The organism is Acidovorax sp. SUPP950 (assembly GCF_030158935.1).
In the GTDB taxonomy this organism is placed as follows: Bacteria; Pseudomonadota; Gammaproteobacteria; order Burkholderiales; family Burkholderiaceae_C; genus Paracidovorax.
In genome coordinates this window covers 1,069,883-1,123,886 of sequence record NZ_BQXE01000001.1, presented here as the reverse complement: position 1 = coordinate 1,123,886, position 54,004 = coordinate 1,069,883, and the positions used below count along the sequence as shown (strand labels likewise).

56 protein-coding genes and 1 tRNA gene (2 of these 57 cut by a window edge) are annotated in these 54,004 nt (G+C 66.4%); 28 read left to right on the top strand and 29 right to left on the bottom strand.

Annotated features, from left to right (window positions below):
- From AVME950_RS05305 to AVME950_RS05295, 3 genes are all read left to right on the top strand, one after another.
- Positions 1-178, top strand: the 3' end of a protein-coding gene (locus AVME950_RS05305; RefSeq protein ID WP_284429010.1) for a group I truncated hemoglobin. The gene continues 362 nt to the left of window position 1, outside the view; the window shows 178 of its 540 coding nt (coding positions 363-540); the start codon falls outside the window, past its left edge; its stop codon occupies positions 176-178.
- A 262-nt stretch (positions 179-440) separates the two neighbouring features.
- Positions 441-2,393, top strand: coding sequence for a methyl-accepting chemotaxis protein (locus AVME950_RS05300; protein WP_284429009.1), 1,953 nt, complete (start codon positions 441-443; stop codon positions 2,391-2,393).
- 70 nt (positions 2,394-2,463) lie between these two features.
- Positions 2,464-3,696, top strand: a complete 1,233-nt coding sequence (locus AVME950_RS05295; RefSeq protein ID WP_284429008.1) for a DNA polymerase Y family protein — start codon at positions 2,464-2,466, stop codon at positions 3,694-3,696.
- A gap of 61 nt (positions 3,697-3,757) precedes the next feature.
- Here AVME950_RS05295 and AVME950_RS05290 read toward each other — a convergent pair whose 3' ends face one another.
- Together AVME950_RS05290 and AVME950_RS05285 are read right to left on the bottom strand one after the other, a co-directional pair.
- Positions 3,758-4,204, bottom strand: coding sequence for a ribosomal maturation YjgA family protein (locus tag AVME950_RS05290; protein ID WP_284429007.1), 447 nt, complete (start codon positions 4,202-4,204; stop codon positions 3,758-3,760).
- 161 nt (positions 4,205-4,365) lie between these two features.
- Positions 4,366-5,256 (bottom strand): LysR family transcriptional regulator, encoded by an 891-nt coding sequence (locus AVME950_RS05285; RefSeq protein WP_284429006.1) that lies wholly within the window; start codon positions 5,254-5,256, stop codon positions 4,366-4,368.
- A gap of 82 nt (positions 5,257-5,338) precedes the next feature.
- On the opposite strand from AVME950_RS05285, the gene argC reads away from it, so the two are divergent.
- Positions 5,339-6,259: an N-acetyl-gamma-glutamyl-phosphate reductase gene (gene argC, locus AVME950_RS05280; RefSeq protein WP_284429005.1), complete on the top strand. Its 921-nt coding sequence runs from the start codon at positions 5,339-5,341 to the stop codon at positions 6,257-6,259.
- A gap of 230 nt (positions 6,260-6,489) precedes the next feature.
- Here the strand turns inward: argC and AVME950_RS05275 are convergent, their stop codons facing one another.
- The 5 genes from AVME950_RS05275 to AVME950_RS05255 all read right to left on the bottom strand — a co-directional run bounded on the left by AVME950_RS05275 (position 6,490) and on the right by AVME950_RS05255 (position 9,971).
- On the bottom strand, positions 6,490-6,723 hold the full coding sequence (locus tag AVME950_RS05275) for a hypothetical protein (RefSeq protein ID WP_284429603.1): 234 nt from the start codon (positions 6,721-6,723) through the stop codon (positions 6,490-6,492).
- 148 nt (positions 6,724-6,871) lie between these two features.
- Positions 6,872-7,825, bottom strand: a complete 954-nt coding sequence (locus tag AVME950_RS05270) for an ADP-ribosylglycohydrolase family protein (protein WP_284429004.1) — start codon at positions 7,823-7,825, stop codon at positions 6,872-6,874.
- A 192-nt stretch (positions 7,826-8,017) separates the two neighbouring features.
- Positions 8,018-9,034: a GlxA family transcriptional regulator gene (locus AVME950_RS05265; RefSeq protein ID WP_284429003.1), complete on the bottom strand. Its 1,017-nt coding sequence runs from the start codon at positions 9,032-9,034 to the stop codon at positions 8,018-8,020.
- Entirely contained in the window at positions 9,031-9,339 is a 309-nt protein-coding gene (locus AVME950_RS05260; protein ID WP_284405881.1) for a DUF1272 domain-containing protein, read from the bottom strand. The genes AVME950_RS05265 and AVME950_RS05260 overlap by 4 nt, the downstream gene beginning before the upstream one ends.
- A 65-nt stretch (positions 9,340-9,404) precedes the next feature.
- Positions 9,405-9,971: a cysteine hydrolase family protein gene (locus AVME950_RS05255; protein ID WP_284429002.1), complete on the bottom strand. Its 567-nt coding sequence runs from the start codon at positions 9,969-9,971 to the stop codon at positions 9,405-9,407.
- Between the two features lie 232 nt (positions 9,972-10,203).
- Between AVME950_RS05255 and AVME950_RS05250 the strand changes: the two genes are divergently transcribed.
- Positions 10,204-11,283 carry an extracellular catalytic domain type 1 short-chain-length polyhydroxyalkanoate depolymerase gene (locus AVME950_RS05250; protein WP_272548580.1) on the top strand — a complete coding sequence of 360 codons (1,080 nt, stop codon included), beginning with the start codon at positions 10,204-10,206 and terminating at the stop codon, positions 11,281-11,283.
- Positions 11,284-11,411: 128 nt separating this feature from the next.
- On the opposite strand, the gene AVME950_RS05245 is transcribed toward AVME950_RS05250, so the two are convergent.
- From AVME950_RS05245 to purM, 4 genes are all read right to left on the bottom strand, one after another.
- Entirely contained in the window at positions 11,412-13,037 is a 1,626-nt protein-coding gene (locus tag AVME950_RS05245) for a methyl-accepting chemotaxis protein (protein ID WP_284429576.1), read from the bottom strand.
- 335 nt (positions 13,038-13,372) lie between these two features.
- Positions 13,373-13,576, bottom strand: coding sequence for a transposase (locus tag AVME950_RS05240; protein WP_502869378.1), 204 nt, complete (start codon positions 13,574-13,576; stop codon positions 13,373-13,375).
- A 125-nt stretch (positions 13,577-13,701) separates the two neighbouring features.
- A complete protein-coding gene (locus AVME950_RS05235; protein ID WP_284429001.1) occupies positions 13,702-14,874 on the bottom strand; it encodes an AI-2E family transporter in 1,173 nt (390 codons plus the stop codon).
- Between the two features lie 25 nt (positions 14,875-14,899).
- Positions 14,900-15,973, bottom strand: coding sequence for a phosphoribosylformylglycinamidine cyclo-ligase (gene purM / locus AVME950_RS05230; RefSeq protein ID WP_284429000.1), 1,074 nt, complete (start codon positions 15,971-15,973; stop codon positions 14,900-14,902).
- Between the two features lie 322 nt (positions 15,974-16,295).
- Between purM and hda the strand changes: the two genes are divergently transcribed.
- Genes hda through folK form a run of 4 tightly spaced genes read left to right on the top strand, consistent with a single transcriptional unit; the run spans position 16,296 to position 19,944 of the window.
- Positions 16,296-16,994 carry a DnaA regulatory inactivator Hda gene (gene hda / locus AVME950_RS05225; protein ID WP_272548576.1) on the top strand — a complete coding sequence of 233 codons (699 nt, stop codon included), beginning with the start codon at positions 16,296-16,298 and terminating at the stop codon, positions 16,992-16,994.
- 60 nt (positions 16,995-17,054) lie between these two features.
- Complete coding sequence (locus AVME950_RS05220) at positions 17,055-17,756, top strand: histidinol-phosphatase (protein WP_284428999.1); 702 nt, start codon at positions 17,055-17,057, stop codon at positions 17,754-17,756.
- A complete protein-coding gene (gene pcnB, locus AVME950_RS05215) occupies positions 17,753-19,417 on the top strand; it encodes a polynucleotide adenylyltransferase PcnB (protein ID WP_284428998.1) in 1,665 nt (554 codons plus the stop codon). Before AVME950_RS05220 ends, pcnB begins: the two co-directional genes overlap by 4 nt.
- Positions 19,418-19,434: 17 nt before the next feature.
- On the top strand, positions 19,435-19,944 hold the full coding sequence (folK, locus tag AVME950_RS05210; RefSeq protein WP_284428997.1) for a 2-amino-4-hydroxy-6-hydroxymethyldihydropteridine diphosphokinase: 510 nt from the start codon (positions 19,435-19,437) through the stop codon (positions 19,942-19,944).
- Positions 19,945-20,008: 64 nt separating this feature from the next.
- On the opposite strand, the gene AVME950_RS05205 is transcribed toward folK, so the two are convergent.
- Positions 20,009-20,647: a cysteine hydrolase family protein gene (locus AVME950_RS05205; protein WP_284428996.1), complete on the bottom strand. Its 639-nt coding sequence runs from the start codon at positions 20,645-20,647 to the stop codon at positions 20,009-20,011.
- Positions 20,648-20,768: 121 nt separating this feature from the next.
- Here AVME950_RS05205 and AVME950_RS05200 point away from each other — a divergent pair, with 121 nt between their 5' ends.
- On the top strand, positions 20,769-21,746 hold the full coding sequence (locus AVME950_RS05200) for a GlxA family transcriptional regulator (RefSeq protein WP_284428995.1): 978 nt from the start codon (positions 20,769-20,771) through the stop codon (positions 21,744-21,746).
- Between the two features lie 93 nt (positions 21,747-21,839).
- Here AVME950_RS05200 and AVME950_RS05195 read toward each other — a convergent pair whose 3' ends face one another.
- Entirely contained in the window at positions 21,840-22,811 is a 972-nt protein-coding gene (locus AVME950_RS05195; protein ID WP_272564462.1) for a tripartite tricarboxylate transporter substrate binding protein, read from the bottom strand.
- A gap of 156 nt (positions 22,812-22,967) precedes the next feature.
- On the opposite strand from AVME950_RS05195, the gene AVME950_RS05190 reads away from it, so the two are divergent.
- Together AVME950_RS05190 and AVME950_RS05185 are read left to right on the top strand one after the other, a co-directional pair.
- Positions 22,968-23,324 carry a four-helix bundle copper-binding protein gene (locus tag AVME950_RS05190; protein ID WP_284428994.1) on the top strand — a complete coding sequence of 119 codons (357 nt, stop codon included), beginning with the start codon at positions 22,968-22,970 and terminating at the stop codon, positions 23,322-23,324.
- A 124-nt stretch (positions 23,325-23,448) separates the two neighbouring features.
- The gene (locus tag AVME950_RS05185; RefSeq protein WP_284394909.1) at positions 23,449-23,703 is read left to right on the top strand and encodes a hypothetical protein; all 255 of its coding nucleotides are present in this window, start codon (positions 23,449-23,451) and stop codon (positions 23,701-23,703) included.
- Between the two features lie 52 nt (positions 23,704-23,755).
- Here the strand turns inward: AVME950_RS05185 and AVME950_RS05180 are convergent, their stop codons facing one another.
- Complete coding sequence (locus AVME950_RS05180) at positions 23,756-24,856, bottom strand: CDP-6-deoxy-delta-3,4-glucoseen reductase (RefSeq protein ID WP_284428993.1); 1,101 nt, start codon at positions 24,854-24,856, stop codon at positions 23,756-23,758.
- A 45-nt stretch (positions 24,857-24,901) separates the two neighbouring features.
- On the opposite strand from AVME950_RS05180, the gene AVME950_RS05175 reads away from it, so the two are divergent.
- Entirely contained in the window at positions 24,902-25,849 is a 948-nt protein-coding gene (locus AVME950_RS05175; RefSeq protein WP_284428992.1) for an NAD-dependent epimerase/dehydratase family protein, read from the top strand.
- A gap of 18 nt (positions 25,850-25,867) precedes the next feature.
- On the opposite strand, the gene AVME950_RS05170 is transcribed toward AVME950_RS05175, so the two are convergent.
- Together AVME950_RS05170 and AVME950_RS05165 are read right to left on the bottom strand one after the other, a co-directional pair.
- Entirely contained in the window at positions 25,868-26,551 is a 684-nt protein-coding gene (locus tag AVME950_RS05170) for a DUF4124 domain-containing protein (protein WP_284428991.1), read from the bottom strand.
- 50 nt (positions 26,552-26,601) lie between these two features.
- Positions 26,602-27,168, bottom strand: coding sequence for a hypothetical protein (locus tag AVME950_RS05165; RefSeq protein ID WP_284428990.1), 567 nt, complete (start codon positions 27,166-27,168; stop codon positions 26,602-26,604).
- A 299-nt stretch (positions 27,169-27,467) separates the two neighbouring features.
- Here AVME950_RS05165 and AVME950_RS05160 point away from each other — a divergent pair, with 299 nt between their 5' ends.
- On the top strand, positions 27,468-27,950 hold the full coding sequence (locus AVME950_RS05160; RefSeq protein WP_284428989.1) for a hypothetical protein: 483 nt from the start codon (positions 27,468-27,470) through the stop codon (positions 27,948-27,950).
- Between the two features lie 51 nt (positions 27,951-28,001).
- On the opposite strand, the gene AVME950_RS05155 is transcribed toward AVME950_RS05160, so the two are convergent.
- The 4 genes from AVME950_RS05155 to AVME950_RS05140 form a co-directional block, all read right to left on the bottom strand.
- Positions 28,002-28,961 carry a chemotaxis protein gene (locus AVME950_RS05155; RefSeq protein ID WP_284428988.1) on the bottom strand — a complete coding sequence of 320 codons (960 nt, stop codon included), beginning with the start codon at positions 28,959-28,961 and terminating at the stop codon, positions 28,002-28,004.
- Positions 28,962-29,155: 194 nt separating this feature from the next.
- Positions 29,156-30,730: a methyl-accepting chemotaxis protein gene (locus AVME950_RS05150; RefSeq protein ID WP_284428987.1), complete on the bottom strand. Its 1,575-nt coding sequence runs from the start codon at positions 30,728-30,730 to the stop codon at positions 29,156-29,158.
- Between the two features lie 202 nt (positions 30,731-30,932).
- Positions 30,933-32,195, bottom strand: a complete 1,263-nt coding sequence (locus AVME950_RS05145; RefSeq protein WP_284428986.1) for a CaiB/BaiF CoA transferase family protein — start codon at positions 32,193-32,195, stop codon at positions 30,933-30,935.
- A gap of 137 nt (positions 32,196-32,332) precedes the next feature.
- Entirely contained in the window at positions 32,333-33,529 is a 1,197-nt protein-coding gene (locus AVME950_RS05140; RefSeq protein ID WP_272564451.1) for an acyl-CoA dehydrogenase, read from the bottom strand.
- 183 nt (positions 33,530-33,712) lie between these two features.
- On the opposite strand from AVME950_RS05140, the gene AVME950_RS05135 reads away from it, so the two are divergent.
- The 8 genes from AVME950_RS05135 (at position 33,713) to AVME950_RS05100 (ending at position 37,961) form a co-directional block, all read left to right on the top strand.
- On the top strand, positions 33,713-34,609 hold the full coding sequence (locus tag AVME950_RS05135) for a LysR substrate-binding domain-containing protein (protein WP_284405899.1): 897 nt from the start codon (positions 33,713-33,715) through the stop codon (positions 34,607-34,609).
- A 139-nt stretch (positions 34,610-34,748) separates the two neighbouring features.
- Entirely contained in the window at positions 34,749-34,967 is a 219-nt protein-coding gene (locus AVME950_RS05130; protein WP_272548552.1) for a hypothetical protein, read from the top strand.
- Positions 34,968-35,206: 239 nt separating this feature from the next.
- On the top strand, positions 35,207-35,392 hold the full coding sequence (locus AVME950_RS05125) for a hypothetical protein (protein ID WP_284428985.1): 186 nt from the start codon (positions 35,207-35,209) through the stop codon (positions 35,390-35,392).
- Positions 35,393-35,715: 323 nt separating this feature from the next.
- Positions 35,716-35,853: a hypothetical protein gene (locus AVME950_RS05120; RefSeq protein WP_284428984.1), complete on the top strand. Its 138-nt coding sequence runs from the start codon at positions 35,716-35,718 to the stop codon at positions 35,851-35,853.
- Positions 35,850-36,062, top strand: coding sequence for a hypothetical protein (locus AVME950_RS05115; RefSeq protein ID WP_272564447.1), 213 nt, complete (start codon positions 35,850-35,852; stop codon positions 36,060-36,062). Before AVME950_RS05120 ends, AVME950_RS05115 begins: the two co-directional genes overlap by 4 nt.
- A 244-nt stretch (positions 36,063-36,306) precedes the next feature.
- Complete coding sequence (locus AVME950_RS05110) at positions 36,307-36,486, top strand: CsbD family protein (protein WP_284405902.1); 180 nt, start codon at positions 36,307-36,309, stop codon at positions 36,484-36,486.
- Between the two features lie 321 nt (positions 36,487-36,807).
- Entirely contained in the window at positions 36,808-36,945 is a 138-nt protein-coding gene (locus AVME950_RS05105; protein ID WP_284428983.1) for an Arm DNA-binding domain-containing protein, read from the top strand.
- Entirely contained in the window at positions 36,942-37,961 is a 1,020-nt protein-coding gene (locus AVME950_RS05100) for a tyrosine-type recombinase/integrase (protein ID WP_284428982.1), read from the top strand. The genes AVME950_RS05105 and AVME950_RS05100 overlap by 4 nt, the downstream gene beginning before the upstream one ends.
- 7 nt (positions 37,962-37,968) lie before the next feature.
- Here the strand turns inward: AVME950_RS05100 and AVME950_RS05095 are convergent, their stop codons facing one another.
- From AVME950_RS05095 to AVME950_RS05075, 5 genes are all read right to left on the bottom strand, one after another.
- Positions 37,969-38,448, bottom strand: a complete 480-nt coding sequence (locus AVME950_RS05095) for a hypothetical protein (RefSeq protein ID WP_284428981.1) — start codon at positions 38,446-38,448, stop codon at positions 37,969-37,971.
- A 707-nt stretch (positions 38,449-39,155) separates the two neighbouring features.
- Positions 39,156-41,282, bottom strand: coding sequence for an NACHT domain-containing protein (locus AVME950_RS05090; RefSeq protein WP_284428980.1), 2,127 nt, complete (start codon positions 41,280-41,282; stop codon positions 39,156-39,158).
- 1 nt (position 41,283) lies between these two features.
- Positions 41,284-41,850 carry a hypothetical protein gene (locus AVME950_RS05085; protein ID WP_284428979.1) on the bottom strand — a complete coding sequence of 189 codons (567 nt, stop codon included), beginning with the start codon at positions 41,848-41,850 and terminating at the stop codon, positions 41,284-41,286.
- 324 nt (positions 41,851-42,174) lie between these two features.
- A complete protein-coding gene (locus AVME950_RS05080) occupies positions 42,175-42,699 on the bottom strand; it encodes an Ogr/Delta-like zinc finger protein (protein WP_284428978.1) in 525 nt (174 codons plus the stop codon).
- Between the two features lie 299 nt (positions 42,700-42,998).
- Positions 42,999-43,202 (bottom strand): helix-turn-helix transcriptional regulator, encoded by a 204-nt coding sequence (locus AVME950_RS05075; RefSeq protein ID WP_284428977.1) that lies wholly within the window; start codon positions 43,200-43,202, stop codon positions 42,999-43,001.
- A 138-nt stretch (positions 43,203-43,340) separates the two neighbouring features.
- On the opposite strand from AVME950_RS05075, the gene AVME950_RS05070 reads away from it, so the two are divergent.
- Positions 43,341-44,393: a hypothetical protein gene (locus tag AVME950_RS05070; protein WP_284428976.1), complete on the top strand. Its 1,053-nt coding sequence runs from the start codon at positions 43,341-43,343 to the stop codon at positions 44,391-44,393.
- Positions 44,394-44,874: 481 nt separating this feature from the next.
- Here AVME950_RS05070 and AVME950_RS05065 read toward each other — a convergent pair.
- Positions 44,875-44,959: transfer RNA gene (locus tag AVME950_RS05065), tRNA-Leu, on the bottom strand.
- Positions 44,960-45,002: 43 nt separating this feature from the next.
- On the opposite strand from AVME950_RS05065, the gene cysM reads away from it, so the two are divergent.
- From cysM to AVME950_RS05050, 3 genes are all read left to right on the top strand, one after another.
- Complete coding sequence (gene cysM / locus AVME950_RS05060) at positions 45,003-45,908, top strand: cysteine synthase CysM (RefSeq protein ID WP_284428975.1); 906 nt, start codon at positions 45,003-45,005, stop codon at positions 45,906-45,908.
- Between the two features lie 108 nt (positions 45,909-46,016).
- Complete coding sequence (locus AVME950_RS05055) at positions 46,017-46,562, top strand: NUDIX hydrolase (RefSeq protein WP_284405904.1); 546 nt, start codon at positions 46,017-46,019, stop codon at positions 46,560-46,562.
- A 30-nt stretch (positions 46,563-46,592) separates the two neighbouring features.
- Entirely contained in the window at positions 46,593-46,820 is a 228-nt protein-coding gene (locus tag AVME950_RS05050; RefSeq protein WP_272548545.1) for a sulfurtransferase TusA family protein, read from the top strand.
- 129 nt (positions 46,821-46,949) lie between these two features.
- On the opposite strand, the gene galU is transcribed toward AVME950_RS05050, so the two are convergent.
- Positions 46,950-47,840 (bottom strand): UTP--glucose-1-phosphate uridylyltransferase GalU, encoded by an 891-nt coding sequence (gene galU, locus AVME950_RS05045; protein ID WP_284425092.1) that lies wholly within the window; start codon positions 47,838-47,840, stop codon positions 46,950-46,952.
- A 68-nt stretch (positions 47,841-47,908) separates the two neighbouring features.
- Entirely contained in the window at positions 47,909-50,803 is a 2,895-nt protein-coding gene (locus AVME950_RS05040; RefSeq protein WP_284428974.1) for a valine--tRNA ligase, read from the bottom strand.
- A 293-nt stretch (positions 50,804-51,096) separates the two neighbouring features.
- On the opposite strand from AVME950_RS05040, the gene AVME950_RS05035 reads away from it, so the two are divergent.
- Positions 51,097-52,947, top strand: a complete 1,851-nt coding sequence (locus AVME950_RS05035) for a M48 family metallopeptidase (RefSeq protein ID WP_284428973.1) — start codon at positions 51,097-51,099, stop codon at positions 52,945-52,947.
- 57 nt (positions 52,948-53,004) lie between these two features.
- On the opposite strand, the gene AVME950_RS05030 is transcribed toward AVME950_RS05035, so the two are convergent.
- On the bottom strand, positions 53,005-53,631 hold the full coding sequence (locus AVME950_RS05030) for a VOC family protein (protein ID WP_284428972.1): 627 nt from the start codon (positions 53,629-53,631) through the stop codon (positions 53,005-53,007).
- Positions 53,632-53,854: 223 nt separating this feature from the next.
- Between AVME950_RS05030 and AVME950_RS05025 the strand changes: the two genes are divergently transcribed.
- A protein-coding gene (locus AVME950_RS05025) for an ABC-F family ATP-binding cassette domain-containing protein (protein WP_284428971.1) crosses the window boundary here: on the top strand, positions 53,855-54,004 show its start. The gene runs 1,605 nt beyond the window's last position; only the first 150 of its 1,755 coding nucleotides appear in the window; it begins with the start codon at positions 53,855-53,857; the stop codon falls past the right edge of the window.

The window sequence follows — 54,004 nt, the reverse complement described above, 5'->3', positions numbered from 1 at the left end:
CGAAGGGGCCGACATGAAGTCGGCGCATGCCGATTTGCCCATCCGAAAGCGCGACTTCAACGTCCTGGTGGAGCTGCTTCAGGACGCCATGGACGAACAGGGCGTTGCGTTCGCCCAGCAAAGCCGTTTGCTGGCGCTCCTCGCTCCCATGCACCGGGACATCATCACCGTGCGCTGAAAGCACCAAGGCGGTGCGACCAATCCGGCGCACCGATCTGGTGAAAAGTCAAATTTTTTAGTATCTCTGTGTATCTGTGCGCCCAATTCGCCAAAGGTCGCTGATCGTCCGGCCGAGTCAATAAAATGATGGAATCGCTATATTTGGCCTTGAGTTGGCGAAATAAGGCGTTCTCCTACGGCCCGGCGCTGGATATTTCTATCAAATCCGTGGTGTTTTAATTTTTACAACTGGTGACGTCGATTGCCAGTGAGATGGACCTATGACCCACTGGATCAACAACCTTCGGATTTCGCGCAAGTTCCTGCTCATCGGCGCTCTGGCGTTCTTCATGTTCGCCATTCCCACCACCGTCTTGGTGCATCTCAACTGGGATACCCTGCGCACGGTGGAGCGCGAAAACCTGGGCGTCGCCCCCGCCAAGGAACTGCTCAAGCTGGTGCAGCTCACGCAGCAGCACCGGGGCCTGTCGGCGGCCTTCCTGGGCGGCGATGCCGCCTTGAACACGCCACGCCAGGCCAAGCAGTCCGAGGTCGAAGCCGCGATCGTGCGGGCCCAGGCGGCCGCTGCCGGACTGCAGGATCGGGAGCTGTCCGCCAGGCTGGACGCGCTGGCCGGCGAATGGCGCACCCTGGTTGCCGGCGTCGGGAGCAAATCCGTCACTGGTGCCCAAAGCAATGCCCGCCACGCCGCGCTGGTGGCCGGCGAATTGGGATTGATCGACGATGTGGCCAACAGCTCTGGCATCTCGCTGGATTCGGAGCCTGCCAGCTACTTTCTTCAGCGGGCCGCGCTGAACCATCTGCCGCACCTGACCGAATCCCTGGGCCAGATGCGGGCGCGCGGGGCTTTGGTGCTCGCACGCGGCGACGCATCGCCCGAAGAGCGCGCGCGCATCGAAACCCTGGCCGACCGGGCCCGTCAGCATTACGGCGATGCCCGCAAGACGCTGGAACTGGCCTCGGGCGGCAAACTGCCGCCGCAAGTGGAAGCCGCACGCAAGGCCGCGCTGGCGGCGGCGGAAGAGGGCTTCAAGCTCGCGGACGACAACATCGTGCAGGCGGCCACCTTGTCGATGCCTTCCACGCAGTGGGTGGCGCAGATGACCCGCATCATCGACACCCAGTTCGCGCTCGTGGCGGTGTCGTTCGACGTGCTGAGCGACACGCTGGGCACCCGGATCCAGGCGCTGCGCCGCGACATGCTGCTGATGGTGACCGCCGTGGCCCTGCTGGCCGCGCTGGCGGCCTGGGTGATGTGGATCGTCACCCGCGCCACCACGCGCTCGGTGGCCGTGGCCGTGCAACTGGCCGAGGCCGTGGCGCAGGGTGACCTGAGCACCAGCGTGCGCACCGAGGGCCGCGACGAGATCGCGCGCCTGCTGCAGGCTCTGGCCACCATGAACGACCGTCTGAGCGCGGTGGTGGATTCGGTGCGTGGCAATGCCGAAAGCGTGGCCAATGCCAGCGTACAGATCGCCCAGGGCAATGCCGACCTGAGCCAGCGCACCGAAGAGCAGGCCAGTTCGCTGGAAGAAACCGCCGCGTCGATGGAAGAGCTGGGCTCGACCGTGCAGCACAACGCTGACAGTGCGCAGCAGGCCAACCAGCTGGCACGCAGCGCCTCCGGCGTGGCGGTGCGCGGCGGCGAGGTGGTGGGGCAGGTTGTGCAGACCATGAAGGGCATCAACGACAGCTCGCGCCGCATCGCCGACATCATCAGCGTGATCGACTCCATCGCCTTCCAGACCAACATTCTGGCGCTGAACGCGGCCGTGGAAGCGGCCCGCGCCGGCGAGCAGGGCCGGGGCTTCGCCGTGGTGGCCAGCGAAGTGCGCAGCCTGGCCGGACGCTCGGCCGACGCCGCCAAGGAGATCAAGGCCCTCATCACCGACAGCGTGGAGCGCGTCGAGCGCGGCACCGCCCTGGTGGACGAGGCCGGCACCACGATGAGCGAGATCGTGTCGTCGATCCAGCGCGTGAGCGACATCGTGAGCGAGATCAGCGCTGCCACCGCCGAACAGAGTTCGGGCGTGTCCCAGGTCGGCGAGGCCGTGAGCCAGATGGACCAGGTCACGCAGCAGAATGCAGCGCTGGTGGAGGAAAGCGCCGCCGCGGCCGAAAGCCTCAAGGCACAGGCGCAGCAACTGGTGGACACGGTGGCCGTGTTCCGCCTGGCCGGCCACGGCCAGCCGGGCGCGCCGCGCGTGCGCTGATCGCCCATCGCGCAGGTGCTTGCGGGGGCATCCCGCCGGGCCTGCGCAGCTGGCGGGGAGCGCGTGGACAATGGCGGACGTGACCGCCCCCGAAGAGCCCGCCGCACCCCTGCCACGCCGCATCGCCCACCTGGACATGGACGCGTTCTATGCCTCGGTGGAGTTGCTGCGCTACCCGCAGCTCAAAGGGTTGCCCGCCGTCATCGGTGGTGGCCGGCGGGCGCAGGACGAGGCGCTGGTGGCCGAATACGCCGGCCGCGAGTCGGAGATTCCCGTCGCGGCCTTCCCGCGGCTCAAGGACTATGTGGGGCGGGGCGTCATCACCACCGCCACCTACCCTGCGCGGCAGTTCGGCGTGGGCTCGGCCATGGGGCTCATGAAGGCCGCGCGCCTGTGCCCCCAGGCCATCCTGCTGCCGGTGGACTTTCCTTCGTACCGGCGCTTTTCGCGGATGTTCAAGGAAGTGATCGTGTCCATCGCGCCCGTCATGGAAGACCGCGGCGTGGACGAGGTGTACATCGACTTCACGCACGTGCCGGGCGGCCAGCGCGACGGCGGCCGGTCGCTCGCGCGGCTCATCCAGAAAAGCATCCTCGACGCCACGGGCCTCACCTGCTCAATCGGCGTGGCGCCCAACAAGCTCATCGCCAAGATGGCCAGCGAGTTCAACAAGCCCAACGGGATTTCCATCGTGCACGAGGGCGATCTGGAAAAAGCCATATGGCCGCTGGCGTGCCGCAAGATCAACGGCATCGGCCCCAAGGCCGACGCCAAGCTGCAGTCCCATGGCATCCACACGGTGGGCGAACTGGCCGCGCGCCCGCGCGACTGGCTGGTGCGCCACTTCGGCAAGGCCAGCGGTGCCTGGCTGCACGAGGCCGCCTGGGGCCGCGACGACCGCCCCGTGGTCACCGAAAGCGAGCCCGTTTCCATGAGCCGCGAAACCACCTTCGACCGCGACCTGCACGCCGTGCGCGACCGCGCCGAGCTGGGTCGCATCTTCACCGACCTGTGCGAACGCGTGGCCGGCGACCTGCAGCGCAAGGGCTACGTGGGCAAGACCATCGGCATCAAGCTGCGCTACGACGACTTCAAGATCGCCACGCGCGACCTCACCATCGACCACCCCACGCAGGACGCGGCCACCATTCGCCGGGCGGCCGGGCAGTGCCTCAAGCGCGTGCCGCTGGACAAGCGGCTGCGGCTGCTGGGCGTGCGCGTGGGCAACCTGCTGACCGAGCAGGCCGCGCGCGAGGCGCCGGTGGCCCGCCAGGGGCCGATGACGCCGGGGCTGTTCGACTGAATGAGCCAGGCTTGCGGGCATCCGGACGGGCAGGGGCCTTCGCGCAGGGCCTCCCGGCCGCTCAATCGGGGCGTGCCGCCTGGCTTCCAGTCCTTCGGCGCAGCCAGGCTTGGTAGAGCATGTCGAGCCCCAGGCCGACCGCCACGCCCACGGCATAGGCCACCAGATCCATCGCATTGAACCGCGACCCCAGTACCAGGTGGCCCGGCGTGGTGCTGCGGATCGCGTTGATCCACGGCGCCTGGTACCGCTGCGAGAACTCCACCGCGAACGAAGTCGCCAGCGCCAGCAGGGCCAGCCGGCCCGGGGCCATGCGCGGCCAGAGGCAGGCCCAGCCGAACATCACCATCAGCGCCCACAGCGCATCGCCGGGGTACTTGCCCAGCGCTTCGGGAAACAGCACGCCGGGCCACCGGCGCGAGGCCAGTCCCAGGGCGATGCAGAGGGCGATGCCTGCCACCAGCACGGCGCGATGGCGTGGGGTGGGCGATGTGAGCGAATGGTCCATGAGAAGGCTGGAAAAGCAGGGGGCAGGAAAGCGGGTCGAGGAGGGCTGCTGAAAAGGCGGCGGTGCGCAGTATCCACCGGCCACGCCGTGCTGGCGCCCGGCAGCTGTCCGGTGTTTCGCCCCGTTGCCATCGCCGCCTGGCGAATGGCAGTCGGTGCGGCTCACGCCGCCGGGTCCTTCTCCGGCAGCAACGCCTCCAGCACGAAACGCGTCGGCCCGCTGGCGCCCCGGTCGCTCACCGCGAGGCCGAGCTGTCGCCACAGCGCCGGGCGGAGCGGGCGGATGGCGATGCGCGGGTCGCGCGTGACCTCGTACGACTCCTGCGGCAGCAGCGCCGCTCCGTAGCCGGCGGCGACCAGCGTGCGAATCGCATCGTTGTAGTTGAGCTCGATCCGGGGCCGGCAATGGACGCCTGCTGCCGAGAACCATTCCGCGGTCTGCCGGTACAGGCGGGTGGAGGCGTCGTTCATGATGAGTGGCCGCTCCGCCAGCCATTGCGCAGTCAGCCGCTGCGGCGCCTTCCAGGCCGATGGCAGGAAGGCGACCACCGCCTCGCGCCGCAGGGGCGTGACCTGCACGCCGCGCACGGCCGGCTGCGGCAGCGCCACCACCGCCAGGTCCAGGCTGCCGGCCGCGAGCCGGGCCATGCTTTCGTTGGAGGTCAGCACCTGCACGTTCACATCGACCCCGGGGTGTTGCCGCGCCAGGCGCTCGAGCGCGGGCGGCAGCAGGTGCGCGATGGCACCGGTCGAGGCCCCCACGCGCACCCGGCCCGTCTGGCCGGCGAGCTGGCGTCGAACGTCCTCGACGGCATCGTCCGCGTCTGCCAGCAGCCGGCGCGCCCGCGCGATGAACCGCTCGCCCAGGGCCGTCGGTTGCGCGGGCCCTCGCCCGCGAACGAGCAGCTGGCCGCCCAGGCGCGACTCCAGCTCCGCGATCTGCACGGTCACGGTGGGGGCCGCCAGGTGAAGGGCGCGCGCCGCATTGGCCAGGGAGCCGAGATCGGCAATGGCAACCAGGGTGCGCAAATGGTCCAGGCTCAGTTCTCGCATGTCGGCAGTTTAATTTTTCTTAACTTGGGGTTGCCGATATTTCGCTGGAGCCATCGAGGCGGTCTCCCTACGATCGCGTTCCATGAACCACCAAATCTTCATCGACGGCGACCAGGGCACCACCGGCCTGGACCTGCAGAACCGGCTCCGGGGCTCGGAATTTCGCATCCACACCTTGCCTGCGGGCCTGCGCAAGGACCGGGCCGCGCGAAAGGCGGCGATCAACGATTGCGACATCGCCATCCTGTGCCTGCCCGATGCCGCGGCGCGCGAGGCGGTCGCGATGATCGACAACCCCGGCGTGCGCGTCATCGACGCCAGCTCCGCCCACCGCACCAGCCCTGGCTGGGTGTACGGCCTGCCGGAACTGGATGCGCATCAAGGCGAACGCATCGCCAAGGCGTCGCGGGTCACCAACCCGGGCTGTTACCCCACCGCCGCAGTCGCCCTGCTGCGGCCCTTGACGGATGCGGGCCTGCTGCCCGCCGACTATCCGCTCACCATCCATGCCGTTTCCGGCTATTCCGGCATGGGGCGGGCCGGGGCCGAAGCGCACGAGGCGGGAGTGGGCACGCATTCGCTCACGGTCTACGGCCTGGCCCTGGAGCACAAGCACGTGCCGGAGATCCAGGCCTATGCGGGCCTCACGGAGCCGCCCCTCTTCGTGCCGGCCTATGGCAGCTACCGGCAGGGCATCGTGCTCACCATCGGGTTGCATGTGCGAATGCTGCCCGCGGAGGCTACAGGCGCACGCATCCACGAATGCCTGGCGCAGCGGTACCGCGATGCGGCGCATGTGCACGTGCTGCCGATGCCGTCGGCCGAGCCGATGACCGAACGGGACCCGCAGGTCCACAACGGTTCGAACGACATGGGCCTAGCCGTCTCATGGAACGAGCGCACGGGGCAGATCGTCTTGAGCGCGGTGCTGGACAACCTGGGCAAAGGCGCGGCGGGCGCGGCCGTGCAGAACCTGAGGCTGATGGTGGACGGTCCGAACTAAGTGGAGTCCGAAGCGCCCACGGTCGGTGGGGAAGGGCTGGCACCCCATTCGTTTTCGAACCTCGCGTTGCAGCGCCATTTGGGCGGCGATGGCTGCGGGTCAAAAAACCTTTGGGCGCGGATCGTTCTTATCGGACCGAATTTGCAACAACGCCCCTTGCGGGCGATGCCGTTGGACCCACCGGGGGCGTCAAGGGTGCGTTTCGTGGGTGTCCTCCAACCCGGCCGGCATTATTTTTTCTTCTTCTTGCCTTGATCGTGGTGCCACTTGATGGCTAAAAACATGCCTGTTCCGAGCACGATGACCTTGAACGCAATGAAGACGATAGGGAACCAATCCATTTTCTGAGCACTTCCTGGCGATTGCGTGAAAAGACCAATCGTGAGGTGCATGGCCTCCAAATGCTTTTCCGGTGGTTTCGTCGGCGCCGAAACCGGTGCCGAATCCGGCCCCGATTGTTGCATTCGGCACGGCATTTCACGGCCGGGCGGGGTGGGGCATTTCGCCTCACCGATCAGGCGCCCGGCGTGGTGAAGGGGGGCCTGAAGCGCCGGATCTTTCTGCGAGCCACCGCCTTGGCGCCTTCCCTTTCCTTGCCGGTTCTGGCAGGAATCACTCCCAGGCGGCGATCAGGCGGTCGAGCAAGGGCTCGACGAGGGGCTTTCCTTGCAACTGCTCGCGCCATCGCAGCGGAATGCCTTGCTCGCCATAGAGCAGTCCCGCCCATCCCCCCGCGACGCAGGCGGTGGTATCGGTGTCGTTGCCAAAACCGATCGCGCACCGCACGCAGTCTTCGAAGTTGCGCGTGCGAAGGACGGCTGCAACGGACGACCAAAGGCAGTCCACCACGTACCCGCTTCCGCCCGGTGGATCAAACCGCCCGTTCAACAGGATGCGAAGTTCAAATCGCTCGGATTCGGATGTGGTCTCTTCGAGGTGCTCCTGGGCCCCGTCGAGCGCCTCCACGAACGAGAGGCCCCTGAGAAGGCGGGCGGATACCAAGGTCGCCAGCGCGCACGCGAGCAGCGACCTCGTGTGCCCATGGGTGGGCAGGCTTTGCCTTCTTGCGCGGTCGATCAGGACCCGGTCGTCGGCAGCGGGAAGCAAGGCCGTGGGAAGCACCCGCATGAGCGACCCATTCCCATTGTTCCTCTCTTCGCAAGGGCCGCTCTGGCTGGGCGGCACACCTCGCCTGAGGTTCGCCAAGGCTTCCTGCGTCTGGATGCCGATATCGAACACGCGGCCATCGGGTGTCAGATCACCGGAGGAATGCCAGGACTGCAAGCCATCGGCGAACCTGCTTTCCAGTGCGTGGTCCCCATCGAGAAGAACCCTCAGCAGATGCAGTGCTTGCGCGCCGTCATCGCTCCAGGTGCCTGCCGGCACTCCCGGATGGGCGCGGCGAAATCCATCGGGCGGTGCCATCTCGATCAAGCGGAGCTCTGGCAGTTCTGCGGCATCCGAGAACTCGTAGGGCACCCCCAGCGCATCGCCAACGAGCAGGCCGTAGACCGCGCCCCGCAGGCGCGATCGGATGGAGAGGGGTATGGGTTGGGTCTGTGGCATGGTGGATGACAGCAGTGAGCGGCTGGGCCGTTGGCAAAGTATGCCCTTCACAAGGCCCGAGTCAGCGGCATCCCCCGCTTGGCGGTACCACGCCCTTTGCGAACAGCCTTTCGCCGACGACCGGGCGGCATTGACCTGCACCCCTGGCCAGCAACCCACCGCAAGCGGCCGCCCTGGACGCAGGCGCGCGCTTTAGAGGCCCGGCAGCCCTGCGCCGCCACCCGTTCCCCCGAGCTGCGAAGGCGTCCCACCCCGCCCGAACTGCTTCCACGCCCGGCGCAGCTGCGTATCCGAACTGAACCCCGCCATCGCCGCCGCCTCGGTCACGTTGCGCCCCGCCCGCAGCGCGGCCTCGGCGGTGGCCAGGCGGATGCGGCGCAGGTACTGCAGCGGCGCGATGCCGGCGTGGTCCAGGAACAGGCGGGTGAGGTGGCGCGGCGATGCGTGCGCCACCTTGGCCATGGCGGGCACGCTCCAGTCGGCCTGGGGCTGCTGGGCGACCGCGTCCTGCACGCGGTGCAGCGCGCCGTGCAGGTGGTTGCGGTGGTGCAGGAAGGGCGACATTTCCGGGTCGTGCGGGCCGCGCCGCAGCGCCACCACCATGGTCTGCGCCACCTCGGCGGCGATGGCCGGGCCGCAGGCATCGGCGATGCGGTGCAGTACCAGGTCGATGCCGGTGGTCACGCCCGCGCTGGTGTGCAGGGCGCCATCGGCCACGAAGACGCGGTTGGCCACCACGTCGCAGCGGGGCTCCACCTCGGCCAGTTCGGCCAGGTGGTGGTGGTGCGTGGTGGCGCGCCGGCCGGCCAGCAGTCCCGCGTGCGCGGCCAGCACGGCGCCGGCGCACACCGTCACCAGCTCCAGGCGGCCCGTGGCCAGCCGCAGGCCGCGCAGCCAGTGCAGCAGTTCGCGCGCCTCGCTGCGCTGCACATCGATGCGCTGCCCGGGCAGGCCCACCAGCACCACCCAGGCGGGCTGCGGCAGCGTGGCCGGCAGCGGCGCCAGCCCGGTCAGCGACACGCCGACCGAGGTGACCGATTCGGGCGCCGGGTTGACGAAGTGCAGCACGAAGCCCGGCGGCCCGCCCCGCGCCTGCAGCACCTGGTTGGCGATGCGCAGCGCCTCGGCGGGCCCGGCCCAGTCCAGCACCAGGCTGCCGGGCAGCAGCGCGAAGAAGACGTGGATGGGGGCGCCGGGGCCGCTGCTCATCGCTGTGCGGGCGGAATCTGCCGCAGGGCGGCGGCGAAGGCCGCGTGGGCGGCCGGGTCCACGGGCCGGTGGCGCACCACGGTGCTGGCGGGGTCGTTGCCCAGGAAGTTGTTGCCCTTGTGGTTGTGCGCGGGCCGGATCGGGCGCGGGGCGAAGCCGCCGCCGCAGTTGGGGCACACGTTGCCGAGCACGTGGTCCACGCAGTCGGCGCAGAAGGTGCACTCGAAGCTGCAGATGCGCGCATCGGGCGAGGCGGGCGGCAGGGCGGTGTTGCAGTGTTCGCAGGTGGGGCGCAGTTCCAGCATGGCGCGTCTTCTTTCGTCGTGATGGCGGAGGGGGGGGACGGGGTGGGGGGCGGAAAGGGCGGGGATCAGGCTGCGGCGGCCACGCGCTCCAGCGCCTGTGCGGCGGTGCACACGGTGGCGAAGCGGTCCTGCAGCACGGTGGCCGTGCGGTCCCGGATGTCGGCGGCGGTGAGCGTGCGGCCGTCGGGCTGCACCATGTCCCAGGTGAGCGTGGCATCGAGGGCGTAGTCCACCTGCCAGCCCAGATCAGAGGCATGGCGGGTGGTGGTCTCGCAGCACTGCTCGGTGCGGATGCCGCTCACGATCAGGCGCTGGATGCCGTGCTGCGTCAGCCAGACGGCCAGGCCCGTGTCCACCAGTGCGCTGTGGCGCGATTTGGTGAAGGTGGCGGCGGCGTCGAACGGCGCCAGGCCCTCCAGCGGGCGCACGTGGCCGGACTCGATGGCGAACGGGTTGCCGGCATCGGCGGGACCGTCGCTGTGGAAGATGCGCACCACCGGCACGCCTCGGGCCGCGCAGCCCTTGATGAGTGCGTTCTGCGCGGCGAGGTAGGGCGGTAGGCTCTGCGCGGTGAAATAGGGCCGCTGGCGGAACGATTCCTGCGCGTCGATCACTATGAGACAGGTTTTCATGGGGGCGCTTCGATGGGTGGTGGAGTATGGCGCTGATTTTGAGAGCGGCGGCGGCCGGCGTCCGGCCCGGGGCGGCCAGGGATCGATCATTTCAGGACATGTTTCGATGGCGCGGCAGCGGCGGGTTTGTAGGCCATGGCGCCCAATTCCAGTTCCGGCGGGCCCAAAAAATGCTGCACTGCAACAAAACTGGTATGGTGAACCCGCTACCCCGCCGATTGGACGACCGCCCATGCCCCGCAGCTCCCGCCTGTTTTCCCTGTCCGTTTTCACCCGGGCCTACCAGCGCAACCTGAAGGCGCTGGCCCGCGCCACGCGCCCCGCGCGGGTGAAGGCGGCCGCCAAGCCCCTGCTGTCGCTGGTGAATGCCGCCACCCCCAAGGCCCGGGCGCCGCGCAAGGTGCCGCCCGGGGCGGGCGAATGGATCGGCGGCATCGCCCCCGGCCCGGCCGGCGCGCGGCGTTTTCACCTGCACATTCCCCCGGGCCTGGCCCTGGGCGCGGGCGAAAAGCTCCCCATGATGGTGATGCTGCACGGCTGCGGGCAGACGGGGGCCGATCTGGCCGCCAGTTCGCGCATGAACCGGCTCGCTGCCCGCGAGCGCTTTCTGGTGCTGTACCCCGAGCAGGAGCGCATCGCCAACGCGCAGGGCTGCTGGAACTGGTTCTCGCACCGCAACGGCAAGGCCCACGCGGAAGCGGCCACGCTCATGGCGGCGGTGGACCAGGTGGCGCGGCGCCATCCGGTCGATCTCACGCGCGTGGCGGTGGCCGGCTTGTCAGCCGGCGCATGCATGGCGGTGCTGCTGGCGGCGCGCTATCCGGAACGGTTCTGCGCGGTGGCCATGCATTCGGGCGTGGCGCCGGGCACGGCGGAGTCGTCCGCCCAGGCGCTGGCCGCCATGAGCGGGCGCCGCGAGGCCCTGCTGCCCGAGCCCGCGCCCCCGGTGCTGGGCATGGGCCCGCCCCCGCCCGAAGGCCCGCTGCCCTTGCCTCCGCTGCTGGTGCTGCACGGCGAGGCCGACGGCGTGGTATCGCCCCGCAATGCCTGCGCGACCGCCGAGCTGTGGGCGCAGGCGCTGGGCGCCAAGGCCGGCGCCGCGCGCATGCAGCAGCGCGGCAAGCGGCACGCCACGCGCCTGACCGAGTTCAAGCGGCAGGGCCGCACCGTGGTGGCGCTGCGCGAAATCCTGGGCCTGGGGCATGCCTGGAGCGGCGGCCTGGCCAGCGTGCCCTACAGCGATCCGGACGGCCCGGACGCCTCCGCGCTGATCTGGGCGTTCGTGGTGCGGCAGTTCCCACCGGCGCCATGAGGGATTGATGGTGAAAAGAGGCTGATGCCCTAGATTTATATGTGCTGAGTGCTATTAAAAAAATAGCAAATAACGTTTCTTGGACACCCTGGTGTGGGCCGGTGCCACCACCGCAGGGAGCGCTGGCGTCAGTTCAACTGCCGACGGGCCGGCCCCGGCCGACGCAGCGCAGCCTGCGCCGTGCCTTGCCCTGAACCTTCCGAGCCTTCCGCGGCCCGGTGCAGGTGAAAGGCCGCCACCACCTGCTTGAGTTCGTTGGCCTGCTGCTGCAGCGAGGCGGCAGCGGCGGTGGCCTGCTCGACGAGCGCGGCGTTTTGCTGCGTGCCCTGGTCCATTTGCGAGATGGCTTCGTTGATCTGCTCGATGCCGTCGGTCTGCTCGCGGCTGGCCTGGCTGATGTCTTCGATCACGGCGGACACGCGCAGCACGCTGTCCACGAGGTTCTGCATGGTCGTGCCGGCTTCCTGCGCCAGCTGGGTGCCGGCCTTCACCTGCTCGGCGGAGTGGCTGATCAGCGCCTTGATCTCCTTGGCCGCCTCGGACGAGCGCTGCGCCAGGCTGCGCACTTCGGTGGCCACCACCGCGAAGCCACGCCCTTGTTCGCCGGCCCGCGCCGCCTCGACCGCTGCGTTCAGGGCGAGGATGTTGGTCTGGAACGCGATGCCTTCGATTACCCCGGTGATTTCGGACACCTTGCGCGACGACGCATCGATGGAGCCCATGGTCTGCACCACCTTGTCCACCACCGTGCCGCCCTGGCGCGCCACGTCGGACGCCGATTGAGCCAGCACGCTGGCCTGCCGGGCGTTGTCCGCGTTCTGCTTCACGTTGGAGGTCATCTCCTCCATGGAGGCGGCAGTCTGCTCCAGCGCGCTGGCCTGCGATTCGGTGCGGGCCGACAGGTCGTGGTTGCCGGCGGCGATCTGCTGCGAGGCGCCCGCGATGTGCTCGGTGCCGTCGCGCACGCGCTGCACGATGCGGTGCAGGCTATCGCGCATGGCCTGCATGTCCAGCAGCAGGCTGGAGTGGTCGCCCTGGCGCGTCTCCACCGCCACCGACAGATCGCCCTCCGAAATGCTGCGGGCAATGGTGCGTGCGTACCCGGGCTCGCCGCCCAATTGGCGCAGCAGGTTGCGCGATATCAAGGTGCCTATCACCAGCAGCGCAGCCCCCAGCAGCGCCGCCACCAAGCCGAACCCCAGGGCGCGTTGCCAGATGGCGGCGTTCACCGTGTCGATGTACACGCCCGATCCGATCACCCAGCCCCAGGGCGCGAAACCCTTGACGTACGACGTCTTCTCGACCGGCGCTTCGCTGCCGGGCTTGGGCCACAGGTAAGGCACGAAGCCTGCGCCGCTGGCCTGTACGGTGCGCACGAATTCCATGAACAGCGGCTTGCCGTTGGGGTCCTTGTTGTCGGTCAGGTCCTTGCCGTTCAACTCGGGGCGCACCGGGTGCATCACCATGCGCGGGTGCATGTCATTGATCCAGACGTATTCGTTGCCGCTGTAGCGCAGTGCCTGGATGGCAGCGGCCGCGCGCTTGCGGGCCTCGTCGTCGGAGAGTCCGCCCTGGGTGCTCAGGTCATGGAAGTGCGTAGCGATGCCGTGCGCCGCCTCGACCACCTGGCGCACGCCGGTCTGGCGCTCTTGCAGGATGAGCTGTCGCTCGGAGATCAGGAACCACGCCGTCATCACCGCGATGCCGAGAATGGCGCTCAGCAGGAGGAGGGCCAGTTTTCTTGCGATGGTCATGGGAACCCTTGGAGGCAAGCGATTGGGGCCGTGGGACGCTGCACGCCGTCCCACGGGCTGCGTGGCGCGCCGTACAAGCGTAATGCTGGAGTGGAAGGCGCTGGCTCGGCACAAACCCGTGGGGCGGTTTTGTGACATGGGCTTTGCGCGGGGGGGGCGGGCCGCGATGAAGGCGCGGGTAGCAAGGCGGGGCTCCGCTGCCAGGCGCAGGTCCGCGCTGCCTGGAAGATCTGCCTGAACGCGCGGCCTGGCGCGTGTCCGAGGCCATGTGGGCCTTGCTGCCGCGCTCGACTGCACGTGCTCCCATCCGCTGGGCGGGCCTTGGCGACCCTGCGCTACGCGAATGATGGAGCGCAGGTCGAGACCATCGCCTCGAAGCAACCCGCGTCCAACCAGCGCCGGCGTGCTGAGAGACCACTTCCCAGGGCGGCGGGACCATGGGGCTGCATCCGCCAGGGCGGTCCCGCGCGTAACAGCCAGCGCAGGGCATTGAAGACTTTCCGCAGATCGTGCTCTCGCTGGGAAGCGTGCCGGTCCATCAGGGGCAGATAGGGCGCCGCGAAGCTCCATTCTTCATCGCTGGCGTCCGTTGGGTACGGCTCGCGGGGCATCCGCAAACGCTCATCACGGCTTTGCTCTCACTGAGAAAAGTGCATGACACGCACTAGACGAGCTGCGCTGCCTGCAGTTCCTTCTTGAGGTACGCGTAGAACAGCGGCGCTGCCACCAGCCCGGCGGGGCCGAACACCGCCTCGGCCACGAACATCACCGCCAGCAGTTCCCACACGCCCATGTGGGTGCGCTGGCCGACCACCTTGGCGTTGATGACGTATTCGGCCTTGTGGATCAGGATCAGGAACGCCAGGCAGGCGATGGCCGCGGCCGGCGACACCGACAGCCCCACGATGGTGATGACCGCGTTGCACAGCAGGTTGCCGACGATCGGCACCAGCCCCGCCAGGAAGGTGAGCGTGATCAGCGCGGGCGTATAGGGCAGCTGCAGGTCCCACAGCGGCAGCACGCCCAGCAGGAAGATCGCCGTCAGCAGCGTGTTGAACGCCGCGATCCAGAACTGCGCCGCCACGATCTGGCGGAAGGCCTCGCCGAACCAGGTGATGCGCGCCGAGAGCGCCTCGGCCAGCGGTCCGCGGGCCCCGTCCAGCGTGCGCACGGCGGCCAGGGCCCCGATCAGCAGGCCCACGTAGGCATGCAGCAGGCCGCTGAGCCACGCGCGGCCGGCCATGGCCAGTGCGCCCGCCTTGGCGCCCAGGTAGCCGGCGATGGTGCGCTGGATCTCCACCGCGCCCTCGGGCAGGTGCGAGGCGATGTCGGGCGGCAGCTTGAGGCGCAGCTCCAGCACGGTGCGGGCCAGAAAGTCGAGCAGTTCGCGGTACTGCTGCGGCGCCTCGACGATGTAGCTGCGCGAATGCGAGGCCGCCAGCACGATGAGCGACAGCGGCGCCAGCATGACCAAGGCCGCCGCGATCACCTGGCCTGCCGTGGCGCCACTGCCGGACGGGCGGTGCACGCTGCGCCCCGGCGGCCAGGCCAGGCGCGGCGCCAGCCAGCGCGTGAGCAGAAACCCCAGGCAGGCGCACAGCAGGCCGGGCAGCAGGCCCTGCCACATCACCAGCAGCAGGGCCGCAGCCATGAGCACGTAGCTGGCCGTGACCACGCCGCGGGGCCGGGCGGAAGGCGTGGCCAAGGCCTGGGAAGGGGCCGCCGCTGCGGTGCCCGCAGGCACGCCGGCAGCGGCCGCGCCGGGCGCAGTGGGGGCCGCCCGCACGGGGCCGGCGGCAGAGGGCGGAACGTCGTGCGGTGCGAGCGGCTCCATCATGGGCGGCGGGGTGCGGCTGAGGGGGTCAGCCCACCACCACGGGCGCGCCGTCGCCGCGTTCGGCGATGGTGCCGATCGTGTAGACCGTCTCGCCCAGCGAGCGCAGCGTGGCGGCCGTGGCTTCGGCTTCGGACGCCGAGACCACCACCACCATGCCGATGCCGTTGTTGAAGGTGCGGTTCATCTCGATGTCGTCGATGCCGGCCGTCTTCTGCAGCCAGGCGAACAACTCGGTCTGCGGCCAGCTGCCGGCTCTCAGGTGCGCGGCCAGGCCCTCAGGCAGCACGCGCGGAATGTTCTCCAGCAGGCCGCCGCCCGTGATGTGGGCCAGGGCCTTGATGCCGCCGGCCGATGCCGCATCCTGCGGCGCAGGGTGCTTGGCCAGCGCGGCCAGCACGTTCTTCACATACAGGCGCGTGGGTTCCATGACCGCTTGTTTGAACGGCTTGCCGTCCAGCGTGGCGGGGGCTGAATCGCCGGCCCGCTCGATGCACTTGCGCACCAGGCTGAATCCGTTGGAGTGCACGCCGGCCGAGGCCAGGCCCAGCACCACGTCGCCGGCCGCCACGGCCCTGCCGGTGAGGATCTTGGATTTTTCGACCGCGCCGACCGCAAAGCCGGCCAGGTCGTACTCGCCGGCGGGGTACATGCCCGGCATTTCGGCCGTCTCGCCGCCGATCAGGGCGCAGCCCGACAGCTCGCAGCCCCGGGCGATGCCGCCTACCACGGCCGCGGCCGTGTCCACGTCCAGCTTGCCGCAGGCGAAGTAGTCGAGGAAGAACAGCGGTTCGGCACCCTGCACCAGCACGTCGTTCACGCTCATGGCCACCAGGTCGATGCCCACGGTGTCGTGCATGTTCCATTCGAAGGCCAGCTTGAGCTTGGTGCCCACGCCATCCGTGCCGCTCACCAGCACCGGCTCCTGGTAGCGCTTGGGCACCTCGAACAGGGCGCCGAAACCGCCGATGCCGGCCAGCACGCCCTCGCGCATGGTCTTCTTGGCGAGCGGCTTGATGCGCTCGACCAGCGCGTCGCCGGCATCGATGTCGACGCCAGCGTCTTTGTAGGAGATGGGGGTGGAGGAGTCGGAGGAGCTCATGGAAGGGTTCGTGAGTGCTGGTGGGCCCGCGCGGCGGGCTGGAGCGGCGGATTTTAAAGGCCCCGCCCGCCTGGCCCGCCAATGCCCCCGCAGGGCCGGCGGATGGCGTGGCCGCGGGTGGCCCGTGGCGCCGTGGCCGGACGGGTCGCCGCGGCAGACTAAAATTCGCGCCGGCGTGTCCCGCGCGCCCTGCCATCCGGCCCTTTGCCATTCCCACTTCCATGCCGCCTCGCCCCCCACTGCCGCCCTTCGTCCCGCACCGCGCCTGCCGCTGCGGCCCGGGTGCGCGGCGCGTGCGGGCCGCCGTGCCGGGGCGCGGCGCATGAAGCAGCTCGCGCTCGACATCGGCCTGGCCACCGGGCCCACGCTGTCCCGGTTCTTCGCCGGCACCAACGAGGCGGCCCTGCAGCACCTGCGGCTGGCCGTGGGCGACGGCGCCGTCGAGGTGCTGCGCTCGCCGGTGCCCACCTACCTCTGGGGCGAGTCGGGCAGCGGCAAGACCCACCTGCTGGAGGCCGTGCGCGAGGCCCTGCGCGAGCAGGGCGCCTCGGTCGGCTGGCTCGATGCCTCGGTGGCCGAGCCCACGGCGTTCGACGACCGCTGGTCCGCCGTGCTGCTGGACGAGGTGCACCTGTACAACACGGCCCAGCAGGCCGCCGCCTTCAACTGGTTCGTCAATGCCATCAGCCCCGCCGTGGGCGAGCCCCGCTGGGTGCTGGCCGCCGGTCAGACGCCGCCGGCCGACCTGCCGCTGCGCGACGACCTGCGCAGCCGCCTGGGCTGGGGCCACATCTTCCAGCTGCACCTGCTGGGCGAGGCCGAGCGCCGCGCCGTGCTGCGCCAGGAGGCCGACGCGCGCGGCATCTTCCTGGGCGACGATGTGATGGACTACATGCTCAAGCGCTTCTCGCGCGATCTGGGCAGCCTCATGCAGTTGCTGGACCAGTTGGACAGTTTCGCCCTGCGCACCCAGCGCGCCATCACCATTCCCCTGTTGCGGGCCATGCTGGAGTCCGAATAGCGGCGCACGCCGCCGGCTTTCCTCCCCTTCGCCCGCCCCTTTTCCCATACACCACACCGCATGAACCCTGAACCCCCGGCGCAACGCCCTCGGCTGGCCCTGTTCGACCTCGACCACACGCTGCTGCCGCTCGACTCCGACTACGAGTGGGGCGAGTTCACCATCCGCATCGGCTGGAACGACCCGGTCGAGTTCGGCCGCCGCAACGACGAGTTCTACGCCCATTACCAGGCCGGCACGCTGAACGTGCACGACTACGTGCGCTTTGCCATCGAGGCCGTGCGCCAGCGCGGGCCCGAGGCCGCCGCGGCGGCGCATGCGCAGTTCATGCGCGAGGTGATCGGGCCCGCCATCCATCCGCAGGCGCTCGCGTTGGTGCGCCAGCACCAGGCGGCGGGTGACCAGGTGGTCATCATCACGGCCACCAACGAGTTCGTGACCGGCCCCATTGCCCGGGCGCTGGGTGTGGACGAGCTGCTCTCCATGGGCCTTGCGCGCGACGCGCAGGGCTGGTACACCGGCGCCATCGAGGGCACGCCGACCATGCGCGAAGGCAAGGTGCGGCGCATGGAAGAATGGCTGGCGGCGCGCGGCCTGGCCTGGAGCGGCGTGGAGAGCACGTTCTACAGCGACTCCATGAACGACGTGCCGCTGCTCGAAACCGTCGATCACCCGGTGGCCACCAACCCCGACCCCCGCCTGCGGGCGCTCGCGCAGCAGCGTGGCTGGCGCATATTGGATCTCTTTCCCACCCAACCATGATCAAGAAGTTCATCGACAAACTGCTGGGCAAGGGCGCCCCCGGCGCCGGCCGCGGAAAGAACCGCTTCGGCAAGCGCGAGGAAGTGCCCGCCTCTGTGCACGGCATCAACCCCGAACTGGTGGACCGCCGCGCGGCCGACGTGGTGCGCACGCTCAAGGCGGCGGGCTATGAGGCCTACATCGTGGGCGGCGCCGTGCGCGACCTGCTGCTGGGCCTGCGGCCCAAGGACTTCGACGTGGCCACCAACGCCACGCCCGAGCAGGTCAAGGGCCTGTTCCGCCGCGCCTTCATCATCGGCAAGCGCTTTCGCATCGTGCATGTGGTGCACGGCCGCGGCCGTGAGCACGAGGTGATCGAGGTATCCACCTTCCGCGCCTACCTGGACAACACCGCCATCGAGCAGCAGGTGAGCGGCAACGAAAAGACCAGCAAGCAGCAGCTGGTGGGCATGCAGCACGCCGTGGACGCCAGCGGCCGCGTGCTGCGCGACAACGTCTGGGGCCCGCAGGACGAAGACGCCACGCGGCGCGACTTCACCGTCAACGCGATGTACTACGACCCCGAAACGCAGGTCGTGGTGGACTACCACAAGGGCATCCAGGACGCGAAGAAAAAGCTGCTGCGCATGATCGGCGACCCGGCCACGCGCTACCGCGAAGACCCGGTGCGCATCATCCGGGCCGTGCGTTTCGCGGCCAAGCTCGCGGGCCTGGGCTTCACCATCGAGCCCAAGACGGCCGGCCCGCTGATCGAGTCGCAGGCGCTGCTGGCCGACGTGCCGCAAAGCCGCATGTTCGACGAAATGCTCAAGCTGCTGCAGACGGGCCACGCGCTGGCCACGATCGCGCAGCTCAAGAAGCTGGGCATGGCGACCGGCATCTACCCGCTGTTGGATGTGGTGGTCGAGCGCGCTGATTCCTCCTTCGTGAGCGCCGCCCTGGCCGACACCGACCGCCGCGTGGGCGAGGGCAAGCCCGTGGCGCCGAGCTTCCTGCTGGCCTGCGTGCTGTGGCAGGACGTGAAGACCGGCTGGGACCGGCGCATCGCGCAGCGCGAGCAGCCGTTTCCCGCGCTGCAGGACGCCATCGACGACGTGTTCGAGCGGCGCATCGGCGACGTGTCGGGCCGCGGCAAGCTGGCCGCCGACATGCGCGAGATCTGGGTCATGCAGCCGCGCTTCGACAAGCGCGTGGGCTCCACGCCCTACAGCATGGTGGCCCAGGCGCGCTTTCGTGCCGGCTTCGACTTCATGCGCCTGCGCGCCGATGTGGGCGAGGTCGAGGAGGCGCTGGCCGAATGGTGGCAGGAGTTCCAGCACGCCGACGACATGCGCCGCGACGACATGATCGACCAGGCCCGCGAAGAGCAGAAGTCCCGCCAGCGCAAGGCCCAGCCCGTCGTGCGCCGCGTGCCCCGGCCTGCGGCGGATGCGGACGGCGCTGCAGCCTCCCCTGGCGAGGCCCGCCCGGCCGCTGCCCCCTCCCGGGGCGATCAGGAAGGGCAGGACGGCCAGGACCATGAACACGATGGCGGCGAAGACCCGGCCGGCGACGGCCAGGCCGCCCCCAAGAAGCGCCGCCGGCGCCGCCGCAAGCCTTCGGGCGGTGGTGGCGGCGAGGGCGCGGCCCCCGCGGCCTCGTCCAGCCCTTCGGGCGATTGAACGGGGCAGGGCACGGCATGGCGGCGGTGTCCTTTCCGGCGGGCGGCCCAGGCACCCCGGTCTCCGCCTGGATCGGCCTGGGCGCCAACCTGGGCGATGCGCGGGCAGCGCTGCTCGGCGCGCTCGATGCCATGGCGCAATGGCCCGGCAGCCGTTTGCTGCGAGTGTCGTCGCTGTACCGCAGCGCACCGGTGGATGCCGGTGGCCCGGACTACTGGAATGCCGTGGCCGAACTGGCCACCCCGCTGGCCGCCATTGACCTGCTGCATGCCCTGCAAGCCGTCGAGCAGGCGGCCGGCCGCGAGCGCCCCTACCGCAACGCGCCGCGCACGCTGGACCTGGACATGCTTTTGTACGGCGAAGAGCGCATCGACACCCCGGAACTCACCGTGCCCCACCCGCGCATGAGCGAGCGCGCCTTCGTGCTGCAGCCCCTGGCCGAGATCGCACCCGGGCGCGTCGAGCCCACCCGCCTGGCCGCCGTGCAGTCGCAGCGCATCGAGCGGCTCGGGCCCTTCTGGCCCTGAGCGGCCCCCTCGCGCTCCGCAGGGAGCGCCGGCGGGTCGGTGTTCGCCGCTACTGCACTACTGTTCAGGCGGCCTCGCGCCCGCGCTGGTTCGACGAATACACATCGCCCTTCGGCAGGGCCTGGCCGGCCTGCACGGCCGCCAGCCAGTCCCGGGTGGTCGCCACCGCCGCGAAGTTGCTGTGGAACACCACGCTGAACACGCGGTGGATTTCCTCGGCGCTCACGCGGCCGGCCGCATTGGCATAGGGCAGGGCGCCGCTGGCATCGCTCAGGAACTCCACGGCCAAACCCCGGTGCGCGGCCTCGAACACCGTGCTGGCGTCGCAGTTGTGCGTCATGTAGCCCACCACGGTCAGCGTGTCGATGCCGCGGGCAGCCAGCCAGTCGGCCAGGTCGGTGTTCGCAAAGACGCTGGCGAGCTGTTTTTCGATGCGGTGGTTGGCAGGCCGGCGTGCCACTTCCGGGTGCAGTTGCCAGCGGTCCGTGGCCTTGTCGAACACGGGCGCGCCCGTGGGCGCGGTGTGCTGCACCACCACCACCGGCACGCCGGCGGCCTGAGCGGCGTCCATGGCGCGGGCGATGTTGGGCAGTGTGTCGGCCACCGGCGGGTATTCGATGGGCAGGTTGCCGCCTGCGAAGTATTCGTTCTGCACGTCGATGACGACCAAGGCGCGGCGGGGAGTGGTGGGGGTGGAGGGCATTCTCGAAGTCCTTTTGAAGGGGGGGTGCCTGAAGCGGCGGAAGGGTCGGAGGTGATTGTTCGCCTTCCGCGCCATCGCTGAAAGTGGCTGGATTGACATCGATCGATAGAATCGGGTCATCATGCGCACCATCTCCCAGCCCGCCCCCGACACCGTGGCCGTCGTGGCCTTCGACGGCATCAGCCCCTTTCATCTTTCGGTGCCCTGCCTGGTGTTCGGCGAGGACCGCACGGCGCAAGGCGCACCGCGCTACCGGCTACGCGTGTGCGGCGTGGTGCCCGGCCCGATGCGCACGTCCGCCGGGTTCGGCATCGACGTGGCGCACAGCCTTGCGGTGCTGCGGCGCGCGCAGATCGTCGTGGTGCCGTCCTGGCACGAGAACCTGGCTCCCGCGCCTCCCGAACTGCTCTCGGCGCTGCGGGCTGCGCACCGCCGGGGGGCGCGCATCGTGGGCCTGTGCCTGGGAGCGTTCGTGCTGGCCGAGGCGGGGCTGCTCGACGGCCGCGCCGCCACGACCCATTGGGCGCTGGCGCAGGCGTTCGCGCAGCGTTACCCGCAGGTGGCGCTTCGGCCCGAGGTGCTGTATGTGGAAGATGGCAAGGTGCTGACCTCGGCCGGCACCGCCGCGGGCATCGACTGCTGCCTGCACCTGCTGCGCCAGCAGCACGGTGCCGAGGCCGCCAACTGCGCCGCACGCCGCATGGTGGTGGCCCCGCACCGTCAGGGTGGCCAGGCGCAGTACATCCAGCAGCCGGTGGCGCCCTCGGTGCGGGGGGATCGCCTTGCTCCGCTGCTGCAGTGGCTGGGCGAACACCTGCACGAGGCGCACACGCTGGAGGCGCTGGCCGAGCGTGCCGTGATGAGCCCGCGCACCTTCACGCGCCGCTTTCGCCAGTCCACCGGGACCACGGTGGGGCAATGGCTGCAGAACCAGCGCATCGCGCTGGCGCAGCGCCTGCTGGAAGGGGGCGACCAGTTGATCGATGCCGTGGCCGTGGCGTCGGGCTTCGGCTCCGCCGTCTCGCTGCGGCAGCACTTCTCGGCGGCGGTGGGCATTGCGCCCTCGGCCTACCGGCGGCAGTTCCGCGCCGCCGCCTGAAACGATTTGCTATTGAAAATATAGCTGCCAGCGCACGATGGGTATGTGCCGGCAACCGTTTCGATCCGAGGGTGGCTGCGGGCCCTGGCCTGGTCAGTCGACCTTCGCGCCGGAAGCCTTCACCACCTGCTGGTACTTGGCACGCTCCGACGCCATGAAGGCATCGAACTGCTCGGGCGTGGTGCCCACGGGCTCGGCCATGAGGGCCGCGAAGCGCGTCTTGGTCTCCGGCGCATTGAGCGCGGCGACGAAGGCCTTGTTCAGCTTGGCGATGACGGGCTTGGGCGTGCCGGCCGGTGCGACCAGGCCCCACCACGTCTCGATCGCAAAGCCCTTGAACGTGGCCGACAGCGGGGGCACGCCCGGCAGCATGGCGCTGGCCTGCGGCGAGGTCACTGCGAGCGCCTTGAGCTTGCCCGAGCGGATGTTGGGCGCGGCGGCGGCCAGGTTGTCAATGTTGAAATCCACTTCGCCGGCCAGCAGCGCCAGTTGCGCGGGACTGGCACCGCGGTAGGGAATGTGCAGGGCGTAGATGCCGGCGCGTTGCTTGAACATTTCACCCGCCAGGTGGCCTGCGCTGCCGTTGCCGCCGCTGCCGTAGTTCAGCTTGGCGGGGTTGGCCTTGGCGTAGGCGATCAAATCGGCCACGGTGTTGATCTTGAGTTCCGCCGCCTTGGCCGCATTGATGACGAGCACGTTGGGCACGCTCACCATCTGCGTGATGCCGGCGAAGTCCTTGGCCGCGTCGTAGGGCATGCGGCTGTAGAGCCAGGGGTTGACGGCATGCGTCGCCGTGGCGGCCAGGCCGATGGTGAGGCCATCGGGCGCGGCCTTGGCGACGGCATCGGCGCCAATGTTGCCGCCCGCGCCCGCCTTGTTGTCGATGATCACCGTGCCCAGCGTGTCGCGCACCCGCTCGGCCAGCGCGCGGGACGTGACGTCCAGCGGCCCCCCGGGTGCGTAGGGCACGATCAGCCGGATCGGCGCATCCTGCGCGTAGCCCAGCGGGGATGCAAACGCCGTGGCGAGGGCGGCGGCCGAGAGAAGGAGGTTTCTGCGATTCATGCTGCCATTGTGCAAAAAATTGAAAGGGGGTCCGGCGGTGCGAGGTCGCAGCGCCGTCCTACAGGGCCCGCGAGGGGGCATTTCTATAAACGTCGAAGCCGTTTCCCAGTTTGCACCCCATCACGCGCCGCCGCACCGGCGGAAAAAGGACATTCCATGCCGCAGGCCGCTCCGCACGACACCGTCACCGCATCGCGTTATGCCCAGTGCATTCGTGCCTGCAGCGAATGTGCCGATGCCTGCGACTACTGCGCAGCCGCGTGCCTGCGCGAGCCCGAGCCCCGCTGCATGGTGCAGTGCATCGCCCTGGACATGGACTGCGCCGCGCTGTGCCGTGTGGCCGCCGCCGCCATGGCCCGCGAAAGCGCCCACGCGCCGGAGATCTGTGCCCTGTGCGCCCGCCTGTGCGACAGCTGCGCCAACGAATGCGCCCGGCACGGCATGGCCCACTGCCAAGCCTGCGCCGAAGCTTGCCGCCGGTGTGCGGAGGCCTGCCGTGCGCTGTCGCGCTGAAGCCCATCCATCAAAGCCGGCGGATGGCTATTACCGGTTGTTACTTCTGAGATACCGTGTGGAAGTGACCGCTTAAGGTCCGGGGCGTTGAATGGCATCTCGGACCCCGCACCAAGGAGCCACCATGTCCATCCGCCTCATCACCCTCGCCGCCGCTTCGGTGGCCACCAGCCTGCTCACCGGCTGCGTCGTGGCCCCGGTCGGCCCGGGCTACTACGCAGGGTCCGGCTATTACGGCGGGCCGGGCTACTACCAGACCGAATCCGTGTACGTGGCGCCGCCGCCCGTGGTGGTGGCGCCGACCATCGGGTTCTTCGGCGTCTATGGCCGGGGCGGCTATGGGCGCGGCTATTACGGCCGGCCGGGCTGGCGCCGCTGAAGGCCGCGCGCCGGGTGCGCGCTCCTTGCTGCAAGCTGGCGCCCGGACCGCGTCAGCCTGAGATGGCTCCGGAGGGTTGGGCGGAAGGCTCGCTCGCCCCGTGCTTGTCGGCCTCGGATGTGAAGGCGTCTGCATAGAACTCATCAGGGGGGAGCTGGCGTTCCGCGCTGTACACCACCCGTGCCGTGTCGACCACGATGGGGGCGCCGCAGGCATAGACCTGATGGCCCGACAGGTCGGCATGGTCGTCCATCACGGCCTGGTGCACGAAGCCCGTGCGGCCCGCCCAGGCGTCTTCCGGCAAGGCATGGGACACCACGGGCACATAGGCCAGCTGGGGCATCGTGGCCATGCGCTCGCGCACCCAGCCATCCATGTATAGATCGCCGGGACGGCGGCCGCCCCAGTACAGCGTGACCGGGCGCTCAATGCGCTTGGCCTGAATGTGTTCGAGCAGCGCCTTGATCGGGGCGAAGCCCGTGCCCGAGGCCAGCAGGATGATGGGCTTGGGGCTGTCCTCGCGCAGGAAGAAGCTGCCGAAGGGGCCTTCCACACGCAGGATTTCCTTTTCCTTCATGGCGCCGAACACGTGGTCGGTGAAGCGCCCGCCCGCCATGTGGCGGATGTGCAGTTCCAGCCCCGGCGCGTCGGCCTGGGTGTGGGGCGCGTTGGCCATGGAGTACGCGCGGCGCGCACCGTCGCGCAGGATGAATTCGATGTACTGGCCGGCGTGGTAGCGGAACGTGTCCGCCGCGGGCAACTGCAGGCGCACCTGCATGACGTCGTGCGACACCCGCGTGAGCGTGGACACGCGCACCGGCAGCTTCTTGATGGGGTAGGCGCTTTCATCGGTCACCTGGCGCGATTCGAGCACCACGTCGGTCAGCGGCTGGGCGCAGCAGGTGAGCACGAAGCCCGCGTCGGCCTCGGCCGCGCTCAGGGCCTTGGACTGGTGCTCGCCATGGGCGACGGAACCGCTGAGCTTCTTGCACTTGCACGAGCCGCAGGCCCCATCCTTGCAGCCATAGGGAAGGCCCACGCCGCTGCGGATGGCCGCGGCCAGAATGGATTCGCCGGGCTGTGCGGCAAAGGCCCGGCCGCTGGGCTGTACGGTGATCTGGTGGGCGGCTGCGGCCGTCTCTGCGGGGGTCATGGAGTGGGTATCCTTGGAAGTTCTTCTCGCCAAACGGATCCGATTTTGCCCTCAAACCAAAGCCCCCTCGGTGCCCTGCCGGCGCGCTTTCGCCGCCAACGCGTGCTCATCATCGGCTGTGGCGACGTGGGGCTGCGGGCGGCCCGGGTGCTGGGTGCATCGGCCGGCGGGCCCCGGCCTCGGGTGCTGGCCCTGACTTCCAGTCCTGAGCGCAGGGCGCCGTTGCGCGCCGCCGGCATCACCCCCCTGCTGGGCAACCTGGACGATGCGCCCAGCCTGCGCCGCCTGTCCGGCCTGGCCACCCGCGTCCTGCACCTGGCGCCCCCGCCGGGCGATGCGGTGCCGGGTGCTGCCAAAGGGTATGACGGCCGCACGGTCGCCCTGGCGCGGGTGCTGCGCCTGCGCACCTTGCCGCGCGCGCTGGTGTACGGCTCGACCAGCGGGGTGTATGGCGACTGCGGCGGCGTGTGGGTGACCGAGGCGCGCCCGGTCGCGCCCGCCACGCCCCGCGCGCAACGCCGGGTGAATGCCGAGCGCGCCGTGCGCTACCTGGGCCGCAGCACCGTGCGCGCCAGCATCCTGCGCATTCCCGGTATCTATGCGCCCGACCGCGAAGGCGGCACGCCCGAAGCCCGCCTGCGCCGTGGTACCCCGGTGCTGCTGCCCGAGGACGACGTCTACACCAACCACATCCATGCCGACGACCTGGCCCGCGCCTGCGTGGCGGCCCTGTGGCGCGGCCAGCCGCAGCGCGTGTACCACGTGAGCGATGCGAGCGACCTGAAGATGGGCGACTACTTCGATCTGGCCGCCGACCTGTACGGTTTGCCGCGCCCGCCGCGCATCGCGCGCAGCGATGCGAAGGCGCAGTTGCCCGCGCCGCAACTGAGCTTCATGGGCGAGTCGCGCCGGCTGGATGCCACGCGGCTGCGCAAGGAACTGCGCGTGGTGCTGCGCTACCCGACCGTGGCCCAGGGCCTGCGCGCAACCTGACGCGCCCACCCGCACGCATCAGCGCGGGTGGACGTTTCCTTGCTGGTCGTAGCAGCGGAACACGTTGCAGTGCGAAATCGGCGCGGAGGGCACCGGGAGCGCCGGCTGGACCACCACCGGGCGCCGGGGCGGCAGCACCACGACGGCGGGGGGCGCGTAGTAGTCGCCACTGCCGCCGCTGTAATTGCGTGACCGTTCGACTTCCGCATAGCCCTGCGGGCCGAGGCAGTCGAGGTCCATCTGGCGCTGGGCGGCCGTCAGGCGGGGCTGGCCGTCGTAATTGCCCCCGCCCGATTCGCTGGCCACCCGGTCGAGGTTGCGGCGCGAGCGGGCGCATTCGGGGGAGCGGGACGGATCGGCCGGGGCTCGGGCGGCGGCGCGCTCGCGTTCCTGGCGTGCCTCCTGCTGGGCTTCCTGGCGCTCGATCTGCTGGCGCTGCTGCTTGAGCTGCAACGCCTGCAGGGCCTGGGCCCGCTCCTCCTCGATTTCCTCGCGGCTCTTGCGCGCTTCGACCTCGCGCGCGGCCGTGCCTTTGTCGCAGGCTCCGTCGGTGTAGGTAACCTTGCCGGAGACGGGGTCGGTGCAGCGCATCACCTGGGCATGGGTGGCCAAGGGGGCCGTAGCGCACGCCGCCACCGCCATCGCGGCGCTGAGGCGCCATGCGGCAGAGCGAGGTGTTAGGAAGACAGGGCGCTGGATCATGGCCGTTTCCTGTGGGCGATCGGTCGGTTCAGGTCGGTGGAGCCGGGCGGTCAAGGCCGGTTCTGGGGATTTTGCTCCAGGCGCCAACCCGGTGCTGGCCGCTGGTCTTGCGCGCCCGGCGGGCGGCGGTCCTCGCCGCGCTGGCGGTCGGCCTGTTCGCGGCGCTGGCGATCCAGTTCGGCGCGCTGGCGGTCCATCTCGGCGCGGCGCCGGTCGGCATCCGCACGCTGGCCGTCCCGGTCCCTGTCGCGGCGGCGGTCGGCGTCGCGCGCTTCCCGGGCCTCGCGGTCCCGGCGGTCGCGCCAGGCGCGCTCGCGGTCTTCGCGCATCTGCCGTTCACGCCAGTCGTCCCGGCGATCGTCACGGCGGTCCCAGCCATACGCCGGCACGGGCGTGGGTACATAGACGGGGTAGGCGGGCCGGCTGTAGCCATAGGCCGGCTGTTCGTACACGGTGATCGACGTCGAGCCATTGGCCGGGTAGGGATAGGACGGCGTTGCCGGATAGTTGGCGGACGGATAGGCGGGCTCGTAGTAGGGGTCGCCGGGCACCGCGCAGCCCGTGGCCAGCACGGCCAGGGTGCCGGCGGCAAGGATTCGGAGGGCGGGGTGGAACATGAAAGGCCTCGCTGGCTGGTGGCCGCGCTGCAGGGAGCGTCTGGCGGCCGATGGGTGACGGCGGCGGTCAGGCGACACGCCGCGCCCGTGTGTGACGCGCTGATGACCATTTTGGTTGACCTTGCGCGGGCGCCATTGTCAGGCTTTGCCCCGTCTTCACACAGCGGGCGGATCGACGATCTGGCCGGCGAATGGATCTGGGCCGCGCCGCCGGCCGTGTGCCATGCGCGGCCCGTTCTACACTGTGCAGCTTTGCCTTCGGACGACCTTGGTGCGGCCGAAGGCCCCATCTGGCCGACATGACCGAAGATTCAGAACTTACCCCCGTGCAGGAACCCCGCCTGTGGAGCGACGAGCGCTGGACCGCGCGCGTCGTCAAGAACGAAGACGACGATGGCTGGGCCGTCGAGATGACGCTGCGGGGAGAGTCCGAGCCCGCGCTGGTCGGCCCCTGGACCATGGGTCGCGACAAGAAGAATCCCAAACCGCTGGATGTCTCGGCCTTCCACACGCTGGTCAAGACCGCGTCGGAGGTGCTGCGCCGCCACGAGCAGCAACTGCATGCCCGGTTGAACAAGAGTGTCACGGTCACCGTGCGGGACCAGCGCGTGCGCGTGTCGCTGGCGATCGAGCCGGACGATGAACACCCGACCGCGACGCTGAGCGCGCATTCGGCGCTGGACGACGAACTGCTCGCCCGCGTGGGCGTGTCGCCCGGCTTCGTGCTCACCAGCGCCAGCGCAGCGGTCTGGGTGGAGAACGGCTACCCGAGGCCGCGCTGAGCGGCGGCGAGGCCGCCGTGGCCCCAGCGCCGCCGTGTTGGCTGGCAGGATTTACTTGGGCAGCACGCGGCGCATGGTCTCGGCCAGGTCTTCCGCGACGAACTTCGCCACGTAGCCGTCGGCCCCCACGCTGCGCACATGGTCCTCGTTGGCCGAGCCCGACAGCGAGGAGTGGATGACCACCGGAATCTTGTTCAGGCGCGCATCCTGCTTGATGTTGCGGGTGAGCGTGAAGCCGTCCATCTCGGGCATTTCCAGATCGGTCAGCACCAGCGCGACGCGATCGGCGGCGGTCTTGCCCTCGGCCTCGGCGGCGCGGGCGATGGCGTTCAGCCGGTCCCAGGCCTCCTTGCCCGACTTGGTCATTTCATAAGGCGCGTGCAGGGCCTGCAGCTCCTTCTCGATGAGCGAGCGGGCCACGAACGAATCGTCGGCGGCCAGGATCATGGTGCCGGGCTTGAGCTTCAGGCGCGGGCCGACCTTCTCGGGATCGACCTTGTGCTCGTCGGAAGGCGAGACCATCTGCAGGATGGCCTCCACGTCCAACACCTGCGCGAGGCGGGAGCCATCGGTGTTGCCATCCAGCCGCGCGATGCTGGTCACCAGCTGGCCGCCGGTGCCGCTGGCTTCGGCGGAAAGCACCTGCTTCCAATCCAGGCGCACGATGTCTTCCACCGATTCCACGGCGAAGGCTTGCGTGGTGCGCGCGTATTCGGTCACCAGCATGATATTCAGGCCGGTCTGCGGCTTGCAGCCGACGATGGAGGGCAGGTCGAGCACCGGGATGATCTGGCCGCGCAGATTGACCACGCCCAGCGAATGCGGCGTGGCGCCGGCGATGGGCGTGATGCTGGGCATCGCCACGATCTCGCGGATCTTGAAGACGTTGATGCCGAACAGCTCGGATTTGCCCAGGTTGTCGTCAATGCCCAACCGAAAGAGCAGCAACTCGAATTTATTGGTTCCGGTGAGGTTGGTCCGCTCGTCAATTTCCTGCTGCACTGCCTTCATCGCTGCCCCCTTCGCATTGGATACGCGTGTTTACAAATTTTAGAGCGGGATGGGAAAGGCCCGGTCCTAATATTTTCCCTTGTTGCGCCCGCGCTCCGATTGGCAGGAGCGCAGTGCAATCTTCTTGCCAGCGAGAGCGGCAATGGGTATCAGGCGGGGAATTCCAATCCCAGGAGTCATCCCGGGCCTGCCGCTCACGCGGCCTTCGAGGTTCCCCGCGGCCAGGATTCGGGATCGCCGTGGGGGCGCAAGCGGAAGACCGCCACGGCCTGCACCAGTTGCTGTGCCTGCAGCTTCAGGCTGTCCGCCGCCGCGGCGCTTTGCTCCACCAGCGCGGCGTTCTGCTGGGTGGCCTGATCCATCTGCATGACGGCCTCGCCCACCTGGGACACGCCGGCGCTTTGTTCGCTGCTGGCGGCGCTGATCTCGGCCACGATGTCGGTGACGCGCCGGATCGAGGCGACCACCTCGCCCATCGTGGTGCCCGCCTGGTCGGCCAGCACCGATCCCTGCTGCATGCGCGTGACGCTGGCATGGATCAGGGTCTTGATTTCCTTGGCGGCCTCGGCGCTGCGCTGGGCCAATTGGCGCACCTCGCTGGCCACGACCGCGAAGCCGCGCCCTTGTTCGCCGGCCCGCGCCGCTTCCACGGCGGCGTTCAATGCCAGGATGTTCGTCTGGAAGGCGATGCCGTCGATGACACCCACGATGTCGGCGATCTTGCGGCTGCTGTCGTTGATGCCGCGCATGGTGCTCACCACCTCCGACACCACATCGCCGCCCTTGGAGGCCACGGTCGATGCGTTCAGGGCCAACTGGTTGGCCTGCCGGGCGTTTTCCGCGTTGGCCTGCACGGTGGAGCTGAGTTCCTCCATGGAGGCCGAGGTTTCTTCCAGCGCACCGGCCTGCCGTTCGGTGCGGGCCGAAAGGTCGTTGTTGCCTTGCGCGATCTCGCCGCTGGCGCTCGCCACGCTGTCGGCGTTGTCGCGCACTTTGCCCACCACCTGAGACAGGCTGGTCTGCATCGCATGGAGTGCGTTCAGCAACTGGGCGATTTCATCCTGACCGCGGGCGTGGGTGGCCTGGGTCAGGTCGCCGGAGGCCACGGCTTCCGAAATGCGCACCGCATTGCCCAGCGGTTGCGTGACGGTGCGGCTGAACAGCACCGCGCCGAAAACGCTGGCCCCGCACACGACCAGCATCACGGTCAGGCTGATCCAGTTGGCCTGGCGCGCTGCCGTCGCAGCCTCCAGGGACACGGCCGCGCTGGCTTTGCTGATCAGGTCGCCCGTCTGCTCCAGCAGTTGCGCCGGCTCCCGGTCCATGCCCTGCACGGCTTGATCGCCTGCGGCCGGGTCTCGGCCCGATGCCTTGAATGTTTCGAACCCTTTGCGGTAGGCCACTCCCATGCGTTCGTGTGCGATCAGGAACTGGCCCACCCGCTCACGCGCGTCGCCTGCGGCCAAATCGTCCATCAGCTTGCGCGCCTGGGCTTGCACGGCCCCTTCGCTTTTCGCGAAGGCGGCCCAATAGCGCGACAGTTGCGCATCGTCCTTGCCCCGCAGCAGCGTGTTCTTCCATTCCTGTACCTGCACCCGGAAGTCGCCCAGCACGTCGGCGGCCATCCGCTCTTGCTGGGTATGGGTGGCGACCGTGGTCTGGTACGTGGTCAGGGCCGAGTTCAGCCGGCCAAGGCCGAACAGCGCAGCGGCGAAAAGCAGCAAGAGGGCGAATGTAAAGACGAGCGGGAGTTTTCGGCTGAGCTTCATCGGAAGATCCCTGAGGGAGTGGGAGGGCGCCCCTTCGTGAGGAGCGTCCCGGACTGTCGGATGGATGAAGTGTATTGAAATATCATTTCTATCATAAAAATCATTTTTAACTTTCCATGCAGCGGAGCGCGCCATGAAAAAAAGCCTTGCGCGAAGGCAAGGCTTTTCTCGGGCGGGGCCGATGCCATCGGCCTGGGGCGGGTTAAACCACGTTCGCCGCGCGAAGCAGCGCAATGCGTTCGGCGTCCAGCCCCAGCCCCGCCAGCACCTCGTCGGTGTGCTGCCCCAGGGCCGGCGGCGCCCGGTGCAGCACCGGCGGCGTGACCGACAGGCGCAGGGGGCTGGCCACCCCGGCGATTCGGCCGATGCCGTCGCCGGGCTCGCCCTGTGGCCACCGGGCTTGCTCCACGCGCAGGCCCCGGGCCTGCACCTGCGGGTCGTCGAATGCCTCGGCCAGCGTGTTGACCGGGCCGCAGGGGACGGCCTTGTCCTGCAGCAAGGTGATCCAGTCGGCCGTGGTGCGGGTGCGGGTGACCTCCTGCAGGGCGGGGACCAGCTCGGCCCGGTGCCTGACCCGCAGCGGGTTGGTGGCGAACCGGGCGTCCTGCGCCCATTCCGGCCGGCCGGCGGCGGCGCAGAACCGCGCGAACTGCCCGTCGTTGCCGATGGCCAGCAGCATGGCGCCGTCGGCGGTGGGAAAATCCTGGTAGGGCACGAGGCTGGGGTGCGTATTGCCCTGGCGGGTCGGCGCCTGCCCGGTGGCCAGGAAGCCCGAGGCCTGGTTGGCGAGCACGGCCATGCCCACGTCCAGCAGCGCCATGTCGATGTGCTGGCCTTCGCCGGTGCGCTCGCGCACGTGCAGCGCAGCCAGGATGGCGTTGCTCGCGTACAGCCCGGTGAACAGGTCGATCACGGCCACCCCCACGCGCAGCGGGCCGGCGCCGGGCTCGCCGTCGGCCCGGCCGGTGATGCTCATCAGGCCCGTCATGGCCTGGATCATGAGGTCGTAGCCGGCGCGCTCGGCATAGGGCCCGTCTTGCCCGAAGCCGGTCACCGAACAGTAGATGAGCCGGGGATTGGCCGCGCGCAGGCTGGCGTGGTCCAGGCCGTACTGCCGCAGGCCGCCGACCTTGAAGTTCTCCACCACCACGTCGGCCTGCTGCGCCATCTGGCGGATCAGCCCCTGCCCCTCGGGCGTGGCCATGTCGATGGTGACCGAGCGCTTGTTGCGGTTGCAGGCCGTGAAGTAGGCGGCCTGCGCCGTGTCGTTGCCCGCATCGTCCTTCAGGAACGGCGGGCCCCAGTGGCGCGTGTCGTCACCTACGCCGGGGCGCTCCACCTTGACCACGTCCGCCCCCAGATCGGCCAGCACCTGGGTGCACCAGGGGCCGGCGAGCACGCGGGACAGATCGAGCACGCGGATGCCGGCGAGGGCACCCGCCGGGGCTTGGGGGGTCGTGGTCATGCGGAAATCACTTTGCTATTAAAAAAGTAGCAATACGCCCTAGTGCTGATTGCGCTGGAGGCCTGAAAGGCCATGAACTGCCCGTCAGCGCCCGCCCTGGCGGTCCAGGCCGGGGGCGCGTGGGTCGGTCCGCCGGTTCAGTTGGCAAAGGCAGCGATGCCGGTCTGGGCCCGGCCCAGGATCAGCGCGTGCACATCGTGCGTGCCCTCGTAGGTGTTGACCACCTCCAGGTTCACCAGGTGGCGCGCCACGCCGAACTCGTCGCTGATGCCGTTGCCGCCCATCATGTCGCGCGCCATGCGGGCGATGTCCAGCGCCTTGCCGCAGCTGTTGCGCTTGATGATGGAGGTGGCCTCGACCGAGGCGGTGCCGTCGTCCTTCATGCGGCCCAGGCGCAGGCAGGCCTGCAGGCCGATGGCGATCTCGGTCTGCATGTCGGCCAGCTTCTTCTGGATGAGCTGGTTGGCCGCCAGGGGCCGGCCGAACTGCTTGCGGTCCAGCGTGTACTGGCGCGCGGTGTGCCAGCAGAATTCCGCCGCGCCCAGGGCGCCCCAGGCGATGCCGTAGCGGGCGCTGTTCAGGCAGGTGAAGGGGCCTTTGAGGCCCTGCACTTCAGGGAAGGCGTTTTCCTCGGGCACGAACACTTCGTCCATCACGATCTCGCCGGTGATGCTGGCGCGCAGGCCCACCTTGCCGTGGATGGCCGGGGCGCTCAGGCCCTTCATGCCCTTTTCGAGCACGAACCCGCGGATCGGGCCGACCGCGCCGGCCTCGGACACTTCCTTGGCCCAGACCACGAACACATCGGCGATGGGGCTGTTGGTGATCCACATCTTGGCGCCCGACAGCGAATAGCCGCCCGGCACCTTCTTGGCGCGCGATGCCATGCTGCCCGGGTCGGAGCCGTGGTCGGGCTCGGTCAGGCCGAAGCAGCCGATCCACTCGCCGCTGGCCAGCTTGGGCAGGTACTTCTGTTTTTGCGCCTCGGTGCCGAACTCGTGGATCGGCACCATCACGAGGGAGCTTTGCACGCTGGCCATCGAGCGGTAGCCCGAGTCCACGCGCTCGACCTCGCGGGCGATGAGGCCGTAGGCCACATAGTTCAGGCCGGGGCCGCCGTACTGCTCGGGAATGGTGGGGCCCAGCAGGCCCACTTCGCCCATCTCGCGGAAGATGGCGATGTCGGTCTTTTCATGGCGGAACTGCTCCAGCACGCGCGGGGCGAGCTTGTCCTGGCAGAAGGCGGCGGCGGCGTCGCGAACCATGCGCTCGTCGTCGGTCAGTTGCTGGTCGAGCAGGAACGGGTCGCTCCATTGGAAGGCGGCGTGGGCCATGGGGGGGTCTCCGGGGAAGGTGGGTTCGGATCGGCTCCGGTGTGCGAAAAGCGCATGGGTGGCCGGGTTGGTGCGATGGTAGGCGCATGGATCGTGCGGTGCAAGCGAGGATGCTGCATCCAGACATGCGATCAATTCATATCTGGATAGCCGGTCGGGTGCGGATTTCGGCACAATCGCGCCATGCGCCGAACCTTGCCCTCCACCCAGTCCCTGGCCTGCTTCGAGGCTGCGGCCCGCCACGAAAGCTACACCCGCGCGGCCCAGGAACTGGCGCTCACCCAGGGCGCCGTGTCGCGGCAGATCATGGCGCTGGAGGATTTTCTGGGCGTGGCACTGTTTCGCCGCACGCGGCACGGGGTGGCGCTCACGCCAGCGGGCACGCATTACGCGCGGCAGGTGGGCCGCTGGCTGCAGGGGCTGGAGCGCGACACGCTGGACGTGATGGCGCACCAGGGGCAGGGCGGGTCGATCGCGCTGGCCGCCGTGCCCACCTTCGCCACGCGCTGGCTGATCCCGCGCCTGCCCCTGCTGGCCCAGGCGCATCCGGACATCGTCGTGCACATCGAAACGCGCACGCGGCCCTTCCTGTTCGCCGACACCGGATTCGACGCCGCGCTGTATGCCGGCACGCCCGAGCAGGTCAGCAACTGGCCGGGCACGCAGGCCCTGCGGCTCTTGCAGGAAGACGTGGTGCCCGTGTGCAGCCCGCGCCTGTTGCCCGGCGGGCAGCCGCTCGAACCCCAGGCGCTGGCGAGCCTGCCGCTGCTGCAGCAGACCACGCGCCCCTACGGATGGCGGCAATGGTTCGAGGCCATGGACGTGCAGGCGCCGCGCGCGCTCGACGGGCCGCGCTACGAGTTGTTCTCCATGCTGGCCGTGGCCGCTTCGCACGGGCTGGGCGTGGCGCTCATGCCTCCGCTGCTGATCGAGGCCGAGCGGGCCCGGGGTGAACTGGTGCTGGCCTGCGAGCGGCCCCTGCGCGGCGAACGCGCCTACTACCTCATCACCCCGGCGCAGCCGCAGCCCCCCGTGCTGGCCGCCTTCGCCGATTGGTTGCAGGACATGGCCGCGAGTTGAGCCCCCGGGTGCCTTCCGTGCCGCCGGCCGATTGCGTGCGGGTGGCGGCGAGGCTACCCTTTGGGTCAGCTGCAGCTCAAGCGCAAGGCCATGGGCCCGAGGACTGCAGCGTCTGTGCAACCAACAAGGAGAAAGCTTCATGGGAACCGTTTATCACGCACCGCATTTCGACCCCACGGTGGATGAGCTCGAAGCGCTCAAGCAACTGGAGCTGGGCCGTGCCATCAGCGTGCCCGAGGCGCTCACGCACCACCTGTCGGGACGGCTCTACGAACGCGGCTACGTGGCCAAGAATCCGGCCGGCGATCTGGCCATCACTGACGCGGGCCGCCAGCTGATCCGCCGCCAGGAAAGCTGACCGCCAGCCCTCGCCCCAACGACCCGACCCGGCCCCATGCCGGTGTCCGCACCCGGCGCCGCCCCTCCAGCCATGGAGGGGCCGCCGGGTTTTTTGATGGGAGGCCGGGTCCCGAGACCCCGCTGCAACCGCCTTCGTCCTACAGACGACCCGCGGGAGGCGGTTTTAAGGTATCGCCTGTGCTGCTTCACGGCGTGTTGAACCCCAAGCGGCACGACAAACCCATCCGAGGAGCAGCCATGCCAAGAGGTGACAAGTCGGCGTACACAGACAAGCAAAAACGCCAAGCCGAACACATCGAAGACAGTTATGAACACCAGGGTCTCAGCAAGCCAGAGGCCGAGCGCCGGGCCTGGGCCACGGTGAACAAGGATTCCGGCGGTGGCAAGCAGTCCGGCAGCGGACGCACCCCATCCAACCGCTGACACGAGGAGATTCTTCTCACCCTTTTTGTGCCCCCAGCGTCGTGGATGCCAGTCATAGCTTGCTTCCGATGGTCTGTTCCTATTGAAGGATTGAACATATGAAAGAAACTCTGACTGTCCTCGCCGGATTCATGCTGTTTTCCAGCCTTGGAATCGCCTATCTGGCCGCTTCGGTCATGAGCGGTCTCTGAGCTGCAGGAAACAGAGCATCTCGGTCCGCATCCCGACGCCGGCACCCGGCACCCGGCACCCGGCACCCGGCACCCGGCACCCGGCACCCCGTACCGCCTTCCATCCCGCCGCCACCCACTTTTCCATCCTCCATGGCCTCCCATCCTCCCGCCCCAGGCAAGGCCGACCTGCCCGTCGAGCCCGATGTGCCCGCGCCCCCGCCCGAACAGGCGGATGAACCACCGCATGTGCAGTACGTGAGCGGCCATGCTGCAGGGAGCCTCCGATGAATCGCGGAGGTACCGAGCGGGAGGTGTCCGACGCGGAAAAGCGTGTGGGTGCCGTGCTGGAAAAGCTGGAAGAGCAGACGGACTCCGAGGTGGAGAAGATCGCCCTCGAAGACGTGGTGGACACCAATGCGGAAACCGGCCGCCCCGAAGTGCGCAAGGCCGTGGACATCCGGGTCAAACCCAAGGTGCAACGCAAGTGGACCAAGTGAGCCTTTCAGCCGCTTGAGCCCGGTACTGCATCAAACAATCAGTGCCGCAATCCAGTTTCAATTAAAAACTGCTTTCGAAATTTGCCGACCCGCACGCTACCCGCGCTGCGGGTTTTTTCTTGTGTAGGCAGCTGCTGACGCCAACGGATGGCTTCCGCCCGCGCGGGCCCTGCGGATCGGGTCTTAGCCTTCAGGTCATGCAAAGCCATTTTGTTTTGCACTTACCTCACCGAAAGGAATCACCATGAACACCGATCAAGTCAAGGGCGCATTGAAGGACGTGGCAGGCAAGGTTCAACAAAAGACCGGCGAGCTGATCAACAGCCCCGAGCAGCAAGCCAAGGGCGTTGCCAAGCAGGTCGAGGGCACCACCCAGAAGAACTACGGCGATGCCAAAGAGAACATCAAGGATGCCGTGAAGTAATGCCTGCATGAGGCGTTTCGCCTCTGCGCTTGAAAAGCCCTAATGCGGCGACGCATCGGGGCTTTTTGTTTTGAGTCGGGGATAGGAGCACCGTGCATGGCTTTGCACTGTCGAGAGCACCGGGCTGCTGAAAGCAAAAAGCCCGCGAAGGCGGGCCATTCATTCAGAGTGTGCAAGATGCAGCGAGGAACAAGTTGCTGTGCATTCATGGCAAGAAAGCCATGGTCGGGGCCACTCTCGAAGTCGCCGCGCAAACCCGCATAAAGCCTAGCTTTCTGACGCGCGCTGGCAGAATGTGCCCCCAGCCATTTTTGGTGCCCCTTGAAACTGACCGACACGAAGCTCCGCACCCTCTCAGAACCAGGCAAACACTCCGACGGCCTGGGTCTCTATCTAGAAGTCACCAAGGCCGGCGGCCGCTACTGGCGCATGAAGCCTTCGGCGTCTACCCCGACGTGAGCCTCAAGACTGCCCGCGAGGCAGCGGGCCGAGCCCGCAAGCTGCTGCAGGACCAGCAGGACCAGCAGGACCCTGGCGAAGCCCGCAAGGAGCAGAAGGCGAGGGTGATCCATGAAAACCGCAACACCTTTGAGACGGTGGCGCTGGATTGGCTTGCCCACCAGTCCGCACGCTGGGAACCCATCACCATGGGCCGCATCCGGGCATCACTCGAAAACGACATCTTTCCCACGCTGGGCTCAAGGTCCATGTCCACGCTCAAAGCACGTGATGTGATGGAAGCTGTGAAGGCAGTGGAAACACGCGGCGCGGCCGACCAGGCCGGGCAGGTGCTGCAGCGAGTCAAAGCCATATACCGCTGGGCCGTGACGCATGAGCGCATTGAGTCCAACCCCATGCTCGACCTGGTGCCGTCTGAAATCCTGAAGCCGCGCACAGTTCAGCACCGCGCAGCTTTGGCAGAGAAAGAGCTATCTGAGTTCATGCGACGACTGGCCAACTACGACGGATCGACCAGCATCGTGCTGGGCCTGCGGATGTTGATGCTCACCGCCTGCCCGCCCGGTGAAGTGCGCGGCGCCCGATGGGCAGAGATAGACCGCGCAGCGGCGCTTTGGACCATCCCAGCCGAACGCATGAAGATGCGAGAGGAACACCGTGTGCCCCTCTCGCGCCAGGCGCTCGAAGTGCTGGACAGGATGGACGGCATTAGCGGCGGCCGCGAGCTGGTGTTCCCCTGCCCCTATTGCCCTAGCAAGCCACTGAGCGAGAACACATTCAACTCAGCCTTGGCGCGCATGGGCTACAAGTCCATCGCCACCGCCCACGGCTTTCGGGCGCTGTTCTCGACCGTGGCCAACGAACACGGCTGGAACCCCGATGTCATTGAGCGACAGCTCGCGCACCGCGAGCAAAACGAGATCCGCGCGGCGTACCACCGCACTACGTACATGGCTGACCGCACGAAGCTGATGCAGTGGTGGGCTGACCATCTTGGGGCATGCGAGTCAAGATGAGTCACTATTATTCTGTTGCCTTCTGCTCTGTAATCTGCAGATAGTTGCTTTTAGATGAGACGATGAAGTTCTGATGACGCTCGTTGCCTAACGCGTCCGTGTAATGAATAGCGAGCGGGTGAGTATGTTCGCTGCTGTTGCTCAGCATCTTTATTTCCACTGAAAGTTCAGAGTCGAAGGTGTCGAAATTTGTCGGGCCGGCGAGTTTTAAGACGCCTTCAAGGGGTGTCATCTCAATTCTGACGTTGGTACAACCAACTGCCCCGTTCGACAGTTCACCCGCTGCAATCTGCTTGCGCTCACGGTTCCTGTGAAGTAATCCGAATCGAAAACGTGGTTGCATCCTTTCTAAAGCTTGCGCCTCTCTTCTGCGGGCGTCTGCCTCAAGTCTCTTTGAGGCTGCAGCTGCCGCCAGCTGATCCTTCTCTCTAGCCTTTTCAAGCTCTTCAATCCGAAGCTCAAATTCTTTCCGTTGGAGCGCCACCATGTCTCCTGCGTGTTTGCCGCGCTTCTGAGCTCTTCCGCTTGAAGAAGGAGCGCGGCGCTGTTCTGCCGTAGCTCAACTCCTTGCTGAATAAATCCGAACACAAGCCAAGCGAATGCCAACGGAGAAAAGGCGCCAGCTAAAAAGTCTCCAATCTCGTTCGCAGGCAGAAGGTGAAGTGTTGGCCAGTTGAAATATACATACGCGCTAAAGGTGGCTAAATACGCTGCCGTGAGAATTCCACCCGCTAAATATAGGCCACGTCCTTGAACTGTGGGTTGCTAGGGTAGTGGGAAACGATAAAGGTGGGGGCTACCTGGCTGCGTGACGCCCGGATCCTTGTCTAAAGCCGCATGTACCTGCAGCGCGATCCGGAAACCCTCCTAGCCTGCCCGATTGATAGACCTGCGCTGTCCTGCGAAGCCTGGCAGATGCAAAGGCGAACGAGATACCAGCGCGCCAGTTCCCCCGAACCGGCATGCTTTATAAGCCTCACGTTTTTGCCGGCGCTCCTACCATGTGCAGATCATGAGCCTGCGCGGCCTTCGCTGCGCTTTCAATGTCTTGAGTGTGCCGTGATTTGCTGGATTTTGTGATTCACAAAGTCACGCTGAGAAGGGCCCGTTACGTTACTAGAACTCTTCCAAGACTTCCGGCGGGTAAACCGTGAAGGAAAGTTTGATTCAAGCATGCGGGCTGTGCGCCACAATTTATTTGGCTAATTCCTTCATGATTAACTGAGTTTCCTCGTTGTATAAGTCAAGCAATTCGACGGGCTTTTTAATGCGGACTAAAGCAGCAGGCCTGCCGTGCATCGATTTTCCTTTTTTTATTTCAACCCTTTTATAAGAATCCAGCACCCTCTTAACCGTCGTCCAGCGAGGGTCCCGAAGCATGTAAGTGCCTTCGTCGTCGTCGCCACCATCTCGAAGATAACAATATCTGATAGATCTTCTTGCAATTTTCCCTAGTAACTGCACCATTGGATGATTAATCAAGTCTTGATGGTTGGCTTCAGTTGTATGCTCTTCAATAAATTTAGTAATGTTGTTGGGATCTCTTTCGACCCTGGGTAGATCGCCCCTAATTTCGAGTGCGCCAATTGCTGGTAGGTTATCTCCAAATTTGGTGAATTCATCAACGACTAATACCCCGATTTTTACCTCTTCGAAAGAAACTTTCGACAAATTGCATCCGCATGCATCAAGTCTGCTGACTTCAACATCGTGAAGAGTGCCAATGGGAGACCCGCCTGAAAAAGTTGCATCATTCGCAGTGACATAGTCCACGCGCTCTATGAGCCCTGAAGAAAAGCTCAGAAGAATTAAGGCGCCTCCGTTTGTCGCGAGTCTGTCGTGCGAGCTGTCTCCGTCCATAACTCCCTGTAGGAATTGCATCGCTTTCGCCGCTGTAGGTTCATTTGTAGCAATGACCTCCGCGAAAACGTCTAAATGTTCGGCGCCCAATATTGTCCGTCGCAGAATATTTGGTACCGAGCGGTTCGCGAGCTGATTAATCAGCGATTTTCCGAGGAAAAAGAACTGAACTTCAGTGTGAGGGAATTGCCTCTTATTTTTAGTATTGGATAATTCAAGAAGCGAGATGCTTCCTGCCTTGTGCATTATTTTTCGCTTGTCCGATTCTTCTAATAATCCGCTAAAGCAATAATCCGCAAGAAAAGTAAGGTGTTCATTTTCTATGAGATTGTTCTCACGAACTGCCATCTCTAAGGCCACCTCTTCAAAAAGACTGGTTAATGCTGGAATAGCGGATTCGGTGTTTAAGGAGGCTAGTGTACGGCTGAGAATTTTTGCTTCTCTGTCAATTAAATTTTTTACGAGAAATGCGCGTAGTCCTTCTGTCTGCACTTTTTTCCACCCACCGGCCTCTTTCAGAACCCTCAGGAAGAAAGGTCTCAGTGCATAACTGCTGCTGGAAAATATTTCTTTGGATAAATCATCAAGGTCCTCCTCTGCTGTTTTTGTGTCTGTTAAATAATTGAAGGCTGTAACAGGAGAGGCAAGTTTGATATGCGCCAGACTGAGTGAGACATCGAGGTCTCCCTCACTGTTGATTCGTTGGAGAAACTCTTGCTCGTCTAGAAAGGTGTCTCGTGCTGCGAGAATAATTGTGCCGGACGCCCCAACGTCTTCAATGAATTCTTTCAAGGCACGCCAAGAATCTTCATACCCGTCGGCATCAACAAGCTCATCAAAGCCGTCTATTGCAGCGATGAGCAATCCATGCCGAACAAGCATAGGCACTTGCAGGCCGCCGAACGATGCCCCCATGTCTTGCGTGGTTGCAGCTAAAACGTCTTTGAAATTAGACAGCCTTCGACCACTGCTTGAAATATGAAGAATGGGAGGGCTTATATTGTCAGTTAGGTATTTCCCGGACTGTGCTTTTGCCAATTCAGTGATCTGAAAAGTTTTGCCTATGCCCGCCGGGCCATCCAACAGTATGAGATTGGATTTTCCTTCCGTTGGAGTAATGCAGCTTATTAAATCTCCGGCCGCAATTGTCTTTTTTGAATATTCAATTTGCGATTCCAGTATGGAAATTTCCTTTATTGATTTAAACGAGCGCTGCTGTGTTTCTGCATAACGTCGGATATCTGCAAAATCCGGAGATGCAAGTAAACTTCTGATGTTCTTGAATTCAATAGATCTGTTTTTTCCAGATACTACCCCGGTGCTCAAATCGATATCAAATGTCAGATCTCTGCCGTTCCTTGTTATCGTCAACCGCTTCTTGCCTTTTACTGGTTGTTGTACGATATCGGTGAAGGGATCGCAAAAAAGCTTAATGTCGGAAATTATTTGATTAATATTCATTTTATAATTTGTAAATGATTCCAGAGGTTGAGATGTTCTTGTTTTCAATATCTCGATTTATTCTGAATACATATATTGGCATTCCCCATGCCTCTGCAACAAAAGCGCCAGGTAAAAGATCGTCGTCATCTCCAACAACGATGGCGAGCGAAGACGGTTTTTTGCCTCTCTTAAAGTTGCTGCTTTCACTTCTGCAAAAGCAGAGTAGGTCTGAGACAAGAGCGGTATCGACCATTTTTTGAGTCGTATGGCTTGTGTCTCGTCTATCTGGACGCAGTGTGTCGTATAAAATACTTCTTTGGCCGTTGCAGATAAGTTCATTGCCGAAATTTACGTCTGGCAAATATGATATTCGGCCTTGGGATAGTGTTTTTAAATTGCGGCGAAGATTATCCCAGGCAAGTCTGTCTGGAGTGGGCTCTTTCCCTCTGTGCCACCCATGATAAATTCTGCTGTTAAGGATTTTCAAAGGCGTGTTTGAGTTTAGTTCAGAAAGCTTTCCAATAATTCTTTGCTGCAGATCGCTGTACGCTTGTTGAGTGGCGCTATATCTCGCGGTCTGCGGCATTTCTTTGGTGAGCCGAATTTTCGATATTCTCGCCGCTGAATCCCAGTCTATGAATAAGTTGGCTGTTATCACAAAATACCTATTAAAATACAACGCCCTGCACCTATTTGCAAATATACTTACAATGCTCTGCGTACATTAAATTCTTTGATGTACGCTTCCAATTACCGCAGCGCTCACACTAGAGACTTGTAGATGCTGATGTATGTTGAAGCCGATGGAATCGGCCGTCAAGCTAATTGGAGGCAAGCAAGCTGGGCGCCTGATACGGCTTCAAAACTTCTGCCGAAGCCGTTCACAGTGTGATTTATGCACCGCACATGGTCAGGAGGCGCTATGCCGCACCACCCGCTCCCGCATAACCCGTTCTTGATGCTGCACTGCCGGCGACAAAAACTTGCGCCCCGCAAACGGCCGCAGTGCCAGAGTGCCCAACTCCTCCACTTGGACAGTTTCTGTCGCCTCTGGCAGACCATCGGCGAGGTTTTGCAGTGCGTCCCACACGAACCCACGTCGATGGGCAATCGGATCGGCTGAAAGGTCGGCGATGCTGCCGTCGCGGCGCGTGCGGCCGATCAGTGCCAGCGCCCTGGCCATGGGCTCGGCGAAATCCCGCAGCGCCTTGTATGCCTCCAGGAGGGCATAGGCCGCAAAGGCAGTGTCGTAGCTGTCGGCGTAGCGCTCGGCTGCAATGGATGCCTTAGCCATCACGTCACGCCCCGACACCTCGAACGCATGGCCGCAGGCTGCGTTAGTGCAGACGAGGTATTTCTCGCGCAGCAGGGGCGTGATCTGGGTGCTGCTGCGCACATGCGCCCAGGGCTTGCAGTGGGGGCAGCGCAGCTTCATGGGCGCGCTCATGCCGTGCTTTGAGCCGCCTTCGCTGGAGGCTTGCGGAAAGTCGTGGCTGTGGTGGTCTTAGGCGAGGTCTTGACCATGCGGCGCATGGCGGGCTTGTTGGCAGTGGCGCGTGGGATGGCGGTTGCGCTGGGTGCAAGTGAATTGGCGGGCAGGGCTTTCTTGCTGCGGGCAGGACTGGGGGGCTTCGGAGCTGTGGCGGTCGCAAGGGCGGGTGCTGTAGGCGTCGCGGTGGCCAGCGCCGAAGCCTTGGGGCGCTGGGCGATCCAGTGTGCAACCTCGGACTCACGCTAGGCTACGGCGTGGTGCGTGAGGTTCACGGGCGACGGGAACTTGCCGGCTTGAATGGCAGCGTAGATGCTGCTTTTGCCAAGGCCGGTCATCAGGCGCACATCTTGGAGACGCAAAAGGCGCTCAACGCGTTGTTGAGGGGCCGCAGCGGACACGGGGCCGGACGGCTGCAGAACAGGGTGGATTGCTATGGACGTTTGCATGCCTGTATGGTCTTGTGCGGACGGCGCCGCGCCAAGCGAATGCACTTGTGCAGGAGCCGTACACAAGTGCAAACCCGGCCGCAGACGTCCGGGGAAGTCCAGCGAGACAGCAAACAACAGAATTAGAGAGGGAAGCTCATGATCACAGGCCGCGAACTGGCCAACATCACTGCACCAGTCGCTTACGCGAATGGGTCTGCGCTGGACAGGCGTTTTGCCGATGTTTTCAAGCAGTTTCCGTTCAAGCTGGCAGCAACCATTGCTGTGGCGGCCGGATGGGTCTTGCTGCACATGTACGTCGCATCCATCGATTACGTGCCACATGACTTGCTGGCCCTAGTCGGCTATGCGGGCATGGCGTCGGCCTGGCTATTGGTGCTCTGGATACTGACCACATTGGTGATGTTTGGCCCCGCAGCAGCAGTTCACGCTTACGAGGTCGACAACCCGCCAATTCCTGCACTGTTTGCTGGGCAAGCTGCTGGAGCCCTTCTGCTTGCAGCAGTGGCATGGCCAGAAAAATCCATTCAGTTCTGGCTTGCCATCGGTTCCGGCGTCTTCGCAGGCCTGACGGTCTTGTGTCTAGCAAAGGAGTCGCCGCGACGAAACCTGCCGAATATGTTTCTCGCGTTCTTCGCGCCTGTGGGGGGGGGCCTGAGCGCAGTTTTAGGTGTCCTGATACTCGTCCAGGCCTCCGGCGTAGGACAGCCGCAATTCGACACCGGCTGGCGACTCGCCGCTGGCGGCGCCGTGCTCCTGCTGATCTTCCGTATCAACGTGTGGGCCGCAACCAGGCGGAAGCGAATGACCATCGTGTGGCCATTGTGTGCTGCCGTCGTCGCGGTTCTGTTCGTGTTGATGACTAAATGGTGGTATGTGCCGACGGTGATCGCCATGCAGATAGGGTTGAAGCTGCCAGGTGTCACTACGCTGAGCGTCAACCGCGCAACTTGTGATCGCTTAATGGCAGTCACTGAGCGCACGCGGACTCACAACGACGCTGGGCCGGTGCCTCAATGCTCGGAGGCAGCGAATTACGTGACTGCAGAGGTGCAACTGCGCTGGGGCGCGCGATGGCTGCTGTCGCTCCGAACCATCAACGGACTGCAGATTTCTGACACGGCGCCCCGGGTTGTTGTGCCTGATGACGGGACGTTTCTATTGCTGCCCACCTCAACGGCTCCGCGTTGAGTCGTCGTTTGCGCACGTGGCGTCCGGCGAAGGTAGCGCCTGGCTGATGGGAGCCAGCAAGAGACCAATCCACGACCACACAAGTCCCAGCATCAGCACGGCTAACGTGCACGCCACTAGCAAGAACAGAACAGATGCCGCCATGTGGCAATGCTGGCGGTTTGAGAGCAAGGGCGGCGGCGGCAACACCTGCGAATCAGCGTGTTGGAAGAATGCGAAAAACCCAAATGTTTCAGGGGATAAGTCGAGCTGTCTTGCTGGCCGTCCTGCGTCTAAAAGTCCCGCGATTGGGGCACTACCGCCAACCCGCTCATAGCGTAGGGAATGTGCCCCCACTTTTGGTAAAAGTGCCCCCAAATGTGCCCCCAGATTGGTCCGGATGGGGGTGGACTTGTGTGGACTGGTATGGACGGCTAAGCTGTTGATTTGAAAGCGGAAATAAAAAAGTCCGGAAGAGTTTGGACTCTTCCGGACTAGTAAATGGTGCCCGGGGCCGGAATCGAACCGGCACGCCTTGCGGCGGGGGATTTTGAGTCCCCTGCGTCTACCAATTCCACCACCCGGGCGACGCGAAGATCGAAGCCGCGAATTATGGCACAGTAGCGCGCTATGAAGACCTATCCCACCATCGAAGACGCGATTGGACACACCCCCTTGGTCGCGCTGCAGCGCATCGGCGCGCAAGAGAACGCAGAGCGCGGCACCGTGGTGCTGGGCAAGCTGGAGGGCAACAATCCGGCCGGGTCGGTCAAGGACCGGCCTGCGCTGTCGATGATCCGCCGGGCGCAGGAGCGCGGAGACATCCAGCCGGGCGACACGCTGATCGAAGCCACCTCGGGCAACACCGGCATCGCGCTGGCCATGGCCGCGGCCATCAAGGGCTACCGCATGGTGCTGGTGATGCCGGAGGATCTGTCGGTGGAGCGCGCGCAGACCATGAAGGCGTTCGGTGCGGAACTGATCCTCACCCCCAAGAGCGGCGGCATGGAATACGCCCGCGATCTGGCCGAGACCATGGTCAAGCAGGGCAAGGGCGTGGTGCTCGACCAGTTCGCCAACCCCGACAACCCGCGCATCCATTACGAGACCACAGGCCCGGAGCTGTGGGAGCAGACCGAAGGGCGCATCACCCACTTCGTGAGCGCCATGGGCACCACGGGCACCATCACGGGCGTGTCGCGTTTCCTGAAGGAAAAGAATCCCGCCATCCAGATCATCGGCGCGCAGCCCAAGGATGGCTCGCGCATCCCCGGCATCCGCAAATGGCCGCAGGAATACCTGCCCAAGATCTACGACCCGAGCGCGGTGGACGAGACGATCAACGTGGGCCAGGACGACGCCGAGGACATGTGCCGGCGCATGGCGCGCGAAGAGGGCATCTTTGCCGGCATCTCGGCGGCGGGCGCCTGCTGGGCCGCACAGGAGATCGCGCGGCGCGAATCGAATGCGACCATCGTCTTCGTGGTCTGCGACCGGGGCGACCGCTACCTGTCCACGGGCGTGTTCCCGGCGTGAGCCGGCCGCTGGGATGCCCTGGATGGGGCGCCGCACCGGCTTTCAGGCTCAAAAAGGCCGCATGCCGGGGTATCCATTGCCTTATCTGCTATTGAAAATGTAGCGCCTATGTACGAAACCCGTTTCTGCACCCACTGCGCCACGCCCCTGGCGCGCATCACGGTGGCCGAGGATGGCGGCGATGTGGAGCGCCTGCGCTGTCCGGCCTGCGGCTGGACGCACTGGAACAACCCCACGCCCGTGCTGGCGGCGGTGGTGGTGCGCGACGGGCAGGTGCTGCTGGCGCGCAATGCGGCCTGGGCGGGCAAGCAGTACGCGCTGATCACGGGCTTCATGGAGGCGGGCGAGACACCCCAGGAGGGCATCACGCGCGAGATCAAGGAAGAGACGAACCTCGATGTGAGCGCGCTGGCGCTCATCGGCGTGTACGACTTCCAGCGCATGAACCAGGTCATCATCGCCTACCACGCGGTGGCGCACGGCGAGGTGCGGCTGTCGCCCGAACTGGTGGACTACCGCCTGCTGGCGCCGGAGGCCGTGAAGTGCTGGCCGGCCGGCACCGGCTACGCGCTGGCGGATTGGCTGCGAACCCAAGGCATCGAACCCGAATTCGTGGATCTGTTCCACAGCGGCGCAGCCCCTTCCGCTGCTTAGAATGGGGCTCATTCGCCCAGGAAGCATGTGATGGACATCCACAAGGAAATCGACACCCGCGGTCTCAATTGCCCGCTGCCCATTCTCAAGGCCAAGAAGGCCCTGGCCGACATGGTGAGCGGCCAGTTGCTCAAGGTGGTCTCCACCGACAACGGTTCGCTGCGCGACTTCCAGGCGTTCGCCAAGCAGACGGGCAACGAGCTGGTCGAGCAGCAGACCGTGGGCGACGAATTCATCCACCTGCTGCGCCGGCGCTGAGCGCCAGCAGGGCGGCCTTTCCGTCTCAGGCGCTGATACGGCCCGGCACCGCGGCGACGCAGCGGTGACCGGGCCAATTTGCGTTCGCAGTGCCCTCAGAGCAGGGCCGCACCGGGCCCCGCGCCTGTTTCAGATCTCCACGGTCTTGAGGTATTCGCGGAAGGCGGCACCCACCTGAGGGTGCTGCAGCGCCAGTTCCACCGTCGCTTCCAGAAAGCCTTCCTTGCTGCCGCAGTCGTAGCGCTTGCCTTCGTAGCGGAAGGCGTACACGGCCTCGCGCGCCATGAGGCGGGCGATGGCATCGGTCAGCTGAATCTCGCCGCCCACGCCCTGGGGCTGGTTGCGGATCTCGTCGAACACGCCGGGCGTGAGGATGTAGCGGCCGGCCACGCCCATGCGCGAGGGGGCGTCTTCCGGTGCGGGCTTTTCCACGATGCGGTCGATGCGGATCAGCGGGCCGCCGGCGGGCTCGCCGGCCACGATGCCGTAGCGGCGCACCTGGTCGGCGGGCACTTCCTGCACGGCCAGCAGCGAGCGGCCCTGCTTGCGGAACGCGGTGGCCATCTGCGCCAGCACGGGCTGGCCGCCGGGCAGGCCGACCATCAGGTCATCGGCCAGCAGCACGGCGAAGGGCTCGCGGCCGACCAGCGGCTCGGCGCACAGCACGGCGTGGCCCAGGCCCAGCGAGCGGGGCTGGCGCACGAAGGCGCAGTCCATGTCGCTGGGGGCGACCGAGCGCACCAGCTGCAGCAGGTCGTTCTTGCCGGCGGCTTCGAGTTCGTTTTCCAGCTCGTAGGCGGTGTCGTAATGGTCTTCGATGGCGCGCTTGCTGCGGCCGGTCACGAAGATCATGTGGCGGATGCCGGCGGAATAGGCTTCCTCGACCGCGTACTGGATCAGGGGCTTGTCCACCACGGGGAGCATTTCCTTGGGGGATGCCTTGGTGGCGGGCAGGAAGCGGGTGCCCAGGCCTGCCACGGGGAACACGGCTTTGCGGATCGCGGAAGTGTTGTCGGTCATCGATGGTCCTTCTTGGGGTCGGTCAGTCGGTGTCGTAAAGGGTGAACGTGGGGGCGAAGCCCGCGCTATCAAGCCAGCCGGGCCAGCTGGTCGCGCAGGCGGGCCAGCGTGGCGCCGAAATCGGCCACGCGCTTTTTCTCCTGGTCGATCACGGCGGGCGGTGCCTTGGCCACGAAGGCCTCGTTGGACAGCTTGGCCTGCGCCTTGGTGATCTCGCCGTCGATGCGGGCGATCTCCTTGGACAGGCGGGCCTTTTCGGCCGCCACGTCGATCTCCATGTGCAGGCACAGGCGGACGTCGCCCACCACGGCCACGGGCGCGGCCTGCGCGGCAGCGGCCCAGGCGGCATCGTCTTCGAACACCTGCACCTCGCTGAGCTTGGCCAGGGCCTGCAGCGCGGGAGCGGCCGAGCGCATGAAGGCCGCATCGCCCACCGCGTAGAGCGGCAGGCGCGTGGCGGGCGAGACGTTCATCTCGCCGCGCAGCGTGCGGCAGGCGTCCACGAAGGCCTTCAGGCGCGCCACGTGGGCGATGGCGGCTTCGTCGACCTTCTCCAGCTGCGCTTGGGGGTAGGCGGCAATGCTGACCGATTCACCCGCGCGGCCGGCCACGGGCGCGACCTTCTGCCACAGGGCTTCGGTGATGAACGGGATCAGCGGGTGCGCCAGGCGCAGGATGGTTTCCAGGGTGCGGATGAGCGTGCGGCGCGTGGCGCGCTGCTCGGCCGGCGTTCCGGTCTGGATCTGCACCTTGGCGATTTCCAGGTACCAGTCGCAGAACTCGTTCCAGACGAAGTCGTAGATCGTGTTGGCCACGTTGTCCAGGCGGAACTCGGCAAAGCCCTTGGCCACCTCGGCCTCGACCTGCTGCAGCAGCGAGACGATCCAGCGGTCGGGCTGGCTGAAGGCCAGATAGCCGCCGCCTTCGCAATCGGCCGGGGTGTGCTCCTGCAGGCCGCAGTCCTGGCCTTCGCAGTTCATCAGCACGAAGCGGCTGGCGTTCCAGAGCTTGTTGCAGAAGTTGCGGTAGCCCTCGCAGCGCTTGCTGTCGAAGTTGATGCTGCGGCCGAGGCTGGCGAGCGCCGCGAAGGTGAAGCGCAGCGCATCGGCGCCGTAGGCGGGAATGCCCTCGGGGAACTCCTTTTGCGTGTTCTTGCGCACCTGGGGCGCGGTCTCGGGGCGGCGCAGGCCGGTGGAGCGCTTTTCCAGCAGGGGGTCGAGCGCGATGCCGTCGATCAGGTCCACCGGGTCGAGCACGTTGCCCTCGGACTTGCTCATCTTCTTGCCCTGCGCATCGCGCACCAGGCCGTGGATGTACACGTGCTTGAACGGCACGCGGCCGGTGAAGTGCGTGGTCATCATGATCATCCGGGCGACCCAGAAGAAGATGATGTCGTAGCCCGTCACCAGCACGGAGGAGGGCAGGTAGAGGTCGTAGTCCTTGGTGGCGTTCTGATCGTCAAGGGCTTCGGGCCAGCCGAGCGAGGAGAAGGGCACGAGCGCGGCGGAATACCACGTGTCCAGCACGTCCTCGTCGCGCGTGAGCACCTTGCCCGCACCGGCCTGGGCCTGCGCCTCGGCCTCGTCGCGCGCCACGTACACGTTGCCCGCTTCGTCGTACCACGCCGGGATCTGGTGGCCCCACCACAGCTGGCGGCTGATGCACCAGTCCTGGATGTTGTTCATCCACTGGTTGTAGGTGTTGACCCAGTTCTCGGGCACGAACTGCACCTCGCCCGAGGCCACGGCGTCGATGGCCTTCTGCGCGATGCTCTTGCCGGTCGGGTCTTGTTCGCTCACTTTGCCCATGGCCACGAACCATTGGTCCGTCAGCATGGGTTCGACCACTTGGCCCGTGCGGGTGCAGATGGGCACCATCAGCTTGTGCTTCTTGGTCTCGACCAGGGCGCCCGCGGCCTCCAGGTCGGCCACGATGGCCTTGCGGGCCACGAAGCGGTCCAGGCCCTGGTACTTGGCTGGCGCGTTCTCGTTGATGGTGGCCTGCAGGGTCAGCACGATGATCATCGGCAGGTTGTGGCGCTGGCCGACCTGGTAGTCGTTGGGGTCGTGCGCGGGCGTGACCTTGACCACGCCGGTGCCGAATTCCTTGTCCACGTAGGCATCGGCAATGATGGGGATCTCGCGGCCCACCAGCGGCAGCGTCACCGTCTTGCCGATGAGCGCGGTGTAGCGCTCGTCCTCGGGGTGCACCATCAGCGCCACGTCGCCCAGCATGGTCTCGGGGCGGGTGGTGGCCACCGTGAGGCTGCCGCTGCCGTCGGTCAGCGGGTAGGCGATGTGCCAGAGCGAACCGTCCTTCTCTTCGTTCTCCACTTCGAGGTCGGACACGGCGGACTGCAGTTTCGGGTCCCAGTTCACCAGGCGCTTGCCGCGGTAGATCAGGCCCTGCTGGTACAGGCGCACGAAGGTGTCGGTGACCACCTTGGAGAGCTTGTCGTCCATGGTGAAGTATTCGCGGCTCCAGTCCACGCTGTCGCCCATGCGGCGCATCTGCGTGGTGATGGTGTTGCCGCTGTGTTCCTTCCACTCCCAGACCTTGGCGACGAAGTTCTTGCGCGCCTCGGGCGGTGTCGGGCCCATGTCGTGGCGGCTGATGCCCTGCTCCTGCAACTGGCGCTCCACCACGATCTGCGTGGCGATGCCCGCGTGGTCGGTGCCCGGAATCCACGCCGTGTTGAAGCCCTTCATGCGGTGGTAGCGCGTGAGGCTGTCCATGATGGTCTGGTTGAACGCATGGCCCATGTGCAGCGTGCCCGTCACGTTGGGCGGTGGCAGCTGGATGGAGAAGGCGGGCTCGCCCGCCTGGGCCTGGCGCGAGCCACGGTAGCCCGCATCGCCATAGCCCCGGCGTTCCCACTCGGGGCCCCAATGGGCCTCGATGGCAGCGGGCTCGAAGGATTTGGACAGGCTTTCAAGGCCGGGTTGGTTCAGGGGCGAGCTCATGGGGTCTGGTGGGTGCAAGAAGAGGCCAACGGGCAGGCGGCTGCCTGGGCTTCGGGTCAGGAAGGGACCGGGCATTTTAAGGCAGCGGCACCGGCGCTCCGCGGGCGCTGGGCCCGGCGGGCAGGCCGGATCTGCTATCGCTTTGTTACCTTTTGCCGAAGGCTGCAAGGGGATGTGAGCAAGATGGCTGCCGATAATCGTCGGCCTCGGAGCCATCGGGCGCACCCGCCAGGGGTGGCCGGCTCCGTGCCGTGCCGCCAAGGTCCCATTCCCATTCCAACAAATCCGCACCCATGGCCCTTCATCCCTCGCTGCGCGCCGGTCTCGGCAAAGCCTTTCTCTGGTCGGTGCTGTCGCTGTTCGCGGTGCCGCTGGTCACCCTGTTCTTCGCGAACCATGTGCAGCGCGACCTGGACGCCAGGTTCCTCGCCGCCATCGAATTGCGCATCGACGCCGCCACGGACCTGTCCCCGGCGGACCGACAGGAACAGAAGGACTACTACCGGGCGCATCCACCCTCCACGATCTGCACCGACCGCACGCCCGATGCCCAGGAATACCGCGAGGCCATGTGCCCGCCGTATTCCAACAACTGGCAGTTCTTCGTGGCGCGCTCCGTGGCGCTGTGGACGTTGGTGGCCGGCGCGCTGGTGCTGGTGGCCGCGCTGGCGCTCGGGGCGCTGGCCTTCGTCAACCGCCGGCTGCAGCACGCGAGCTTCGTGGCCGGCTGGCGCCTGATGACCGCCGCGAGCGCGCTGGAGGTGGTGGTGCAGGGCGCGATGGTGGCCTGGCTGTCTTTCTGGGTGACGGCGTATTTCTGGCACCGCTATTCGCCCAAGCTCATCATGGCGGTGGCGATCGGCGTGGCGGTGGCCGTGGTGCTGGCGGTGGTGGGCATCTTCAAGCGGGTGAACCGCCACAGCGAGGTTGAGGGCGAGCTGGTGCAGGAGGCCGACGCGCCGCTGCTGTGGCAGCGCATCCGCCACATGGCCACGCGGCTGCAGACCGCGCCGCCGCAGCACATCGTGGCCGGCATCGACGCCAATTTCTTCGTGACCGAAGCGCCCATCCACGTGGCGGGGCAGGTGCTCACCGGGCGCACGCTGTTCGTCAGCATTCCGCTGCTGCGCCTGCTCGACCAATCCGAGGCCGACGCGGTGTTCGCCCACGAGCTGGCCCACCTGGGCGGGGGCGACACCGAAAGCAGCGCGCGCCTGGGGCCGAAACTGGTGCAGTACGACCAGTACCACCATGCCATGCGCACCTCCGGCCTGACGGCGGTGGTGTCCCCGCTGCTGAGCCTGTACCGCCTGATCTTCGAGTGGGCCCTGGCACGCGACAGCCGGGCGCGCGAGTTCCAGGCCGACCGCATCGCCGCGCAGTTGGTGTCGCCCCAGGCCATCGGGCAGTCGCTGGTCAAGATCGCGGCCTATGCCAGGTACCGCCACAAGATCGAGAGCGACCTGTTCGACAAGGAAGAGCAGCTGGCGGGCGATCTGGGCATCGCGCACTTCATCTCGAGCGGGCTGCCGCCCTATGCGCAGTCGGCGGAGTTCCGCACCGCGATGCAAACGGCCAACGTGCCCCATCCGTTCGACACCCACCCGCTGATGCCCGAACGCATCCGCAACGTGGGCTGGGTGCTGCCCGAATCGGACTACGGCGCCATCGTGGTGCGGCCGCCCGAGCGCACCTGGGCGCAGGACATCCTCACGGCAGACGCCATCGAACAGCGCCTGTGGAGCGACTACGAGCAGGCCTTCGCACAGGGCCACGAGCGCAGCCTGGCCTACCGCTACGAGCCGGCCAATGCCGAGGAACTGGCGGTGGTGCTCAAGTACTTTCCGGCGCGCCAGTTCGCGCTGAAGGGCGGCCACACGGTGCAGGTGAGCCACGAAGGCATCACCACATCCGCCGATGGCACCACGGTGCCCTGGGACGCGGTGAAGGCCATGGCCTTCAAGGACAGCATCCTGGGCGATTCGCTCACCATCACGCACCCGGAAAAAAGCCTGCTGCGCGCCAAGAGCACGAAGCTCAAGCTGCCGGGCCTCAAGAAGGACAAGCAGCGCTTCAAGGCGACGCTGGAGCACTACTGGGAGCGCCACCAGGTCATGCGCGGGCGCGAAACGCTGGACGATTGAGCGGCCGGCCCCGGCCCCAGGCCGATGCCCAGGCCGAGGCGCAGCGATGCGGGCCGGTCAGGCCTTGGCGTACTCCGGCCGGTCGTTCTGTGCGGGCTTGAGCGGCGCGGCGCTCTTGCCCTCGGCACGCTCCTTGCGCCACTGCTCCTTGCGCGCGGTCCACTCGTTCAGGCGCTGGTGGGCCACCGTGCTGTCTTTTTCCATCTGCTGCGCATCGGCCAATTGCGCCGACAGCTCCAGGCGAATGCCGTTGGGATCGAAGAAGTAGATGCTCTTGAAGATGTGGTGATCGGTCACGCCGAGCACTTCCACGCCATGCGCCTCCAGGCGGGCCTTGGTGTTCTCCAGCTCCTGCACCGTGTCCACGCGGAACGCGATGTGGTTGACCCACAGTGGGGTGTTGGGCGAAGGCTCGGCCTTCACGTCGTCGCCCAGGTCGAAGAAGGCGATGAACGAACCGTCCTTCAGCCGGAAGAAGAAGTGCGTGTAGGGGCAGTACTCGCCCGTGCTGGGCACGTAGTCGCTCTGGATGATGTGGTAGAGCGGCAGGCCCAGGATGTCTTCGTAGAACTGCCGCGTTTCCTCGGCGTCGCGCGCCTTGTAGGCGTAGTGGTGCAGCTGCTGCACGGCGGCGGGCGGGGGCAGGGTGGACAGGTCGGGTTTCGGTCTTGGCACGGCGTTCATGGCGGTCTCCGTCGGGTGGATCTGAAAATTGTACTATCCGTAATCCATTTCACCTAAGTGAATTTGCGTTGCCGGTCCTGCGGCCGTATAGTCCGGCCCTTCGATCGCTCCGATCGCCGCCACCGAGGTTCTTCACCCATGCGCCTGTAAGCCCCCTCCGTCCGTTCCGCTTTCCCCCCAACGATCCGGGGAGGCGGCCGATTCGATGGCTTGGAGCTTGACCATGGCGACATTCAACGCGGACGCCCGTCCGCACCGCGGTGCAGCGCGCACCGCATCCGTTTCCCTTTCCTCTTCTTCCACGTCTTCTCCCCTGGCGGCTTGCGCGCCGGCGCGGGAGGGCGCGCTGCTGCGCCTGGCCCGGGTGCAATGG

Excerpts from the sequence above, each read along its gene's own strand:
- AVME950_RS05135 (WP_284405899.1), top strand. The coding sequence starts at position 33,713 with ATGCGCCGAACCTTGCCCTCCACCCAGTCCCTGGCCTGCTTCGAGGCT.
- AVME950_RS05115 (WP_272564447.1), top strand. The coding sequence starts at position 35,850 with ATGAATCGCGGAGGTACCGAGCGGGAGGTGTCCGACGCGGAAAAGCGT.
- AVME950_RS05055 (WP_284405904.1), top strand. The coding sequence starts at position 46,017 with ATGTACGAAACCCGTTTCTGCACCCACTGCGCCACGCCCCTGGCGCGC.
- galU (WP_284425092.1), bottom strand. The coding sequence starts at position 47,840 with ATGACCGACAACACTTCCGCGATCCGCAAAGCCGTGTTCCCCGTGGCA.
- AVME950_RS05300 (WP_284429009.1), top strand. The coding sequence starts at position 441 with ATGACCCACTGGATCAACAACCTTCGGATTTCGCGCAAGTTCCTGCTC.
- AVME950_RS05195 (WP_272564462.1), bottom strand. The coding sequence starts at position 22,811 with ATGAATCGCAGAAACCTCCTTCTCTCGGCCGCCGCCCTCGCCACGGCG.
- AVME950_RS05180 (WP_284428993.1), bottom strand. The coding sequence starts at position 24,856 with ATGACCCCCGCAGAGACGGCCGCAGCCGCCCACCAGATCACCGTACAG.
- purM (WP_284429000.1), bottom strand. The coding sequence starts at position 15,973 with ATGAGCTCCTCCGACTCCTCCACCCCCATCTCCTACAAAGACGCTGGC.
- AVME950_RS05070 (WP_284428976.1), top strand. The coding sequence starts at position 43,341 with ATGATCACAGGCCGCGAACTGGCCAACATCACTGCACCAGTCGCTTAC.
- cysM (WP_284428975.1), top strand. The coding sequence starts at position 45,003 with ATGAAGACCTATCCCACCATCGAAGACGCGATTGGACACACCCCCTTG.
- AVME950_RS05255 (WP_284429002.1), bottom strand. The coding sequence starts at position 9,971 with ATGAAAACCTGTCTCATAGTGATCGACGCGCAGGAATCGTTCCGCCAG.
- AVME950_RS05160 (WP_284428989.1), top strand. The coding sequence starts at position 27,468 with ATGACCGAAGATTCAGAACTTACCCCCGTGCAGGAACCCCGCCTGTGG.
- AVME950_RS05030 (WP_284428972.1), bottom strand. The coding sequence starts at position 53,631 with ATGAACGCCGTGCCAAGACCGAAACCCGACCTGTCCACCCTGCCCCCG.
- AVME950_RS05145 (WP_284428986.1), bottom strand. The coding sequence starts at position 32,195 with ATGACCACGACCCCCCAAGCCCCGGCGGGTGCCCTCGCCGGCATCCGC.
- AVME950_RS05295 (WP_284429008.1), top strand. The coding sequence starts at position 2,464 with ATGGCGGACGTGACCGCCCCCGAAGAGCCCGCCGCACCCCTGCCACGC.
- AVME950_RS05270 (WP_284429004.1), bottom strand. The coding sequence starts at position 7,825 with ATGCCACAGACCCAACCCATACCCCTCTCCATCCGATCGCGCCTGCGG.
- AVME950_RS05185 (WP_284394909.1), top strand. The coding sequence starts at position 23,449 with ATGTCCATCCGCCTCATCACCCTCGCCGCCGCTTCGGTGGCCACCAGC.
- AVME950_RS05035 (WP_284428973.1), top strand. The coding sequence starts at position 51,097 with ATGGCCCTTCATCCCTCGCTGCGCGCCGGTCTCGGCAAAGCCTTTCTC.
- AVME950_RS05165 (WP_284428990.1), bottom strand. The coding sequence starts at position 27,168 with ATGTTCCACCCCGCCCTCCGAATCCTTGCCGCCGGCACCCTGGCCGTG.
- pcnB (WP_284428998.1), top strand. The coding sequence starts at position 17,753 with ATGATCAAGAAGTTCATCGACAAACTGCTGGGCAAGGGCGCCCCCGGC.
- AVME950_RS05120 (WP_284428984.1), top strand. The coding sequence starts at position 35,716 with ATGGCCTCCCATCCTCCCGCCCCAGGCAAGGCCGACCTGCCCGTCGAG.
- AVME950_RS05085 (WP_284428979.1), bottom strand. The coding sequence starts at position 41,850 with ATGCCGCAGACCGCGAGATATAGCGCCACTCAACAAGCGTACAGCGAT.
- AVME950_RS05250 (WP_272548580.1), top strand. The coding sequence starts at position 10,204 with ATGCCCCGCAGCTCCCGCCTGTTTTCCCTGTCCGTTTTCACCCGGGCC.
- AVME950_RS05275 (WP_284429603.1), bottom strand. The coding sequence starts at position 6,723 with ATGCAACAATCGGGGCCGGATTCGGCACCGGTTTCGGCGCCGACGAAA.
- AVME950_RS05170 (WP_284428991.1), bottom strand. The coding sequence starts at position 26,551 with ATGATCCAGCGCCCTGTCTTCCTAACACCTCGCTCTGCCGCATGGCGC.
- AVME950_RS05090 (WP_284428980.1), bottom strand. The coding sequence starts at position 41,282 with ATGAATATTAATCAAATAATTTCCGACATTAAGCTTTTTTGCGATCCC.
- AVME950_RS05155 (WP_284428988.1), bottom strand. The coding sequence starts at position 28,961 with ATGAAGGCAGTGCAGCAGGAAATTGACGAGCGGACCAACCTCACCGGA.
- AVME950_RS05205 (WP_284428996.1), bottom strand. The coding sequence starts at position 20,647 with ATGCCCTCCACCCCCACCACTCCCCGCCGCGCCTTGGTCGTCATCGAC.
- AVME950_RS05200 (WP_284428995.1), top strand. The coding sequence starts at position 20,769 with ATGCGCACCATCTCCCAGCCCGCCCCCGACACCGTGGCCGTCGTGGCC.
- argC (WP_284429005.1), top strand. The coding sequence starts at position 5,339 with ATGAACCACCAAATCTTCATCGACGGCGACCAGGGCACCACCGGCCTG.
- AVME950_RS05080 (WP_284428978.1), bottom strand. The coding sequence starts at position 42,699 with ATGAAGCTGCGCTGCCCCCACTGCAAGCCCTGGGCGCATGTGCGCAGC.
- AVME950_RS05040 (WP_284428974.1), bottom strand. The coding sequence starts at position 50,803 with ATGAGCTCGCCCCTGAACCAACCCGGCCTTGAAAGCCTGTCCAAATCC.
- AVME950_RS05110 (WP_284405902.1), top strand. The coding sequence starts at position 36,307 with ATGAACACCGATCAAGTCAAGGGCGCATTGAAGGACGTGGCAGGCAAG.
- AVME950_RS05125 (WP_284428985.1), top strand. The coding sequence starts at position 35,207 with ATGCCAAGAGGTGACAAGTCGGCGTACACAGACAAGCAAAAACGCCAA.
- AVME950_RS05290 (WP_284429007.1), bottom strand. The coding sequence starts at position 4,204 with ATGGACCATTCGCTCACATCGCCCACCCCACGCCATCGCGCCGTGCTG.
- AVME950_RS05265 (WP_284429003.1), bottom strand. The coding sequence starts at position 9,034 with ATGAGCAGCGGCCCCGGCGCCCCCATCCACGTCTTCTTCGCGCTGCTG.
- hda (WP_272548576.1), top strand. The coding sequence starts at position 16,296 with ATGAAGCAGCTCGCGCTCGACATCGGCCTGGCCACCGGGCCCACGCTG.
- AVME950_RS05235 (WP_284429001.1), bottom strand. The coding sequence starts at position 14,874 with ATGATGGAGCCGCTCGCACCGCACGACGTTCCGCCCTCTGCCGCCGGC.
- AVME950_RS05050 (WP_272548545.1), top strand. The coding sequence starts at position 46,593 with ATGGACATCCACAAGGAAATCGACACCCGCGGTCTCAATTGCCCGCTG.
- AVME950_RS05245 (WP_284429576.1), bottom strand. The coding sequence starts at position 13,037 with ATGACCATCGCAAGAAAACTGGCCCTCCTCCTGCTGAGCGCCATTCTC.
- AVME950_RS05130 (WP_272548552.1), top strand. The coding sequence starts at position 34,749 with ATGGGAACCGTTTATCACGCACCGCATTTCGACCCCACGGTGGATGAG.
- AVME950_RS05260 (WP_284405881.1), bottom strand. The coding sequence starts at position 9,339 with ATGCTGGAACTGCGCCCCACCTGCGAACACTGCAACACCGCCCTGCCG.
- AVME950_RS05095 (WP_284428981.1), bottom strand. The coding sequence starts at position 38,448 with ATGGTGGCGCTCCAACGGAAAGAATTTGAGCTTCGGATTGAAGAGCTT.
- AVME950_RS05150 (WP_284428987.1), bottom strand. The coding sequence starts at position 30,730 with ATGAAGCTCAGCCGAAAACTCCCGCTCGTCTTTACATTCGCCCTCTTG.
- AVME950_RS05285 (WP_284429006.1), bottom strand. The coding sequence starts at position 5,256 with ATGCGAGAACTGAGCCTGGACCATTTGCGCACCCTGGTTGCCATTGCC.
- AVME950_RS05190 (WP_284428994.1), top strand. The coding sequence starts at position 22,968 with ATGCCGCAGGCCGCTCCGCACGACACCGTCACCGCATCGCGTTATGCC.
- AVME950_RS05220 (WP_284428999.1), top strand. The coding sequence starts at position 17,055 with ATGAACCCTGAACCCCCGGCGCAACGCCCTCGGCTGGCCCTGTTCGAC.
- AVME950_RS05240 (WP_502869378.1), bottom strand. The coding sequence starts at position 13,576 with ATGGACCGGCACGCTTCCCAGCGAGAGCACGATCTGCGGAAAGTCTTC.
- AVME950_RS05075 (WP_284428977.1), bottom strand. The coding sequence starts at position 43,202 with ATGCAAACGTCCATAGCAATCCACCCTGTTCTGCAGCCGTCCGGCCCC.
- AVME950_RS05140 (WP_272564451.1), bottom strand. The coding sequence starts at position 33,529 with ATGGCCCACGCCGCCTTCCAATGGAGCGACCCGTTCCTGCTCGACCAG.
- folK (WP_284428997.1), top strand. The coding sequence starts at position 19,435 with ATGGCGGCGGTGTCCTTTCCGGCGGGCGGCCCAGGCACCCCGGTCTCC.